Origin of the sequence: Guptibacillus hwajinpoensis (genome assembly GCF_005144865.1) — a bacterium.
GTDB classification, from domain to species: domain Bacteria; phylum Bacillota; class Bacilli; order Bacillales; family Guptibacillaceae; genus Guptibacillus; species Guptibacillus hwajinpoensis_A.
Genome location: NZ_SWFM01000002.1, coordinates 691,434 through 749,104, shown reverse-complemented (window position 1 = coordinate 749,104; position 57,671 = coordinate 691,434). Strand labels below are relative to the sequence as shown.

General features: G+C 40.8%; 60 protein-coding genes, 1 tRNA gene and 1 other RNA gene (1 of these 62 only partly in view). 13 read left to right on the top strand and 49 right to left on the bottom strand.

Annotated elements, in window-relative coordinates; translation table 11 throughout:
* Positions 1–172: 172 nt before the first annotated feature.
* Together FBF83_RS10750 and FBF83_RS10745 are read right to left on the bottom strand one after the other, a co-directional pair.
* Entirely contained in the window at positions 173–1,171 is a 999-nt protein-coding gene (locus tag FBF83_RS10750) for a Gfo/Idh/MocA family protein (protein WP_136947135.1), read from the bottom strand.
* Entirely contained in the window at positions 1,168–1,836 is a 669-nt protein-coding gene (locus FBF83_RS10745) for a GTP pyrophosphokinase (protein WP_136947134.1), read from the bottom strand. The genes FBF83_RS10750 and FBF83_RS10745 overlap by 4 nt, the downstream gene beginning before the upstream one ends.
* A 192-nt stretch (positions 1,837–2,028) precedes the next feature.
* Between FBF83_RS10745 and FBF83_RS10740 the strand changes: the two genes are divergently transcribed.
* Positions 2,029–2,238: a hypothetical protein gene (locus tag FBF83_RS10740; protein WP_136947133.1), complete on the top strand. Its 210-nt coding sequence runs from the start codon at positions 2,029–2,031 to the stop codon at positions 2,236–2,238.
* A gap of 42 nt (positions 2,239–2,280) precedes the next feature.
* Here the strand turns inward: FBF83_RS10740 and FBF83_RS10735 are convergent, their stop codons facing one another.
* Positions 2,281–3,606: a short-chain fatty acid transporter gene (locus FBF83_RS10735; protein ID WP_136947132.1), complete on the bottom strand. Its 1,326-nt coding sequence runs from the start codon at positions 3,604–3,606 to the stop codon at positions 2,281–2,283.
* Positions 3,607–3,724: 118 nt separating this feature from the next.
* On the bottom strand, positions 3,725–5,170 hold the full coding sequence (gene hpaB / locus FBF83_RS10730; RefSeq protein ID WP_136947131.1) for a 4-hydroxyphenylacetate 3-monooxygenase, oxygenase component: 1,446 nt from the start codon (positions 5,168–5,170) through the stop codon (positions 3,725–3,727).
* A 186-nt stretch (positions 5,171–5,356) separates the two neighbouring features.
* On the opposite strand from hpaB, the gene FBF83_RS10725 reads away from it, so the two are divergent.
* The gene (locus FBF83_RS10725; RefSeq protein WP_169525361.1) at positions 5,357–6,085 is read left to right on the top strand and encodes a SurA N-terminal domain-containing protein; all 729 of its coding nucleotides are present in this window, start codon (positions 5,357–5,359) and stop codon (positions 6,083–6,085) included.
* 21 nt (positions 6,086–6,106) lie between these two features.
* Here the strand turns inward: FBF83_RS10725 and FBF83_RS10720 are convergent, their stop codons facing one another.
* Complete coding sequence (locus FBF83_RS10720) at positions 6,107–6,520, bottom strand: acyl-CoA thioesterase (protein ID WP_136947129.1); 414 nt, start codon at positions 6,518–6,520, stop codon at positions 6,107–6,109.
* 105 nt (positions 6,521–6,625) lie between these two features.
* Complete coding sequence (locus FBF83_RS10715; RefSeq protein ID WP_136947128.1) at positions 6,626–8,107, bottom strand: catalase; 1,482 nt, start codon at positions 8,105–8,107, stop codon at positions 6,626–6,628.
* A 240-nt stretch (positions 8,108–8,347) separates the two neighbouring features.
* Here FBF83_RS10715 and FBF83_RS10710 point away from each other — a divergent pair, with 240 nt between their 5' ends.
* Positions 8,348–8,767 (top strand): VOC family protein, encoded by a 420-nt coding sequence (locus FBF83_RS10710; RefSeq protein WP_136947127.1) that lies wholly within the window; start codon positions 8,348–8,350, stop codon positions 8,765–8,767.
* Between the two features lie 202 nt (positions 8,768–8,969).
* On the opposite strand, the gene FBF83_RS10705 is transcribed toward FBF83_RS10710, so the two are convergent.
* The 3 genes from FBF83_RS10705 to FBF83_RS10695 form a co-directional block, all read right to left on the bottom strand.
* The gene (locus FBF83_RS10705; RefSeq protein ID WP_136947126.1) at positions 8,970–9,941 is read right to left on the bottom strand and encodes a nuclease-related domain-containing protein; all 972 of its coding nucleotides are present in this window, start codon (positions 9,939–9,941) and stop codon (positions 8,970–8,972) included.
* A 127-nt stretch (positions 9,942–10,068) separates the two neighbouring features.
* On the bottom strand, positions 10,069–11,763 hold the full coding sequence (gene ilvD, locus FBF83_RS10700) for a dihydroxy-acid dehydratase (protein ID WP_136947125.1): 1,695 nt from the start codon (positions 11,761–11,763) through the stop codon (positions 10,069–10,071).
* A 274-nt stretch (positions 11,764–12,037) separates the two neighbouring features.
* Complete coding sequence (locus tag FBF83_RS10695) at positions 12,038–12,196, bottom strand: DUF1540 domain-containing protein (protein ID WP_136947124.1); 159 nt, start codon at positions 12,194–12,196, stop codon at positions 12,038–12,040.
* A 147-nt stretch (positions 12,197–12,343) separates the two neighbouring features.
* On the opposite strand from FBF83_RS10695, the gene FBF83_RS10690 reads away from it, so the two are divergent.
* Both FBF83_RS10690 and FBF83_RS10685 read left to right on the top strand, forming a co-directional pair.
* Positions 12,344–13,546, top strand: coding sequence for an MFS transporter (locus tag FBF83_RS10690; protein WP_136947184.1), 1,203 nt, complete (start codon positions 12,344–12,346; stop codon positions 13,544–13,546).
* An 85-nt stretch (positions 13,547–13,631) separates the two neighbouring features.
* Entirely contained in the window at positions 13,632–14,177 is a 546-nt protein-coding gene (locus tag FBF83_RS10685) for a DUF6944 family repetitive protein (RefSeq protein WP_136947123.1), read from the top strand.
* A 120-nt stretch (positions 14,178–14,297) separates the two neighbouring features.
* On the opposite strand, the gene FBF83_RS10680 is transcribed toward FBF83_RS10685, so the two are convergent.
* The gene (locus tag FBF83_RS10680) at positions 14,298–14,879 is read right to left on the bottom strand and encodes an SCO family protein (protein ID WP_240688059.1); all 582 of its coding nucleotides are present in this window, start codon (positions 14,877–14,879) and stop codon (positions 14,298–14,300) included.
* Positions 14,880–15,337: 458 nt separating this feature from the next.
* Here FBF83_RS10680 and FBF83_RS10675 point away from each other — a divergent pair, with 458 nt between their 5' ends.
* A complete protein-coding gene (locus FBF83_RS10675) occupies positions 15,338–15,760 on the top strand; it encodes a hypothetical protein (RefSeq protein ID WP_136947121.1) in 423 nt (140 codons plus the stop codon).
* A gap of 46 nt (positions 15,761–15,806) precedes the next feature.
* On the opposite strand, the gene FBF83_RS10670 is transcribed toward FBF83_RS10675, so the two are convergent.
* The 5 genes from FBF83_RS10670 to FBF83_RS10650 all read right to left on the bottom strand — a co-directional run bounded on the left by FBF83_RS10670 (position 15,807) and on the right by FBF83_RS10650 (position 21,714).
* Positions 15,807–16,511 carry a hypothetical protein gene (locus tag FBF83_RS10670; protein ID WP_136947120.1) on the bottom strand — a complete coding sequence of 235 codons (705 nt, stop codon included), beginning with the start codon at positions 16,509–16,511 and terminating at the stop codon, positions 15,807–15,809.
* Between the two features lie 51 nt (positions 16,512–16,562).
* Positions 16,563–20,213: a multicopper oxidase domain-containing protein gene (locus tag FBF83_RS10665; RefSeq protein ID WP_136947119.1), complete on the bottom strand. Its 3,651-nt coding sequence runs from the start codon at positions 20,211–20,213 to the stop codon at positions 16,563–16,565.
* A 19-nt stretch (positions 20,214–20,232) separates the two neighbouring features.
* Positions 20,233–20,538 (bottom strand): hypothetical protein, encoded by a 306-nt coding sequence (locus tag FBF83_RS10660; protein WP_136947118.1) that lies wholly within the window; start codon positions 20,536–20,538, stop codon positions 20,233–20,235.
* Between the two features lie 24 nt (positions 20,539–20,562).
* Positions 20,563–20,868 (bottom strand): hypothetical protein, encoded by a 306-nt coding sequence (locus tag FBF83_RS10655; RefSeq protein WP_240688058.1) that lies wholly within the window; start codon positions 20,866–20,868, stop codon positions 20,563–20,565.
* A gap of 63 nt (positions 20,869–20,931) precedes the next feature.
* Positions 20,932–21,714, bottom strand: a complete 783-nt coding sequence (locus FBF83_RS10650; RefSeq protein ID WP_136947117.1) for a hypothetical protein — start codon at positions 21,712–21,714, stop codon at positions 20,932–20,934.
* A gap of 214 nt (positions 21,715–21,928) precedes the next feature.
* Between FBF83_RS10650 and FBF83_RS10645 the strand changes: the two genes are divergently transcribed.
* Both FBF83_RS10645 and FBF83_RS10640 read left to right on the top strand, forming a co-directional pair.
* Positions 21,929–22,366, top strand: a complete 438-nt coding sequence (locus FBF83_RS10645) for a hypothetical protein (protein WP_240688057.1) — start codon at positions 21,929–21,931, stop codon at positions 22,364–22,366.
* A gap of 15 nt (positions 22,367–22,381) precedes the next feature.
* Positions 22,382–22,843 (top strand): hypothetical protein, encoded by a 462-nt coding sequence (locus tag FBF83_RS10640; protein ID WP_136947116.1) that lies wholly within the window; start codon positions 22,382–22,384, stop codon positions 22,841–22,843.
* Between the two features lie 70 nt (positions 22,844–22,913).
* Here FBF83_RS10640 and FBF83_RS10635 read toward each other — a convergent pair whose 3' ends face one another.
* The 14 genes from FBF83_RS10635 to rpoN all read right to left on the bottom strand — a co-directional run bounded on the left by FBF83_RS10635 (position 22,914) and on the right by rpoN (position 37,701).
* Positions 22,914–23,306, bottom strand: a complete 393-nt coding sequence (locus tag FBF83_RS10635; protein ID WP_136947115.1) for a DUF1761 domain-containing protein — start codon at positions 23,304–23,306, stop codon at positions 22,914–22,916.
* A gap of 321 nt (positions 23,307–23,627) precedes the next feature.
* Positions 23,628–23,986, bottom strand: a transfer-messenger RNA (tmRNA) gene (gene ssrA / locus FBF83_RS10630).
* 100 nt (positions 23,987–24,086) lie between these two features.
* Positions 24,087–24,554 carry an SsrA-binding protein SmpB gene (gene smpB / locus FBF83_RS10625; protein WP_048311765.1) on the bottom strand — a complete coding sequence of 156 codons (468 nt, stop codon included), beginning with the start codon at positions 24,552–24,554 and terminating at the stop codon, positions 24,087–24,089.
* A gap of 87 nt (positions 24,555–24,641) precedes the next feature.
* Positions 24,642–26,969, bottom strand: a complete 2,328-nt coding sequence (gene rnr / locus FBF83_RS10620) for a ribonuclease R (protein ID WP_136947114.1) — start codon at positions 26,967–26,969, stop codon at positions 24,642–24,644.
* A gap of 39 nt (positions 26,970–27,008) precedes the next feature.
* Positions 27,009–27,755 carry an alpha/beta hydrolase gene (locus tag FBF83_RS10615; protein ID WP_136947113.1) on the bottom strand — a complete coding sequence of 249 codons (747 nt, stop codon included), beginning with the start codon at positions 27,753–27,755 and terminating at the stop codon, positions 27,009–27,011.
* Between the two features lie 480 nt (positions 27,756–28,235).
* Positions 28,236–28,466, bottom strand: a complete 231-nt coding sequence (secG, locus tag FBF83_RS10610) for a preprotein translocase subunit SecG (protein WP_048311759.1) — start codon at positions 28,464–28,466, stop codon at positions 28,236–28,238.
* Positions 28,467–28,899: 433 nt separating this feature from the next.
* Positions 28,900–30,189 (bottom strand): phosphopyruvate hydratase, encoded by a 1,290-nt coding sequence (eno, locus tag FBF83_RS10600; RefSeq protein ID WP_136947111.1) that lies wholly within the window; start codon positions 30,187–30,189, stop codon positions 28,900–28,902.
* Between the two features lie 24 nt (positions 30,190–30,213).
* The gene (gene gpmI, locus FBF83_RS10595) at positions 30,214–31,746 is read right to left on the bottom strand and encodes a 2,3-bisphosphoglycerate-independent phosphoglycerate mutase (protein ID WP_136947110.1); all 1,533 of its coding nucleotides are present in this window, start codon (positions 31,744–31,746) and stop codon (positions 30,214–30,216) included.
* Positions 31,739–32,500, bottom strand: coding sequence for a triose-phosphate isomerase (gene tpiA, locus FBF83_RS10590; protein WP_136947109.1), 762 nt, complete (start codon positions 32,498–32,500; stop codon positions 31,739–31,741). Before tpiA ends, gpmI begins: the two co-directional genes overlap by 8 nt.
* A 39-nt stretch (positions 32,501–32,539) precedes the next feature.
* On the bottom strand, positions 32,540–33,724 hold the full coding sequence (locus tag FBF83_RS10585) for a phosphoglycerate kinase (RefSeq protein ID WP_136947108.1): 1,185 nt from the start codon (positions 33,722–33,724) through the stop codon (positions 32,540–32,542).
* A gap of 126 nt (positions 33,725–33,850) precedes the next feature.
* Positions 33,851–34,858 carry a type I glyceraldehyde-3-phosphate dehydrogenase gene (gene gap, locus FBF83_RS10580; protein ID WP_048311749.1) on the bottom strand — a complete coding sequence of 336 codons (1,008 nt, stop codon included), beginning with the start codon at positions 34,856–34,858 and terminating at the stop codon, positions 33,851–33,853.
* A gap of 50 nt (positions 34,859–34,908) precedes the next feature.
* Positions 34,909–35,937 carry a sugar-binding transcriptional regulator gene (locus FBF83_RS10575; protein ID WP_136947107.1) on the bottom strand — a complete coding sequence of 343 codons (1,029 nt, stop codon included), beginning with the start codon at positions 35,935–35,937 and terminating at the stop codon, positions 34,909–34,911.
* A 151-nt stretch (positions 35,938–36,088) separates the two neighbouring features.
* Positions 36,089–36,325, bottom strand: a complete 237-nt coding sequence (locus FBF83_RS10570; protein ID WP_136947106.1) for a glutaredoxin family protein — start codon at positions 36,323–36,325, stop codon at positions 36,089–36,091.
* A gap of 80 nt (positions 36,326–36,405) precedes the next feature.
* Positions 36,406–37,701 (bottom strand): RNA polymerase factor sigma-54, encoded by a 1,296-nt coding sequence (rpoN, locus tag FBF83_RS10565; protein ID WP_136947105.1) that lies wholly within the window; start codon positions 37,699–37,701, stop codon positions 36,406–36,408.
* Positions 37,702–37,891: 190 nt separating this feature from the next.
* Here rpoN and FBF83_RS10560 point away from each other — a divergent pair, with 190 nt between their 5' ends.
* A complete protein-coding gene (locus FBF83_RS10560; protein WP_136947104.1) occupies positions 37,892–38,188 on the top strand; it encodes a hypothetical protein in 297 nt (98 codons plus the stop codon).
* Between the two features lie 92 nt (positions 38,189–38,280).
* Here FBF83_RS10560 and FBF83_RS10555 read toward each other — a convergent pair.
* Positions 38,281–38,359 (bottom strand) — tRNA-Arg (locus FBF83_RS10555).
* A 262-nt stretch (positions 38,360–38,621) separates the two neighbouring features.
* Between FBF83_RS10555 and FBF83_RS10550 the strand changes: the two genes are divergently transcribed.
* A complete protein-coding gene (locus FBF83_RS10550) occupies positions 38,622–38,924 on the top strand; it encodes a hypothetical protein (protein WP_136947103.1) in 303 nt (100 codons plus the stop codon).
* A 165-nt stretch (positions 38,925–39,089) separates the two neighbouring features.
* The gene (gene clpP / locus FBF83_RS10545) at positions 39,090–39,674 is read left to right on the top strand and encodes an ATP-dependent Clp endopeptidase proteolytic subunit ClpP (protein WP_048311741.1); all 585 of its coding nucleotides are present in this window, start codon (positions 39,090–39,092) and stop codon (positions 39,672–39,674) included.
* A gap of 305 nt (positions 39,675–39,979) precedes the next feature.
* Here clpP and FBF83_RS10540 read toward each other — a convergent pair whose 3' ends face one another.
* From FBF83_RS10540 to FBF83_RS10470, 16 genes are all read right to left on the bottom strand, one after another.
* On the bottom strand, positions 39,980–40,234 hold the full coding sequence (locus tag FBF83_RS10540) for an HPr family phosphocarrier protein (RefSeq protein ID WP_136947102.1): 255 nt from the start codon (positions 40,232–40,234) through the stop codon (positions 39,980–39,982).
* Between the two features lie 277 nt (positions 40,235–40,511).
* The gene (whiA, locus tag FBF83_RS10535; RefSeq protein WP_136947101.1) at positions 40,512–41,453 is read right to left on the bottom strand and encodes a DNA-binding protein WhiA; all 942 of its coding nucleotides are present in this window, start codon (positions 41,451–41,453) and stop codon (positions 40,512–40,514) included.
* Between the two features lie 46 nt (positions 41,454–41,499).
* Entirely contained in the window at positions 41,500–42,465 is a 966-nt protein-coding gene (locus FBF83_RS10530; RefSeq protein ID WP_136947100.1) for a gluconeogenesis factor YvcK family protein, read from the bottom strand.
* 1 nt (position 42,466) lies between these two features.
* Positions 42,467–43,357, bottom strand: coding sequence for an RNase adapter RapZ (gene rapZ / locus FBF83_RS10525; RefSeq protein WP_136947099.1), 891 nt, complete (start codon positions 43,355–43,357; stop codon positions 42,467–42,469).
* A gap of 46 nt (positions 43,358–43,403) precedes the next feature.
* Positions 43,404–43,877, bottom strand: coding sequence for an 8-oxo-dGTP diphosphatase (locus tag FBF83_RS10520; protein WP_240688056.1), 474 nt, complete (start codon positions 43,875–43,877; stop codon positions 43,404–43,406).
* Between the two features lie 543 nt (positions 43,878–44,420).
* Positions 44,421–45,371 (bottom strand): thioredoxin-disulfide reductase, encoded by a 951-nt coding sequence (gene trxB / locus FBF83_RS10515; RefSeq protein WP_136947097.1) that lies wholly within the window; start codon positions 45,369–45,371, stop codon positions 44,421–44,423.
* A 108-nt stretch (positions 45,372–45,479) separates the two neighbouring features.
* Positions 45,480–47,078, bottom strand: coding sequence for a tetratricopeptide repeat protein (locus FBF83_RS10510; RefSeq protein ID WP_169525357.1), 1,599 nt, complete (start codon positions 47,076–47,078; stop codon positions 45,480–45,482).
* A 189-nt stretch (positions 47,079–47,267) separates the two neighbouring features.
* The gene (locus tag FBF83_RS20870) at positions 47,268–47,405 is read right to left on the bottom strand and encodes a hypothetical protein (protein WP_169525242.1); all 138 of its coding nucleotides are present in this window, start codon (positions 47,403–47,405) and stop codon (positions 47,268–47,270) included.
* Positions 47,406–47,471: 66 nt separating this feature from the next.
* Positions 47,472–48,101 carry a bifunctional phosphoribosyl-AMP cyclohydrolase/phosphoribosyl-ATP diphosphatase HisIE gene (gene hisIE, locus FBF83_RS10505; RefSeq protein WP_136947095.1) on the bottom strand — a complete coding sequence of 210 codons (630 nt, stop codon included), beginning with the start codon at positions 48,099–48,101 and terminating at the stop codon, positions 47,472–47,474.
* A complete protein-coding gene (gene hisF / locus FBF83_RS10500; RefSeq protein WP_136947094.1) occupies positions 48,098–48,856 on the bottom strand; it encodes an imidazole glycerol phosphate synthase subunit HisF in 759 nt (252 codons plus the stop codon). The genes hisIE and hisF overlap by 4 nt, the downstream gene beginning before the upstream one ends.
* 2 nt (positions 48,857–48,858) lie before the next feature.
* On the bottom strand, positions 48,859–49,578 hold the full coding sequence (hisA, locus tag FBF83_RS10495) for a 1-(5-phosphoribosyl)-5-[(5-phosphoribosylamino)methylideneamino]imidazole-4-carboxamide isomerase (RefSeq protein ID WP_136947181.1): 720 nt from the start codon (positions 49,576–49,578) through the stop codon (positions 48,859–48,861).
* A 1-nt stretch (position 49,579) separates the two neighbouring features.
* Positions 49,580–50,215, bottom strand: coding sequence for an imidazole glycerol phosphate synthase subunit HisH (hisH, locus tag FBF83_RS10490; RefSeq protein WP_136947093.1), 636 nt, complete (start codon positions 50,213–50,215; stop codon positions 49,580–49,582).
* Positions 50,216–50,809: an imidazoleglycerol-phosphate dehydratase HisB gene (gene hisB, locus FBF83_RS10485; protein ID WP_136947092.1), complete on the bottom strand. Its 594-nt coding sequence runs from the start codon at positions 50,807–50,809 to the stop codon at positions 50,216–50,218. It lies immediately after the preceding gene.
* Positions 50,806–52,080 (bottom strand): histidinol dehydrogenase, encoded by a 1,275-nt coding sequence (hisD, locus tag FBF83_RS10480; RefSeq protein ID WP_136947091.1) that lies wholly within the window; start codon positions 52,078–52,080, stop codon positions 50,806–50,808. Before hisD ends, hisB begins: the two co-directional genes overlap by 4 nt.
* The gene (gene hisG, locus FBF83_RS10475) at positions 52,067–52,708 is read right to left on the bottom strand and encodes an ATP phosphoribosyltransferase (RefSeq protein ID WP_136947090.1); all 642 of its coding nucleotides are present in this window, start codon (positions 52,706–52,708) and stop codon (positions 52,067–52,069) included. Before hisG ends, hisD begins: the two co-directional genes overlap by 14 nt.
* Entirely contained in the window at positions 52,708–53,889 is a 1,182-nt protein-coding gene (locus FBF83_RS10470; RefSeq protein ID WP_136947089.1) for an ATP phosphoribosyltransferase regulatory subunit, read from the bottom strand. The genes hisG and FBF83_RS10470 overlap by 1 nt, the downstream gene beginning before the upstream one ends.
* A gap of 549 nt (positions 53,890–54,438) precedes the next feature.
* On the opposite strand from FBF83_RS10470, the gene cax reads away from it, so the two are divergent.
* Together cax and map are read left to right on the top strand one after the other, a co-directional pair.
* Positions 54,439–55,497: a calcium/proton exchanger gene (gene cax, locus FBF83_RS10460; protein WP_169525372.1), complete on the top strand. Its 1,059-nt coding sequence runs from the start codon at positions 54,439–54,441 to the stop codon at positions 55,495–55,497.
* A gap of 132 nt (positions 55,498–55,629) precedes the next feature.
* Positions 55,630–56,385, top strand: coding sequence for a type I methionyl aminopeptidase (gene map, locus FBF83_RS10455; RefSeq protein WP_136947087.1), 756 nt, complete (start codon positions 55,630–55,632; stop codon positions 56,383–56,385).
* 40 nt (positions 56,386–56,425) lie between these two features.
* On the opposite strand, the gene FBF83_RS10450 is transcribed toward map, so the two are convergent.
* The 3 genes in view from FBF83_RS10450 to FBF83_RS10440 are tightly spaced (each overlapping or abutting the next) and all read right to left on the bottom strand, a layout consistent with a single transcriptional unit that may run on beyond the window.
* Positions 56,426–56,932 (bottom strand): acyltransferase, encoded by a 507-nt coding sequence (locus tag FBF83_RS10450; protein ID WP_136947086.1) that lies wholly within the window; start codon positions 56,930–56,932, stop codon positions 56,426–56,428.
* Positions 56,929–57,573, bottom strand: a complete 645-nt coding sequence (gene ppaX, locus FBF83_RS10445; protein ID WP_136947085.1) for a pyrophosphatase PpaX — start codon at positions 57,571–57,573, stop codon at positions 56,929–56,931. Before ppaX ends, FBF83_RS10450 begins: the two co-directional genes overlap by 4 nt.
* Positions 57,563–57,671 carry the final stretch of a nucleoside recognition domain-containing protein gene (locus tag FBF83_RS10440; RefSeq protein WP_136947084.1) on the bottom strand. The gene runs 839 nt beyond the window's last position, so only the last 109 of its 948 coding nucleotides appear in the window; its start codon lies off the right edge, out of view; the stop codon is at positions 57,563–57,565. The genes ppaX and FBF83_RS10440 overlap by 11 nt, the downstream gene beginning before the upstream one ends.

Genomic DNA, 57,671 nt, shown 5'->3' with positions numbered 1-57,671 from the left:
TGTGGGGTCTCACCTGTCCCGCTAGTCCCGCAGGAGTCGAGCATCCTTCCGCTCCAATTAGCGAAGTGGGGTTTTTTCACAAAACCTCTTTCAAAACAACAATCTTAAGTTAAGGGTTTTTTTGGTGAACGGCTCTTTTCATAGACGGTTGTCTTCCGCTCCTACCCGCTCTTCAACAATCTTTTAGAGTAGTATCATTATAGAAAGAAGCTACCATCTTATCCATTACTCTGCTGGTTCTGAGTGCTGATTGACCTGTACTTGGTGATTCTCCTTCACCGTTTAACTCATTTACAATGGTTTGAATGAGCGGCTGCTGAACATGCTCAGGGTAGATCATGTTAATTTCCTGTTCACCCTCAGCATTTTTCAGAATCATCGGCTTTTCCTGTAGTGTGGAAAATCTTAAGGAACCTTTGTCCCCCACGATTTCATTCCAATCTTCATTCTTATAAGAATTAAAGCACCACTGCCCTGTTCCTTGTACACCTGAACTAAAGACATATGACCCAGAAACCATATCTTCTGCCTTATATAGACCGCCCTGGTTACTAGCAAACCCATTTACTTTTTCGATTGGACCTAATAAGAAATCCAAATAATCGAGCGTATGACTCGCAAGATCAAAGAAATGACCACCACCCGCTATTTCAGGCTGTACCCGCCATGGCAAGTCACCATTCTTCTCCTCTTCTGATGCCTTTTTGTGATGGACAGTTGTTACGAATCGAACCTTGCCAATTGCGCCGCTCTCTACTACTTCCTTCACTTTAAGAAATGCAGGCATTGCCCTCCGATAGAAAGCCACAAATAATGGAACACTATTCTCGTTACAGGCTTCGATCATTTTACTACATTCATTACTGTTTAAAGCCATTGGCTTTTCAACATAAACGGGTTTTCCCGCTCTTGCGGCAAGTATCGCATACTCCTTGTGACTCGATGGAGGCGTCGCAATATAAACCGCATCCACATCTTCATCATTCACTAGTTCTTCAGCATTTGCATACCACTTAGGAACATTGTGTCGTTTTGCATAATCTTCAGCAAGCTCCTTATTTCGTCTCATAACCGCTACAAGCTCCGAATGCTCTGCTTTCTGAAATCCTGGCCCGCTTTTCTTTTCTGTTACATTGCCACAACCAATAATGCCCCAGCGAATTGTCTTCATATCTCCACCCCTGTTTTTTCTAACTTAGCCGCTTCTTCATGTTCTTTGAACTCCGTAACTTCTTTCATAATTCGAATCATTTTGGAATCCAAGTAATGTACAATATCAGCAGCTTCTTTTAATTCATGACTAAGATCTTTCGGTATTTCACCTTCGAATTTATAATAGATTTTATGTTCAAGACTCGCCCAGAAATCCATTGCGATTGTACGGATCTGAATTTCAACTTTTACATACTCAGGTCCTTTCGATAAGTACACAGGTATCTCAACAATTAAATGCAGACTTTTGTATCCATTTGGTTTAGGATTTTTCACATAATCTTTCACGTTCATTACCTGAATATCATCCTGACTCTCAATCATGTCGTAAATTCGATAGATGTCTGTCGTAAATGAACAGGTAACCCTTACCCCCGCAATATCATTAATGTGCTTTTGTACATTTTCAGTCGTTACTTCGAGGTTTTTTCTCTGAAGTTTAGCCATGATACTTTCTGGTGATTTAATACGTGATTTCACATGTTCAATGGGATTATGCTGGTGAACAAATTGAAATTCATCATTTAATATTGTCAGTTTCGTATTAATTTCATCTAAAGCAAATTTGTATATAAATAAAAAATTCTTCCACTCTTCTATTCGCTCTTGAAAATTCTTGCTCATTACTAAATCATCCTCTCAAAAGATACCCTACCATAGCTACATGAAGGAAATAGAAACGATCTTTGACAAACTATTAACAAAATTCGTTTCATTATTTAATTTCAACTGGTATTCTCAGCAAACGCACTTTTATTTACACTCTAATAACACAAGCAGAGCTATGATAGTATAGTGAAATAGAGGAGGGAAATAATGGATGGAAAGAAAATTCATCCTCTCATTCTATTAAATTTACTATTTAACGGAATTGCGATGGGGATATTAGCGCATGATATGTACAGTGAAAGTAAAATCGGGTATAGCATGACATTTATCGTACTAGGTATTCTTTTTCTCCTATTTTTAACTTACGGAGTGGTTAGAAACCAAAGGATAATTGAAGCGAACAGTAGTAATAGGTAAAAAAGGGAAAAGCATGTTACTGCTTTTCCCTTTTTTGATCATTCAATTTATGAAAATCAACCCTGCTGATATTACCGCACCACTTACTAGTAATACAATGAAACAATACCCCATAATATCTTTTGCTTTAAGCCCCGCTATAGCAAGTGCAGGCAATGCCCAAAACGGTTGTATCATGTTTGTCCATGCATCTCCCCATGCAACAGCCATCGCTGTTTTCGGAATGGAAACGCCAAGTTCTTTTGCAGCATCAAGCATAATCGGTGCTTGAACCGCCCACTGTCCTCCTCCAGACGGAACAAAGAAATTCACGATTCCTGCACTTAGAAACGCAAAGAATGGGAATGTGAAGCCATTCGAAATGGACACAAAACCTTGTGAAAGCTCTGCAGCAAGTCCAGACGCCACCATCATCCCCATAATCCCAGCATAGAATGGGAACTGTATGATAATCCCGCTCGCTCCTTTTACGGCATTACTAACTGACTCAAGAAAGTTGCGCGGTGTCCCGTGAAATAGAAGGCCTAGAAAAAGAAAACCAAAATTTACGATATTTAAATTAAGTTCGAAACCAGCATTTACGAAATAATAAACAATGTATGAGAGTCCTACTAGGGAAATAATGATTGAAACCGTCTTGCTGTTCTCCAAACGCTCAGCTGGTGTCCCTTCCGTCTCTAACGTTGCAGCATGAAGATTTCCCTCCCGTAATAAAGACGGATCAACGTGCACTCTTTCATCTTCAGAAGGTGACATTAAATAATTCACGACTGGCAGAACGACAAATAAAGAAGCAACAATTATTAAATTAAAAGGGGAAAAGATTGTTTGACTCGTTGATATGACTCCAATCAAATCCTCTGTAAAATGCCCTGGCGTAGCAACCGTAAGTGGAATCGAACCAGCTAGTCCGCCATGCCAGACAAGAAAACCGCTATAGGCGCTTGCAATGAGTAAACGATAATCCACTTTCTTTATTTTTCTTGCAAGTTCTTTCGCATATAGTGCCCCAATAACAAGCCCAAATCCCCAATTAATCCAGCTTGCTACGAGCGAAACAAGCGTAACGTAAATGATAGCTTGTCCAGGTGTTTTTGCTCGATCAGCTAAATAACTAAGTCCCTTTTTAAAAAGAGGACTGCTTGCAAGCACATAACCTGTCATAAGAACAAGCACCATTTGCATTGAAAAGGCAAGGAGACTCCAGAATCCTTCTCCAAAAAATTGAACCATTTGCACAGGAGTACTTCCTGTAAAGATTAATCCAAGACCAAACACTACCAACGTTAAGATCACAACGAATAAAAAGGGATCTGGTAAGTAACGTTGCATGATCCGATTCGACAACGATATTGAGGCTTTTAACATAACGACAACTCCTTTAATCAATAATCCCATCCCAATTCATTCGTGGAATTTAGACATAAATCCTCCATATATCAGAAAACGCTTTCACAAATAGGTAAAAAGCCGCATTACTGCGACTTTACTTCTTCTCTATCTTGTTAAGAAAATCTTGAACCTGATCCACGAAAGGCTGAATTGGATAGCTATTGTAATGAACAGCTGCCAGGCGAATAGGATCACCAAAGAAAAACCTCTCAAACTGTGTTTGCCTTGATCCAAACGCACTCATACTCAAATCCCAGGCCATACGGAAAAGTCTTACTCGTTCTTTTGCTTCAATATTTGATCCTTGAAGATAGCGCTCAAGGTCTCCTTTTATCTCTGACTGAAAATCTTTTTCTGTTGGAATCGAAATGAGTCCACTAGCACCCAACATTTCAATAATTTCAATTAGTCTTGGATAGACGCCAGGAAAATATTGAATAGCTGCTTTTAAAGGGGGGCTTGCTGGTATCCATGTCCCATAACGATTCGGTTGACTATTAACTTCTGAGGATAAAAGAAGGGCTTTCATAATTTCAAGAGCGGTAATAATTTCACTCATTTTCTGCTTTACGTGTTCATACTCTTGAATTTGAATCGCATCTCCGATCATTTCGCAAAGACCTAGAATGTATTCAAGTTTCACGACTTGCCTACAAACGGACTGGAACTGTAAAAAGGCGTACATCCCTGTTTCCTCTTCTACATTTGCCATCGTCTCGAGGTTTTTATAAACGAAAACACATTCCCACGGAACAAGTACTTGTTCAAAAACAACAATCGAATCAATTTCTTCAAATTGTGATGCGAGTGGATGGTCGAAAGCACAATCACTATAGCAAAAAGATTCTCTACAAAGGAATTTCAACCCTTTTGTATTGGCGGGGATCATAAATCCAAATACATACGAATCATCAAGACTATTTCCTCCAGCAGGAAGAACGAGTAATTCGTCAGTTAATCCTCCCTGTGTCGCAAGTAGTCTTGCTCCTTGAATGACAATGCCTTCTTTCTTCTCCTCTACTACTTTTGCAGCTGTGACAGTTGAATCATCCAAGTAATGTGCAATCGATCGATTAACTTGAGGGTTAATAAACGTATGTGTAATCGATAGATCCTCATTCCTTGCACGTTCGTACAATCGTTTAATATTATCTCCGAATTCTTTTCTATCTTTGGAAAAGTGAGGTGCTGCAGCACCGAGTGCCATAAGTAACGTGTTCATGTAATCTGGTGAACGTCCCATTAGGCCAGCACTCAGACGCGCCCATTCCTGTGTAGCTTTCCGTCTATTCGTTAAATCTTCTAGAGAGAGAGGTTGATGATATGAAAAGCCATATTCTTCTTTGCGATCTGATAGAGAATAACGAAATAGCTTCCGATTTTCATGTTGACACTGATAGTCATATAGCTCAGCTTTGCTATTCAATATCCCTTTAAAAGGAGCGAGTTCCGACAATTTCCCTGAACATTTCTTTCCCTTGATCCAAATTTCATTTTGTAGAGCATCCATTCTATCAATATACTCCTTACCATTAATCACACAGTCACCTCCTTTATATCTTACTTACTACACTATGCACGAATGATAGAAGGAGGCAGTGCGCATGCCTTAATCCTGTAAGATTGTAATAAGAATATGGTTTTTCTCCCATACTTATGCATAAGGGTTTTCAATTCAGCTTATATGTGGAACAATAGACACAGCCTTTCGAAAGGAGCATGTGAATTGCGTAAATTAACTTATCTACTTATCACAGGATTAGTGTTAGTAGCACTAGCAGCCTGTGGAGGTAATGAAAACAGCAGTAATGACAAGAAACAAGAAGATACAAAAACAGAAGAAAAAGCCGGTGAACAGAAACAACCGGAAGTTGATAAAGTAGACGCTGATAAAGTTATGGCTACTGTCAATGGAACAGAAATTACTGGAGAAGATTTTAATCCGGTCTACGAAAATAATCAAATGCAATATGTTCAAATGGGACAAGAAGTTCCTAAAGAACAGCTTGAGCAAATGAAAAAGCAAATCGTTGATAGCCTTGTTGGCCAGGAGCTCATCCTTCAAGATGCAAAGGACAAAGGATACGAAGCTTCTGAAGAACAAGTCGACAAAGAGCTTAAAGGTGTAAAAGAAGAGTTTGAGAACGAAGATCAATTCAAAGAAGCTTTGAAGAAAAATGATATGAGTGTTAAGGAACTTAGAAAGCAACTTGCTGATAACGTTCTATATTCAACATACGTTGAAAAAGAAATCAAAGTTGATGAAGTATCTGAAGAAGATATGAAGAAGTCTTACGAAAAAGCAAAAGAACAAGGCGGCTCTGAAGAAATGCCGGCTTATGAAGATGTTAAGCCTCAGATTAAAGAGAGCTTAGAAAAAGAGCAACTAGGTAAGAAAATGCAAGAACTAGTAGAGAAGCTTAAAAAAGATGCAGATGTGAAAACTAACGTTTAATCGCTAAAAACCGCTAGAGAATTATTCTCTAGCGGTTTCTTTATTGTTATAGAGATGGGTTTCGAGCTGTTCCCGAATACTTTCAGGAATCGGTTCACTCTTTTGAACATCGAAATGATAATTCACATATGTAGCACGGCCTTTTACGCATATCGAATCACCCTGATGAATTTCCTCATACACTTCAAAGCTTTTGTTTCCAATCCGACTGATCCACGTTCGAACCGTAACCACTTTCCCATAATAGAGTTGTGCAAGATACTCGACATCCATTTTTAATAGAACACAATGCCAATCATGGAATGCTAGATCCGGATTGAACATACGAAAAATATCATCCCGACCTGATTCAAACCAAACGGGTATAACGGTATTATTAATGTGGCCGGCACCATCTGTTTCAGAAACACGTGGCTCAATGACCTTCTCAAACATATCGTCACTCCTTTTCATCATTTATTCGCTACCACTTATAACGACCCCTTCCCTTTATCACAAAAAAGCTTCCAGGTGCATGACCTGGAAGCTCTAAAATGAATTCTATGATTGATATTGCTCTGTGTTGATGAATTGTTTGAAGTCTATGTTTGCTTTCTTACCAAGCGTATTTCCTAGCTCTTCATCTGCTTGATAGAAGTTTGCAATCGCTCGTCCAACAATTGCTCGATCCTCAATACCATCGAAATCGTTCATCAAGTTTTTAATTAGTGTATCTTTCGTGTGCTGATCCCAGCTACGATAAATACGTCCCGCCTGACCGAAGTGGTTCACTTTATCGATCACTTGGCGTCCAGCTTGACCACTAACCGGCTGCATTGCATCTTCATATCCTGGAACTTCAGTCGGAGCACCAGAAGCACTATTTGGCTCATAGTTTACATGACCTTTATGCTTATCATCATTCATGCTACCTTCTTGCTGGTAGTTATTCACTTCAGTCTTCGGTTTGTTAATATCCAGTTGAAGATAATTTGGACCTACACGATGACGTTGTGTATCAGAGTAAGAGAACAGACGACCTTGTAGCAACTTATCTTCTGAAGGAAGCATACCTGGTACAAGTACACCAGGATTAAAACTAACCTGCTCTGTTTCAGCAAAGAAGTTATCTACATTTCTGTTAAGCGTCATCGTACCGACAAACTCCCATGGAACGTCCTCTTCAAGCCAGTCTTTCGTCGCATCAAGTGGATTAAAGTCAAAGTTATTTAGTTCATCGGGACGAAGAACCTGTACGTAAAGATCCCACTCAGGGAAAGCCCCTTTTTCGATTGCATTATAAAGATCACCTGTTGCATGGTTAAAGTCCATACCCTGTACTTTAGGAACTTCTTCGATTGATAAGTTCTTAATGCCATCTTTCGGCTGCCAGCGAAGTTTCACATAGAATGTCTCGCCATCTTCGTTAAACCACTTAAATGCATGGACACTTGATCCTCGCATGTTACGGTAAGTTGCCGGAATTCCTTCATCTGTGAACAGGTGCATTGCCATGTTCGTTGTCTCTGGTGATAGCGAAAAGAAATCCCAGTAGCGTGCAGGGTCCTGAATATTTGTTATTGGATCTGGTTTTAATGAATGGATAACATCCGGAAATTTAATCGCATCGCGAATAAAGAAGATAGGCAATGTGTTTCCAACGAAATCATAGTTCCCTTCTTCTGTATAGAATTTAACAGAAAAGCCACGTGGGTCACGAGCCGTTTCAGGTGAATGCTTCCCATGAATAACCGTTGAGAAACGAGCGAATACCTCAGTTTCCTTCCCTTCTTCTTGAAGAAATGCAGCTTTTGTATATTTTTTCATGCTATTTTTCGTAACAAAAACACCGTGAGCGCCTGCTCCACGTGCATGAACGACACGTTCAGGAATACGTTCTCTGTCAAAGTGGGCAATTTTCTCAAGTAATTGATAGTCTTCTAAAAGAGTTGGACCATTCTGCCCGGCCGTTTTCGAGTTCTGATTGTCTGAGATCGGTACACCTTGATTAGTCGTGAACTTCTTTTTGTTTTGATCGTCCATGCAAAACACTCCTTTTAATATAGATATTTCCTGCAAGGAATTATGTAAATAACGCAGGAAAAGAAATCCTCAGTCACTTAAGACATGTTCCCAAAAGCTACCATCAGTAAACTTGAAATTGTGGTGAAATCTAATAAGCATCATTTAAAACAGGAATAAATGTTCCTGTTTTTTCACATCCATTTAGACTATAATGAAGGAAGAAAGCATCTTACTTAACTACGAAGGAGAGTGAAGTACATGAAGCACCATCCTATTCCTTATTTCACATTTGAAGGAACAGCTCGAGAAGCTCTTAATTATTACAAAGACGTTTTTGAAGGTGAGATTACTGATATTCAAACATTTGGCGAGGCAGATTTCGAATCCCCTCCTGAACTGGACAATCACATCATGCATGCTCGATTCAAAAAGGACGACCTCTTTTTCATGGTGTCAGACGTGTTCTTGAATCAGAAAGTGACTGTCGGCAACAACATCTCACTAGCTCTTGAACTTGATAGTGAAGAAGAAATTCAAAAGCTATATTCTCGTCTAAAAGAAAAAGGAACAGTTTACATGGAGCTTCAAGATACTTTCTGGGGAGCAACATTCGCTAAAGTTAAGGATGCATACGGTGTTATTTGGGATTTAAACTTCGAAAAAGCGAAAACTAATTAAGTTATGAGGTCTGTCACGATGGTGGCAGGCTTTTTTTGGTGGAGAATGATGGGGTGTGGGGTGGTTGTTGGGTGGATTTGAGACTAATAAGCAGTCGAAATGGTGAGATATCCGCGAAATCTTGATTATATCCGCGATTTTTTCGTTTTATCCGCGAATTCGTTTGATATATCCGCGATTTTTCAATTATATCCGCGAAATCTTAAAACTGCCTAATATCGAGCATATATCGCCTACCTTTGTTCGCTCCACTAAACTCGAGATTCAACGATTTCAATAGTCTTGTAGCAGCATCTTCTGAGCTTAAACGTAGAAACCCTCTCAATTCTTGATTCGTAATTTCCTTTGAAACAAGAAGTGCATAATCATTTAGAGCTTTTAAATGAGCATCCTTAGAAACAGATGAGCAGCTTTGACAAAGCCACTTTCCATGAATTCTTATCATTGGCATTCGAGCACAATTTGGACACTGAACACCAACTAATAAATCGGTAACTGGAATAGAAAACTGTTTTAATATGTCACGGTCTAGTGGCTCATGGTGCTTAACTAAAAAGCGGCCTAATTTACGTACTTCTTTCATAGTAAGCAGTTCAGTTGGATATCTCTTATCAATAGACTTCACTTTAGTTGGCAAGTATTCACTACGAATCACTTTAGAAGTGATAGCGTTAATTTCATGAGTAGCTTTCAAGACAGTGCTTCGATTGCTTATCACAATCAATGTTTCAATCGGTATCCAAGATACTTTTGATTTCAATAAAAACATTTCAAGCTGAAGACGTTGCCTCTCAACTTGTGTCAGTGGATCAGGAAACGCCTCTTCTTTCGTTTCGGAAATACGAATCATCTGATTAAAGATCGGATCAAACATTAAAGTCCCTGAAATGTTTTTCACTTCAACAATAAGAATATAGTGTTGAGAGATCACGAGCGTGTCAATTTGAAAGTGGTGAGTACCATCATATAATCGTAGATCATGGTAGATCATAAACCGTTTCTCTTCTAAGAAGCTTAGCGGGAAACCAATTGATTTTTCTCCATAAAATCCTGCACTATACTTCTTCAATTGCTCTTTCACTTCTTCATAGCGGATATGATGAGACGGAAGGCGACGTAATAGGGCGTCCATCTTGAGGAGGTTAAGCGGGGCATCATGCAGCTTTCCAATCAATTCATTTATCACTCCTCTTCTCTTCGACTCTTCAATACCTTTCTTCTATTTTAATTATCCAATCCCTTTTTCCAACAAATGATCATACAAAAACCAGCTCCCCAAAAAGGAAGCTGGCCCAATGCATCTACTCAATATCCAAATCCGTTACTGCACCTTTCGCAGATGACGAAACGAGTCTTGCGTATTTTCCTAGGATACCTGTCTTGTATCTTAGTTCTGGTCTTACCCATTCTGCTCGGCGTCTTTCTAGCTCTTCATCGGAAACAGCGAAATTGATTTGTTGTTTGTCGCTATCAATTGTAATGGTGTCTCCTTCTTTCAATAAGCCAATTGGTCCGCCTACGAATGCTTCTGGGGATACGTGGCCGATTACGAAGCCATGTGAACCACCTGAGAAGCGACCATCTGTCATAAGGGCTACCTTACCATTCAATCCTTTTCCAACAATCATGGATGTAATTGAAAGCATTTCAGGCATACCAGGTCCGCCTTTTGGACCTACATTGCGAATAACGAGAACGTCACCTTCTTTAATGTCATCCGCCTCAATGGCTGCCGTCGCTTCCGCTTCGTTATTATAGACACGTGCTGGACCTTCGAAACGACTGATCTTTTGTCCAGACATTTTTGCAACTGATCCTTCAGGGGCAAGATTTCCACGAAGCACAACAAGTGGCCCGCTCGCTTTGATTGGATCATTCAGTGAGCGAATGATTTCTTGACCTTCTTTCAAGGATGGCGCTTCTTCTAGATTCTCTGCAACTGTCTTGCCAGTTACAGTAAGGCAATCACCATGAAGTAAACCATGTTCATGAAGTAGTTTCATGACTGCTGGTACTCCACCAACTGCATAGAGATCTTGCATGACGTATTTTCCACTTGGCTTCATGTCAGCAATATGCGGTACGCGCTCGCGGACACGCTCAAAGTCATCAAGTGAAAGATCAACCCCAGCAGAATGAGCCATTGCTGTTAGATGTAAGAAAGCATTTGTTGAACCGCCAAGCGCCATAACAACTGTGATGGCATTTTCAAAAGCTTCTTTTGTCATAATATCGCGAGGATAAATATCTTTTTCTAGAAGGTTCACGACAAGCTCGCCGGCTTGGCGACATTCCGACTCTTTATAATCGTTCACGGCAGGGGTTGATGATGAGCCCGGGATACTCATGCCGAGCGCTTCTACTGCTGACGCCATTGTGTTTGCTGTGTACATTCCACCGCACGCACCTGCGCCTGGACAGGCATTGCATTCGACTTTGTGAAGTTCTTCATCATTAATTGTTCCTGCTTGATACTGTCCAACAGCTTCAAAGGAAGAGACGATATCGATGTCATTGCCATTTAATTTTCCTGGCTGAATGGTTCCACCGTACACATAGACAGATGGAATATTCATACGGCCGATAGCCATCAAGCAGCCTGGTGTTGTTTTATCACAGCCTCCGATTGCTACGATGCCATCAAGGCGTTCCGCATTTGTTACCGTTTCAATTGAGTCTGCGATAATTTCGCGACTTGGAAGAGAATAGAACATTCCCTCATGTCCCATCGCGATGCCATCAGACACTGTAATTGTATTGAAAATCATCGGTGCGCCACCATTATCCTTAGCTCCACCCTTAGCCTCACGTGCAAGTTTATCAATATGTACATTACATGGCGTAACTTCACTCCATGTACTTGCAATTCCAATCATTGGTTTCTTAAAATCTTCATCGGTAAAGCCAACTGCTCGAAGCATCGAACGGTTCGGAACACGGTTTACTCCTTCGCTGATCACTTTACTACGAATACGTAAGTCTTTCTTTCCTTCCATTCTGATCACCCTTCCAAATCGCCTGTTAAAATTAGAGAATTTACTCAATTCAAAATTTATATTCTTTGATGATACTAGTTTTCGCACTTTAACGCAAACAATTATCAGAAATTTTTTATATAACAATTTATGGCTATTGAGTGGAATAGATCAATTTATCACTTATTAAGATCATAACAAGTAAGCCGGCCCCCATAGGAACCGGCTTTAGCCGTAATTCATTAGAATCACGATATACGAGAAGATGAGGAAGCCATATAGCAGCTGTTGCTAATTATAAGTTGCCTGGTTCGAACGTCTTACAATCAGTTTCTTCACTATTGCTAGCTTTGTTTCCTTTATGGCTAACAACAAAGATCTCATCAGCACCACATTTGCGGCCGTTACGGTTGTGGACACAGTTTGCGACTTCACATAACACATCCAATGCCATCCCCTTCACCTCCTTAGTCTTAGAATGCTCATAATGGATGACACAATTCCGGTTAAGCTAAATAATCATCTTTTCTTCTGCATTAAACGACTAATCTTTGCGTTTTCTCATGGTATGATAATAAAAAAAGATCGAGGTAGTGAAACAATGTGGAGAAATAAAAATGTATGGATTCTGCTGATTGGGGAATTCGTCGCCGGTCTAGGGTTATGGCTTGGAATTATCGGTAACCTTGAATTTATGCAAGAAAAGGTTCCATCTGATTTTATGAAATCAGTAATTTTGGCTGCAGGGTTATTAGCGGGAGTAGCAATAGGTCCGTTTGCAGGAAGAGTGACAGATCAGCTTAAGAAGAAAACCGTCATGCTTGTAGCAGGATTCGCACGTACCATCAGTGTTGTATTCATGTTAATTGCGATCCAAACTGATTCGGTGTTATGGATGGTTGTTTTCCTTGTTGTCATCCAGATTTCTGCTGCCTTTTATTTCCCTGCGCTACAAGCTGCAATTCCGCTCGTGGTGAAAGATCATGAACTATTGCAAATGAATGGTGTACACATGAATGTAGCCACATTATCAAGAATACTCGGAACAGCTGTTGCAGGAATTTTTCTCGTTATGATGTCCTTATCGATGATGTATGTCGCTTCATTAGCAGCTTATTTCTGTTTAGTTATTATGACATTCTTTATTAAAATTGATGAAGATGAAGACCAAAAGAAGCACTTTTCTAAAGATAATAGTGGATTTAAGAATCTCTTTCCGATCGTTAAGCAACTTCCAATTGTAACAATGACTCTTATCATGACGATGGTGCCCTTATTATTTATTGGCGGGTTCAATTTAATCGTTATTAATATTAGTGAAATCCAAGACAGTTCGTTAATTAAAAGCTGGATTTATACTGCAGAAGGTCTTTCATTTATGATTGGTGCTTTCTCCGTTAAGCGATTATCAATGAAGTTGTCACCTTATACAATCCTATTTCTTTTCTCATTTATCATCGGGTTATCACAGCTTTTATTATTTTTTGCGTCCAATCCAGTGCTAGCTATTATCGCTTTTGTAACGTTTGGTTTTTCAGTTGGCTGTTTCTTCCCCACCGCTGCAACAATCTTTCAAACAAGAGTTCCAAAGGAATACCATGGTCGGTTCTTTTCGTTTCGAAATATGCTTGACCGGATTATTTTTCAGGTTGTCCTTTTATTAACTGGATTAATGCTGGACTTAATTGGGTTAAAAGGTATGGCGATCGTTTTTGGGATTATATCGTTATCAATTACAGGTCTATTCTATGTTAAGTATCGCAGAACAGCTTCTACGAGAAGAATAGAAGTGAATATAGTTTGATTCCCGCCAGCGTCCAACTTTTTAACTTCTACCATATCTTTTGTATAGAATACTGTAGGAGAATAAATAAGTAGGCGATAAGGCTATGGACAATGAACAAAAGGTTATCATTGGATCTTGGATTCAAGCAATTGGTACAATTAGTTCCGCAATAGGAATATCGACATTTACAACTATTAGTGAAGAGATATTAAATAGCATGACTTTAATTGGTAATGTTCTGCAAGCGACTGGTAATGCGATTGTGGCAGATACAATTGAAACAATGACATTGAATAAAATAGGTAGTCAAATTCAAGCCATTGGTAATTCAACTGTCGTAACTGGAATTATACTTGCTAGTGATGAAAAACCTGGGATCCTTCTAGACATTAAAGGCAACTTACTTCAAGCACTAGGCGGTGGTACATCCCTCTCACAAGCTTTAGGTGCAGAGCCTTCTGAAGCAGAACTATACAATATCAATGGACATATCCTCGGCATTACAGGTAATTCGTTGCAAGCATATGCGGGAGCACGAGGACTTAGAAACGAAGATGGGGAGATTTTCAACGTAGTGGGAAGTTGGATTCAAGCAACAGGCGCAGTAATCGGTGCAGTTGGTCAAACTAAATACCCTAATCAATCGTGAAACCCTGGTAACTATACCAGGGTTTTTCTGTCATCTCAACAAACCAATAAATTCCATCATAAATTCGCATGTAAACAAGATTCCTATTTGTGTGAAGCTGTTTTTAGTGCGGAATTAGGATTATTTCTTGAGTAAAGCGTGAACATCTTCCATGATCTTCTCATTATCCACTTTCTGTTTGGCTGTGGCCATATCATATATCCCTCGTATTTGTTGGTTCCCATCTACCAAGTACATTGTTGTACTGTGTGTCACAAAACCATCATCCATTTTTTGTGACACCATATTAAACGTATTGGTAACTTTTTTGATTTCTTCTCCTGAACCAGTTAACCACTTCCACCCTTTTGGGTCAGATTTAAATAGAGTTGCATATTCTTTGAGTTTTGCTACGTCATCCACTTCAGGATCAATTGTAATCGCTACAAGTTCCACTTCTGTCCCAAATAGCTTCTCTTCTTTTAGCTTGTTCTGCAATTCTTTCATATCAGACAAAGTTAATGGGCAAATATCAGGACAGTTCGTATAAAAAAAGCTCACAATTTTCACTTTAGTGTTATCTGAATCATACGTCCCGTCATGAACCGATTCCAATTGGAAAGTTTTTATTTCATTTATTACTGGTAACTCTTCATGTGGCCAAAAAAAATAAACCAAGCAAAATCCTATTACGATAACTAAGATGTATATGATCTTCCTCATCATCCCGTCCTCCCTTACTAGTAAATCTATGAACGGTCAGTGCCTTATATGTGAGTATTAAATGAAGCGACGATAATGCCAGCTCATCTCATTTTTAATTTCGTCTATTGAAAGCATGATAATGAACCAAGCAACTAATTTAACTTCACATAAACTATTATTGGTTGAACAGATTGGGGGGATTTGATATGCATCAACATCTTAACGAGGAGTATTGCCTTTGCCATGAATATGTTTATTGCACGTGCCCTGAAACTAATTCGAGTGATTCAAAAGAAAAATTGGGAGACAAAAGAAAAAGTAAACCAAGTACACTCTTTGACGACTCTGTAGGTAGACCAAACACTTCCCGTAAAAAGAGATCAACTCGTACAGCTCAATGACCGGTAAAAAGAGCTTTCATTATGCTGCACGCCACTTAACTATCAGGAAGATAAAAAAATAGAGGGGGAAAAAAATTGAATCGTTCTCATGATTCAAATTGTCCAAAATGCAGAAAGCCGTATTATGATGAGGAACACCATGGTCGATACGATAGACATTCAAAATGTGATCGCCTTATTTGCGATGATCGATTTAAGGTTCGGTTAGGTGGTTTACAAAGTGGATTAAATTTCAGACTTCGCCAACTTATTGACTGTGACGTTATATTAAAGTTTGAGTGTGGTGGAGAGTGTAAAGAAATCAAAGCTAGAATATGTTTTGTTGGAAGTGACTATGTAGAGATTATGGAACATCATTCGCATAGCGAGAATGATGAAGATGAATCAGAACAGAAGAAGAAAAAGAAAAAAGACCACTTAATCATACCAATGAAAAACATTAGCGGAGTTAAATTAAAACATTGCTGTGACAGAGATTGTGACTGTGATTGCGACTAAGATCATGCCAAAAACGTATTCTCTTCTGAGAATACGTTTTTGAGTTTTATTCACAGTCAACTTCTATAAAACATACATCAGCAAACGAAATAGCTCGCTCTTTTTTTTCAATACATATAACGAGCGAACTATTGTTTACACTCGTTAATTTTCCGGTAACAACTTCATTTTTTAATTGAATTGTCAGTTCTTTAGTAAGCGACTGAAGCAGGTATACCGTTAAATCCAGTCCATAGAAAAGCTGAATTAATTCTGGCGAACCGGATACAATTGAACTGAAATCAGTTGTAAGACACCTTCGAAGATCTGAGTCGATGTCTAGTAACGCAGGCCGATGAATTGGTTCAGCAAATCGATTGTCAGGATGAATAAGACAAATACTTTGGTAAGGAACGATTAATTCTTTTTTATCTGATCTCAACGAGCTAAAGTTCGTACCCGCTAAAAACACTCTACCCATAACGGTAAGTTGCTCCTTCTCACCATTTCCTTCTTCAAGCTGACTGAAGTTCGGACAGTTTAATTCTATTTCTACAATTTGGCCGATTAACCCTTTAAATGCATCCCTGAACGATTCATCCACCGTACGTTCTCCTGATAACGCTAAATCTAATAGCAATGCATTCGCCTCTTTAATTTTCAGTTCTAGTCCTTTTAGTACTTCTTCAGGCAAACAACTATTTGGTGATGGGATTTCTTCCATTTTTCTTCTCTTTGACCAATTAGACTTTTCATCCTTTTTCTTTTTCAAACTCGGCCTCCTCCTTTTCCGCCGCTCAAAATAGAAAAGCCACCGTTTGATTTATTTTTCCAATGGGGGAAGATGTGCCTGCAGCGCATCATAAACTCGCATAATTCCCCACATCCCCTGTTCGAGATCCCAGCGAATATTCCCAGAGCGATACATATAATCCCCGGATAGGTTATAGAAACTACCCGCACCATAATGTATACGTAAGTCGGCAGTGAAACCAGTCACGATTTCAGGTGAAAACGATCTTACTTGTGAAGTTAAATCTGTATCATCTGAATTCCAATAGTGGCTATGAATATGGAAGCCATGTGCACGTCTCCGCTCAGAAGGGTTTAATAATCGTATCGTAATAGGATCTCCCTTGTAGGCTTCAAGCAATGGAGTGGAAGGGTCTCCATGTACGTTTGAACTAAACAAATCCTTTAATACTGCCCGTTTAGTATAGCGATTAATCAAACGCTCAGTACGATAATTAAACCCTCTTGATCCATTATCGTACGTATCAACAAGATCTGGATCAATTTCATTGAGAAGAAGAATGCCATCAACTGGATCTACAATTAATTGTTTTGCTTTATCCACCAATCTTGCACCGTCATACATAATGAGGACGAATTCTCTTGTAACAGGAAGTAATGGATTTACTAATATCACTTGAGCTCCACTATTTACGGGCTCAAGGGTGTAGGGGTCATAATACTCTGTTCCCCTAGGCTCAGCAATGAAGGCTCCATATGTTCCAAGAGATCGATGATTTCGAATGTCAGTCATATCCCACATGCCACACGTACCAACAGGTGTATCTACATACCAGCGATACGTAACGGTTTCATTCGGACCTGCTGTTTGGTCTGGATTAAAGCCTACTGTTTCCCCCGAAGATGTTTTAACATCATAGTCAATTAACTGAGGATGAAGTGAAATCCGAACTGATGGCGGATAGAATGCCTGTTCCTTAACGGGAGGGTAAGGCCAAATGCCATCGAGATAAGGAAATTGATTAAAATTCAAGAAACTCGTTAAGTGAACCTCAACTTCGTCTCCTACATTTGCTCTTATAATAAGCGGTTCTGGATCCTTACGACCCTTTAGAATATCATTCATGTCTTCTTCTAACGCAAATACAATCCCAAATGGATCACGTTCACCAAAATTGCTATACAGAATAGGAATTTGAAATGCGACAATTTCAAAGCGCTTTAAAGGTGCATTAGGTGGAGCAGCGCTTTCTATCACACTCGGTGGAGCCGGAGGAGACCCAGTACATTCAGGTAGAGGCTGCGTTCGCTTCGGTGGTGCCACTTGATCTGGAAGTGGTATCAGGAAATTAACTTCTTCGTCATACGCACGAATTAAGCCCCATAACCCATTCCATAAATCCTCCTCCGTTTCAAATGTCCACAGATAATCACCTGAGTTTTTAGCATATGTTTCGAATGTATACGATTCTGAAATGACAATATGCTGTTGCGAATCAAACCGAGATTCCACATCAGGGCGTTCTGATTTCCACCTTAGTCCATGGATATTAAAGCTATGCGACTCTTCTTGAGCTCCTTGTAACAGTCGAATTCGCAAGGAATCACCTTTATAGCAGTGAAGGATAGGAGTAACTGGATCACCATTAACAAATGAACTAAATGAATAAGCAGGGTCACATTCAGGGGTATTTAAACGAAATTGCAATGGTTCACATTTATAATTCACACCGAATAATCCTGGATCATCAGGCGAACTAGGAAATTTTGGCGGATTAAGAGGACAACCATCTTTATCATAGAGAAAGGCAAAATCATGTACCATTAAGGTAAGGTCTCGATAATCAGGGATAAGAGGCTGCGTCGCAGTAACTTGTGTTCCACTATCAACTTCTTCGCCTGAACAAGAATCAAGAAGTTTCGCAAATCGTGGGTGAACAACGCCTGATCCAAACATCCCATGTTGCTGATGATAATTAGCGAACAAATGGTCATGGAAAAACCATGCTTTTAATTCAACATCAGCAAAGTATTCGTATCGTATCGTTTCTCCTGGTAAAACACTCGAGTCATAATTCCACCCCACATTAGCACCATCATTTACTAATACATCAAATTTCACAAAGTGGATGTGCATACCTACCTCATATGTGCGGGTAACTAGCTGAAAAACATCCCCATCTGCTACATGCGGAAGGCGATTCGTAAAATTAATTCGAATACACGTTCCAGCTGTCATATGAATAATGAGCGGTTCTGGTTCTTTCCTTCCTGCACAGACATCCTCAATATCTTCATCTTTCACAAAAATCCTACCCTTTGGATCATTCCATCCCTGCCGGTTGTAAATAAGAGGCAATTGAATGACTGAGATATTGAACTCTTTCACAACTGGGGCATCCGCTACGGCACATGGGTCAGCAAATACGGCGCCTGGTCTTGGATTTCTCACCGCTGCATTCTTTTCTAATTCCGTTAAGCCCCTCCCACCAACAATTCCGAGTGGTGGTCTTGGCGCCTTACATCCTACTTTCCCTGGAATAAAATTAGGGAATCCTGGTCTCTCTTTCGTTGGAGATGGAGGTCTAGGACGGTCTGGTAGTGGTTGCAGCGCATCAATAGATACACCATTCGGATAGCATTGATTCCCATCCTGGAGAGTATCAAATATTCGATTTATCCCCCACATTCCAACAGCAAAATGGGGATAGAGATGACAGTGTACAATCGCATCTCCTATTGCTCCTTGTAGACTTCCTAGTCCATAAAAAGGTTTAATATCGTACCACGTTTGAGGACTAATTGCTTGTGCATCAAAAATTTCTGAATCCTGGTTTGTAGGATCGTCAAACCATTGATGGACATGATAGTGGAAAGCGTGGGTTTCTTTAACCCCTCCGTGTACGATTCGTATTGTCGCTGGATCACCAACATATCCTCTCAATATCGGAGATGCGGGATCACCAAACACCCATGAATCATGGTGGACTTCCTCTCCATCGCAATCTGGACAAACCACCCCTTCGTCAATCAGTTTTTTTCGATTCTCAAGTGGTTCGTATCGATAGTTAATCGCGTGTGTCGACTCTCTTTCCTGATTCGTAACAGGATCAAGAGGTTTATTACCAGTTAAATCTACAGTCGGCATTTCATCATGAAAAATCCATGCATATTCGCGAAAAGAAGGTAGAAAAGGATGGTGGATATCAGCGTACATACCGCTTTCAATACATCCCCCTTTTATCGGATCTGTCCATGAAGATCCTCTTGCTTGAACAAATAACGCTCCAAATAATCCGTTTATATTTGATCCCTGATCACTACTAGCAGGATTACCTAAATCTGAGAAAAAATAGACACCTTGATGATAAGCGTTAATCTGGTATAGTGTTTGTTCGCCACAATCTACTAGTGTATTCTCGTTTACCCCCACATTTGCTCCATCGGATGTTTGAACATCATAATCTGCTTCTTGAAAATTCATTCCTGTTGCGAAAGGAAGTTGGTTCTCAAAAAGAATTTCTACTTCATCCCCTTCATTTGCACGAATTACTAACGGTTGAACTAAGTCTACAGGAGTAAACGGATGCTTTTTTACTAACTCTCTAACCTTATGTTCATTTTCTTTTAGCACATACATCATGCCATTTGGATTGTAGTCTCCGAAATTATTAAGTACAATCCGAATGGGAATGGCAACGACATGATAACAACGTTTCATTCCTCACCACTCCTAGTTGTTAATCTCCGTCTTTTAAATCAGGAATTCGTGGACCTTCGCCTTCATCAATATAAAAAACCTCTATGTCATGAATATGGATAAACCATTCTCTGTCCTCTAATTGCGAAATACTCGTTGTCTCAACATCTACAACGACAAAGTCATCAATTACTTCAGCAATTACTCCAATAAAGACAAAAGGAAAAGAAGATACTAAAATAATAACTTTTCTTCCTACCCAATCTTCAAAGTACTTAATTAATGTCTGATCATGAATATCATTGATGGTTGGAGCCTTTACATAATATCCGTCATTGTTCGGCACTATGTGAAATTCCACCTTTCTATTTTAAGTAAGAGGAAACGGTGTCTCACAGTCAAAATCCATCGTAAATTGAGCAATTTTTTCTATGGGGATACATAGTGGAGTTGGGAATTCAAAAAAAGGTGCGTTTACCATTTTAATAATGACGGGAAATAATTGAATGTGGCCATGATAGACTTCTACTAATCTCCCACAAAAAATGGGACGAAATGTTTGCCCAAACAAATTCAATTGATCTGACTCAGTTATGATCAAAACGTCCTTTCCCATAAGAGATTTTAACTCTTTAAATAACCGATCCTCTTGTAATCTATTACGCTTACTTCCCACAGTCAGGCCCCCTTTAGTCAAGAAAAGACATTTGTGTATTTATGGAGATCAAAACTACACTGATTACTCAATAACCTTTAGAACTTTCTTAAATAAAAAAGCCGTCACTTGAAAAAAGCGAAGGGTTTTAATTAATTGAATATCATGCAATTTGACCACTCCATCTTTCATCGAAAAATGTAGCGATAACTTTCCTTCTGTTGAATTTGTAATCCTCCCTTTTTTCCTCGTACCATCACTCAGATACACATCAACCCAGGTTTCATTCCATGAATTAAGATTCGTTTGTAATGTTTCTTCATAAAATTGTTGCCTTAAAATTTCTCGTTTTGAGACCGTTTCACCAAAGTTTCTTAACAATTTCGTCCTCAAATCATTGTCATAAATATAATGCTGGTGGGAATTAGAATAGTTTGGAATACCAAAAGGGATATTAGCTGCTTCTATATAGTTATAAGGAAGCCAAATCCGTTCTCTAAGATTCGTCAACATAACAAAGTCTCGCCCTATTGCACTTACCTTCCCTTCTGTATATATTTTATCTTTCACTCCAGACTTCGAATAAACTTCAACCTGTTGATTCCGCTTTGACTTAAAAAACTTCTTCAGAGTCAAATACTTTCCTTTTTCTTCGTCTGTTCTTGCTATGTTTTGTAGATTAGTGAGAGACATGTACTCCATAAAAAGCCGAGTTTCTTCTGTAGTTGTTGAGGTCGTTGGAGATGTTAACCGCTCATCTTTCCTTCCACCAGCGTGATTAAAAATGTCATCCTTAACCACTTCTTGTTTACGTTTTTCTAATAATTCCTTTGTATATTCAGGCAATCGAATAGTCTTCTTTTTCATATCGCCCTCCACTTTTCTAACCTTAGCCTTAGCCTTATATTTATATATAAACTTTCTACCTATATGACATTCTTTTTTAACGTGTTGCGCTGAGCATTGTTCGATACAGAAGTAATGGAGTAAGAATCCACGGTCATTTACGGAGAAATCATTTAATAAACTAACTTTATGTTCAGTAAAAATCACATCGAAAAATATAGGAAGCGTTAGCTATATGAATAAACAGGAGGAGATGTTAATAAACACACTCGGGTGGATACTATACGGTAATTTCTTAATGACTATTTTGGGGTATTATTATGTTTTTAAGCATCGTAAACTTATTGGTTTCCAATTAGGGATGAATATTTCAACAATCGTAGGTGGTATGGGAGCTATTACAAGTGGCATATTATTGATTTATCAATATCCATTTCAATTTATTTGGATTACGATAATTTCCGCATTGATCGGTATTATATTAGGAACCGTATTCGGAGGAATGTTTGATTACCAAACTCTATTAACTGGCTATGGGAATGGCATGATGATGGGGTTAATGGCACCTATGATTGGGGCATCTGCAAACAATAGTTTATTATTTATCGGACTAATTGAAGTAATATTTGGCATATCGTTCATCTTATTGGTTTTAGCAGTACGAAACTCATAAAAGAAGGTAATGCAAATGGAGCTATATGTATTTCTATCATTACTACTTAACTTATTATTAGGACTTCTTGTATTCAAAAGAATGTTTCAATCTCGTAAATTATTTAGTGATCGGTTCGGAATGATTGTAACTACAAATTTCAGCGGTGTATTCAACTTTTCGATTGGGCTGCACCTTTATCTCGTGATGCCCGATCATTTTGCAATTATTAGTTTAGCCATCGTTATTGGGATTGGATCAGGGGTTATTATTGGGGCAATCGTTAAGTTTCACTCTGTCCTTGCCGGCTTCTTTCATGGAACAGTAGGCACGCTCATGGGAACGATGTTAGGGGTAATAATCATTAACCCTTCTCTTTGTCGTTTGCCAGCGGTTAACGAAGCGATGTTGAATCAGACGATTGTTGTTCTGTGTTCCTTTATAACGATACTAACAATTTCAACGCTTGGATTAATTTATTACTCCTTTAGAGTTTAAAGAGAAGTAAAAAGTGACTCCAAATTAAAAACCACCAAATAAGCATTTGATGGTTTGAGTAAATTGGAATTTATGACATGTTTCCATGAAGAAAACCGAGCAAAGTAAAAATAATAAGATGATCCCCTATCGCAATCAAAAAGGCTCTTGTTGACATCAGTCCAAACAATTGATTTTTCATATAAACGATTGAAATAAGCAGACCAATGATAAGTCCGATTATTCCTCCATCAACTAAACTTTCCGCTCCAGACGCTTGAACAAGAATGGCTACGAAAAATGAACTGATAAATGCAATGATGACAGCGAAAAGATACTTGATTGAACCTTCACTTTGATTTTTCACAATTTCCTCGTTGTGGGTTCCCTTTTTATCAGAAAGTAAAATGGAATAATAAATTCCTCCGTAAATCATGTAGACGACTGCCCCTATAAGGACTGCTAAGTAGTTCATTTCTAACATACAATTCTCCCCCTTTATTATTCTGGCTCAATGCCTAAACGTTCTTCTATATAATCTAGTACGTGATAGATCTGTCTTTGTTCCTTTCTGCATGTCACTGGATAACTCCTTTTTGAATTGCATCTGCGCTTCGCATTTTGTTTGACTTTAGTTGTATCCGATTCTAATGATGAGAAGTTAAGATTAAAACCTTTAAGAATTCCTTTAGGAGAAGTCTTATTCCATTATGAACAAATCAATGCTAATCAATACAAAAAAGGATTTACCTCTAGTGGCAAATCCTTAGTATTTTAGACATAAAAAAACCACCAAATATGTATTTGGTGGAGACGGTGGGAGTCGAACCCACGTCCAGAAGTATCGGCACTTAAGCTTCTACGAGTGTAGTCGATATATTATTGTTTCACTGCAATTCTGCCTACCGACAGGCGTCTTTGCAGCTAGTCTGGTTAATCTCTTCCAACTTTCCTCAGACGGTGGATTGTTGGCGTATCCCACTTAAGTTGAGTCCCTTACCCTACCACATGGGCGATGGAGGGAGGAACCGCAAAACAGCTTACGCTGCTAGTGCGAAGTTGTTGTTTTCTTTGCCAGTTATAGGCATGGCGTTTTTAACGTAGCTCGCCAACTCGACTCGCGACTTAAGCTCGACCTACCCCTGTCGAATCCGTAACGTCCCCATATAAGAAATGAGAACCGAAAACGGGTAAGCTGTTAAGCTTAGTAATGTGTTTCGGTAATTTTAATTATAACATAAATGAACTTCCAATCAAATGGAAACTATATCCGTTGACGCTCTTTCAGTGCTTTATCCACTTCACGCTTCATCGTCTTGTCTTTCAAATCCTGGCGCTTATCGTACTTTTTCTTACCTTTGGCAAGACCAAGTAGTACTTTAGCGTAACCATTCTTGATGTAGACTTTAAGCGGAATGACCGTGTAGCCCTGTTCTTTCGTAAGGCCAATAAGCTTATCAATCTCTTTACGTTTCATCAACAGCTTACGTGTACGAGTTGGATCGTGATTAAAACGATTGCCTTGCTCATACTCATTGATGTGCATATTCAAGAGAAAAATTTCACCTTTACGAATGATCGCATGAGAGTCTTTCAGGTTTACGCGTCTTGCCCTGATGGATTTGATTTCAGTACCCTGTAGAACCAATCCTGCTTCGTATGTTTCGATAACTGAGTAATCATGTCTAGCTTTTTTATTTTGTGCAATGAGTCCACCATCACCTTTTGGCATGACCGTCCCCCCTCTCAAACGTCGAACTCCAGTATATCAATTTGGTCAGAATAAGTCAAGATGACTTACTCTGACCGACATGACTAGTTAAGCATTATTATTTCGACGCTTTTTCTTTTTGTTTTTATTCTTCTTTTTCGTTCCCTGACCGTCTTTTGGTGGAGTGAACTTACGCTTTTTGGAACCTGCATCAGTTGTTTTGTTGGAAGACTTACCACGTTTTTTACGCTTACCGCCTTCAATTACTTTCGGGCTCTCTCTTCTACGACGTTCTTTTGGTGGCTTCATACCAACGATCTCGAAATCAATTGCGCGATCATCAATGTTAACATTCAATACGCGAATTGATATCTCATCACCGATGCGATACACATTACCTGTGCGTTCCCCAATCATTGCATAAGCACCTTCGTCGTAATGGTAATAGTCATCTGTTAAATAACTAACGTGTACAAGGCCTTCAATCGTATTTGGCAATTCAATAAACAAACCAAAGTTCGTTACGCCGCTGATTACACCTTCGAACTCTTCCCCAATTTTATCTAACATAAACTGAGCTTTCTTCAAATCATCCGTTTCACGCTCTGCATCAACTGCCCGTCTTTCCATCGCAGAAGCATGCTGAGCTATTTCACCAAGCGATTCACTCCATTTGGAAATCGTCTGATTATCGACTTTTTTCTCAAAAAGATACGTGCGAATTAGACGATGCACAATCAAGTCAGGATAACGACGAATTGGTGATGTGAAATGCGTATAGAAATCCGTAGATAGTCCGAAATGGCCTAGACTCTCAGGGAAATACTTTGCCTGTTGCATAGAGCGAAGCATCACTTTACTAATAACAGCTTCTTCAGGCTCACCTTTCACTTCTTCCAAAAGCTTCTGTAACGCGCGAGGATGAACCGTATTTGCATTACCTCTCACAACATAACCGAAGTTCGTAATGAACTCGAAGAACGTATTAAGCTTATCTGCATCTGGATCTTCGTGTATACGATACATGAACGGCACTTCCATAAAGTGAAAATGCTGGGCAACGGTTTCGTTTGCTACAAGCATAAATTCTTCAATCAAGCGTTCTGCTACTGAACGTTCTCTCTGAACAATTTCCTGTGGCGTTCCTTCTTCGTCTACAAGTACCTTGGCTTCAGCGAAGTCAAAATCAATTGCACCACGTTCGAAACGACCTTTTCTTAGAATCTCTGCAAGCTCACCCATGCCATCGAAAAATGGTACTAGAGATTTGTAGCGCTCAAGCACTTCATCATCTTCACGTAGAAGGATTTTGCGTACATCTGTATAAGTCATTCGTTCATTCGTACGAATCACACTTGGGAAGATTTCATGATTGACGACTTCCCCTTGAGGTGAGATTTCCATTTCACAAGAAATCGTTAAACGATCCACTTGTGGATTTAAACTACAAATACCATTTGAAAGTCGATGCGGAATCATTGGAATAACGCGGTCTACAAGATAGACGCTCGTTCCACGATCTAACGCTTCTTGATCAATTGGAGAGTTCTCTGTTACATAATACGTTACGTCTGCAATGTGAACGCCAAGCTTGTAATTACCGTTTGGAAGCTTAACAACGTTAACGGCATCATCAAGGTCTTTCGCATCTGCACCATCAATTGTAACAATGGTCTCTTCACGAAGATCTCGTCTTCCTTCAATTTCTTTCTCATCAATTTGATCTGGAGTTTTATGAGCTTGTTCCATCGCAGCTTCAGGGAATTCTCCTGGTAGCTCATGCTTATAAATGATAGAAAGAATATCAACGCCCGGATCGTTCTTGTGTCCAAGTATTTCGGTAATTCTTCCTTCAGCACTCATGCGACCTTCAGGATACTTCGTGATTTCCACGACTACCTTGTGGCCATCGACAGCACCACCGGTTGAACCTTTTGGAATAAAGATGTCGTGTGGAATCCGTTTATCATCTGCAATTACAAAGCCAAAGTGCTTGCTGTCAGAATACGTACCGACTGTGCGTTTTACACCACGCTCAATAATCCGGATGACTGTACCTTCCGGACGAGTTCCTGATGACTTTTGATGAAGACGAACGATGACGCGGTCGCCATTCATTGCTCCTTCTAGATCACCTTGATTAATGTATACATCTTTCTCACCTGTATCACTATCTGAGATAAGAAATGCAAATCCTTTCGCATGAACTTGAAGCTTACCTCGTACAAGATTCATCTTTTCAGGAATTCCATAGCGATTACTTCTCGTTCTAACGATTAAGCCCTCTTCTTCCATCCCATTAAGTGTTTTAACAAATTCCTTAAATTCGCTGGAGTCCTTTAGACCAAATACTTCTTCAAGCTCCTGGACGGTAAGAGGCTTATATGCTTCGTCCTTCATGAAGCTCAATATCTTCTGGTAATGTTCTTCTTCCATTGTCTTCCACCTTCTTTCAATATAAATAAAGTAATACTTTTACTCTGACCAATCTAGCCCATCCAAAAAGGCATGTACATCTTTATGAAGCTGTTCTTTCTCCTTACCAAGCGTTATGGCATGTGTTGAGTTCTCATACCATTTGAGACTTTTCTCATCGGCTTCAATACTATCATGGATGATATTTGCACTTTCCGTATTTATCATTTCATCATGGCGGGCCTGTGCGACAAATGTAGGCGCATAGATCATATCGATGTTTTCACGAACATCATAGATCAGATCTCGTAATTCACCGAGCGTGTTCATAGGCGTTTCTTTAAATGCTTCCATTTCTTCTTCAATTTGTTCAGGACTTTTACGTTCGAATTTCTTATATTCTCTCGCATAAGAGAGAACACCTTTATACATGGTTTCTTCATCCTTCATATCCATTGGAGCGCACATGGGTACGATGCCCTTTACAGGAACAGTATAGCCTAGCTTTAAGGAAAATACGCCTCCAAGAGACAACCCAACGACTGCAATCTCATCATGGCCCATACTTTTAAGCTTTTCGTAGCCATCCATCACGTTTTTCCACCAGTCTGTTGGACCTGTATGTACTAACTCCTCTGGAGGAACACCATGGCCTTCATATTGGGGTGCATGACATGTATATCCCTGTTCCTGCAAATATCTTCCCATCATTCTTACATCAGCTGAATTCCCAGTAAAGCCATGCAACATTAATACCGCCCTGTTGCCTCCTTCAAAGGTAAATGGCTTTGGTGCAACTACTTTCATGCTGTAATCCTCCTCCAAATGTTCCGATCCTATCATTAGTTTTACCTTCAAAAATGTGGTTTATCCTGTCCTTATAAGTTGGAATGAACCTCTTGGTCTTTCTACATTTTACCTGTTTCGAACGGAAGGCAAAAGAAATTCGTCTTCTACTTTCTTTCCCTCTTCTATTCGACAAAAAACCAGCTATTTTGAATTTCGCTTAATCATTGCGGTTATAGACATTGTTTCCATGGAGAGATGTTAATTTCCACTCCAGGTGCTCGCTTTCCGCGGGGCGGGCGGTGAGCCTCCTCGTCGCTAACGCTCCTGTGGGGTCTAACCTGTCCCGCTAGTCCCGCAGGAGTCGAGCACCTTCCGCTACAATTAGCTAAGTGTGAAGGTTGATCCAAACTCTCTTCCAAAACAACAAATTAAAAAAGATCATTCTTTATAAATGAAAAAAGCAGCAAGTGGATCACACCTGCTGCTTTCTTTAATACGTTACACAAGATACGCAACGAGAATTGAAAGAACAAAGAACAAAACGGCGAGTACGACCGTCACTTTATTTAAAACCGCTTCAAAACCGCGGGCTTTCTGTTTTCCGAAAAGTTGCTCCGCTCCACCTGTAATCGCTCCTGATAATCCAGCGCTTTTACCAGATTGAAGCAAGACAACAGTGATTAATAAGACTGATACGATAACTAACGCAATTGTTGCTGCAAGATGCATGATTCCACCTCCCGGACTATAGCCTTTCCAATACTATAAATTTACCATAAAATTTTCAGTAAAAGCAATCTATTTCGGGAATAGAGGACATTCTCATACCTTCTTAAGATTGTGTTAACACTTCTTGAGTGGTACCGACTGTTTTTGTAGACGTTGTTCCGATAAGAGTGGTGGCTGATTTGCGCTCCAGGTGCTCGCTTTCCGCGGGGCGGGCGGTGAGCCTCCTCGGCGCGCTTGGGGCGCGCCTGTGGGGTCTCACCTGTCCCGCTAATCCCGCAGGAGTCGAGCACCTTCTGCTCCAATCAGCTATGAAGTGTGGTTCTTCATACAAACCCACTTTCAAAACAACCATCCTTTAGAAAAAAGAAATTTTAAGTAAGAATAAAAATCCAAATCAAAAAACCCCCGCGTTTTCACGCGGGGGTTGTTCAACTTACTTCTTATCTAGGTTGTAGAAGCTAGTACGACCACCGTAGATTGCAAGGTGCTCAAGCTCGTCTTCGATACGAAGAAGCTGGTTGTATTTAGCTACGCGGTCCGTACGAGACGGTGCGCCTGTTTTGATTTGTCCTGCATTTGTTGCAACAGCGATGTCAGCGATTGTTGTATCTTCAGTTTCACCAGAACGGTGAGAGATAACAGCTGTGTAACCAGCGCGCTTCGCCATTTCGATTGCATCAAATGTTTCAGTAAGTGTACCAATTTGGTTCACTTTGATAAGGATAGAGTTACCTACGCTACGCTCGATTCCTTCAGAAAGTTTGTTTGTGTTTGTAACGAATAGATCGTCACCAACAAGCTGAACTTTCTCACCAAGAGCTTGAGTAAGTTTCTCCCAACCTTCCCAGTCGTTTTCGTCAAGGCCGTCTTCGATCGAGATGATCGGGTACTTCTCACAAAGCTGGCTGTAGAATTCGATCATTTCTTCAGACGTTTTCACTACGCCTTCTCCAGCAAGGTTATATTTACCGTCGCTGTAGATTTCAGAAGATGCTACGTCAAGAGCAATCATAACTTCTTCACCAGGCTTGTAGCCAGCTTTTTCGATTGCTTCAATGATTGTTTGGATTGCTTCTTCGTTTGACCCAAGGTTAGGAGCGAATCCACCTTCGTCACCAACAGAAGTGTTAAGACCTTTTGCTTTAAGAACACCTTTCAAGCTGTGGAAAATTTCTGCACCTGTACGTAGAGCTTCTTTGAAAGAAGGTGCGCCAACAGGCATAACCATAAATTCTTGAATGTCTACGTTGTTATCAGCGTGCTCTCCACCATTAAGGATGTTCATCATTGGTGTTGGAAGAGTTTTTGCGTTGAATCCACCAAGGTAAACGTAAAGTGGTAGTTCAAGCTCTTCAGCAGCAGCACGAGCTACAGCCATTGAAACACCAAGAATAGCGTTAGCCCCAAGGTTACCTTTGTTGTCAGTACCATCAAGGTCGATCATCATATGGTCGACTCCTAGCTGGTCATAAACGCTCATACCTACTAGCTCAGGAGCGATTGTTTCGTTAATGTTAGATACTGCTTTTTCAACACCTTTACCAAGGTAACGATCTTTGTCACCGTCACGAAGCTCAACTGCTTCGTATTCTCCAGTGGATGCACCAGATGGTACCATTGCGCGTGCTTTTACGCCTGCGTCTGTAAATACTTCTACTTCAACTGTTGGATTGCCGCGGGAGTCAAGGACTTCGCGTGCATATACGTCAGTAATAATTGGCATAATGTCATCTCCTTTAAAAGTGAGTTATTTAATTAATGATTTTCCTGTCATTTCTTTCGGTTGCTTGCCGCCAAGCAAATCGAGAAGCGTTGGTGAAAGGTCCGCAAGAATACCATCTGTACGAAGCTCAGCACCGTCTTTTGTAACAATAACAGGTACAGGACTCGTTGTATGAGCAGTCATCGCATCGCCATCAAGCGTTGTGACTTCATCTGAGTTCCCGTGGTCAGCGGTAATAATGGCATGTCCGCCTTTTTCAGTAATTTTATCAACGATCTTACCAAGACATTCGTCAACAGCTTCAATCGCTTTGACTGTTGGTTCAAGCATTCCGGAATGCCCTACCATGTCAGGGTTCGCAAAGTTTAGGATAATCGCATCGTGCTTATCGGCATCGAGTTCTTTCAGTAACGCGTCCGTCACTTCGTAAGCACTCATCTCCGGCTTCAAGTCATAAGTTGCAACCTTCGGAGAGTCGATAAGAATACGTTCTTCCCCAGGAAACTCTTCTTCGCGTCCACCGCTAAAGAAGAAAGTAACGTGTGGGTATTTCTCTGTTTCAGCAATTCGCAGCTGAGTGTAATCTTGTTGAGCTAGAACTTCACCTAGCGTGTTATCAAGGTTGGCCGGTTTGAAAGCCACATCCCCTCCAACTGTTTCACTAAAACGAGTTAGTGATACAAAGTGGAGATTCTTCGGACGTTCTTCTCCGCGGTCAAATCCTCGGAAATCTTCATTTGTAAAGACTTGTGAAATCTGGATTGCTCGGTCAGGACGGAAGTTGAAGAAGATTACTGCATCTTCATCATCTACCGTCGCAATCGGTGAACCGTCTTCTTCTGTCATAACAGAAGGAAGCACGAATTCATCATAGATTTCATTCTTGTAATTATCATCAATCAATTCATATGGATCCTTGTAAGATGGGCCTTCACCGTATGCCAGGGCACGGTAAGACTTCTCAACACGATCCCAACGCTTATCACGATCCATGGAGTAATAGCGTCCTGAGAGAGTCGCAAGACGACCAACTCCGACTTCTTCCATTTTATCCTCTAACTGCTTAATGTAGGTTTTAGCAGATTGTTGGCCAACATCACGACCATCAAGGAATCCGTGAACATACACATCTTCTAGGTCATGCTTTGCAGCAAGTTCAAGAAGAGCAAAAAGATGTTTGATGTGACTATGAATACCGCCATCAGAAAGAAGTCCGAACAAGTGTAGGCTTGTCCCCTTTTTCTTCGCATGTTCAATAGCCTCTAGAAACGTTTCATTCTCAAAGAAGTCGCCTTCTTCAATCGCAAGATTCACTCTTGTTAAGCTCTGGTACACAATACGACCAGCGCCAATATTCAAGTGGCCAACTTCAGAGTTACCCATTTGTCCTTCTGGAAGTCCAACAGCTTTACCACTCGCCTGTAGGGTAGCGTGTGGGTATTGGTTCCAGTAACGATCAAAGTTGGGTTTGTTAGCATGTGCTACAGCATTTCCTTTTTCCTCATCCCTTAGGCCAAAACCATCAAGGATGATTAAAGCTTCTGGCTTTTTAGGCATTCTGACCAGCCTCCAAAAGCTGAAGGAAAGATTTCGCATCAAGGCTCGCGCCGCCGACTAAAGCTCCATCAATGTCGGATTTACCCATAAGCTCTTCAATGTTACCAGGTTTAACACTGCCGCCATATTGGATACGAACCGCATTAGCTGTTTCGTCAGACGTTTCGTCTTTAAGTACGCCACGGATAAACGAGCATACTTCATTCGCTTGATCGCTAGTAGCTGTTTTACCAGTACCGATTGCCCAGATTGGCTCATATGCGATAACAGATTGAGCTACCTGTTCATTTGTTAGACCAGCGATTGCTTTTTGAACTTGTGCTTTTACGATATCTTCTGTTACGTCGCTTTCACGCTGTTCAAGCGTTTCGCCAACACAGATGATTGGTGTTAAATTATGTTTGAACGCAGCATGAGTCTTCTGGTTAACAACTTCGTCCGTTTCACCAAATAGTTCACGACGTTCAGAGTGACCAAGAATAACGTAGCCTACTCCAAGATCGTTAAGTGCTACAGGGCTAATTTCACCTGTAAACGCGCCGTTTTCTTCAAAGTGCATGTTTTGAGCACCTACTTGAAGTGCTGTTCCTTCTAGCTCATCCGTTAAATAATCAAGGAAAAGAGCAGGAGCACAGACAACGGAATCTACGCGACTGCCATCAGGAATAAGTCCTTTCACTTCGTCAACAAAGCTTTTTGTTTCCGTAAGTGTTTTGTTCATCTTCCAGTTACCTGCGATGATTGGTTTGCGCATGTTCACTCACCATCCTTTTTAGAATTAAACATAAGTATTTTATTTGTCGTTAAGTGCTACGACGCCAGGAAGTTCTTTACCTTCCATGAACTCAAGAGATGCACCGCCACCAGTAGAAATATGGCTCATTTGATCAGCATAACCGAATTTCTCTACAGCTGCTGCGGAATCTCCGCCGCCGATAACAGAATACGTGTCATTTGCATTTGCTAGTGCTTCAGCTACAGCTTTTGTACCGTTAGCGTAAACCTCTAGTTCAAATACACCCATAGGACCGTTCCAGATAACGAGTTTAGAATCAGCGATCACCTTGCTGTACGTTTCTCTCGTTTTCGGTCCGATATCTAGTGCTTCCCAATCGGATGGAATTTCTTCAATGCTTACGACTTTCGTGTTAGCATCGTTTGAGAAATCATCACCAATGATTACATCTTGAGGCATATAGAAATTAACGCCTTTTTCTTTCGCCTTATCCATGAACGATTTAGCTAGATCAATTTTATCTTCTTCAAGAAGAGATAAACCAACTTCATGTCCAAGAGCTTTCACAAATGTATAAGCAAGACCGCCGCCAATGATCAAGTTATCTACTTTATCAAGTAGGTGATCAATTACACCGATTTTGTCTTTTACTTTTGCTCCACCAACGATAGCTGTGAAAGGACGAGATGGCTCTGTTAGAGCACTTCCAAGAACTTCAAGCTCTTTTTCCATCAAGAAACCAGCTACAGCAGGAATATGATGAGCAATACCTTCTGTTGAAGCATGCGCACGGTGTGCAGCTCCAAAAGCATCGTTTACATAGAGATCTGCCATTGCAGCAAATTTCTTCGCAAGTTCTTCATCATTCTTCTCTTCTCCAGCTTCAAAACGAACATTCTCAATAAGAAGAAGATCACCTTCTTGAAGGTCTTCAATAGCACGGTCTACTTCTTCACCATAGACAGCGTCTGTTTTTGTAACGGTTTTGCCAATGAGATCACTCAAACGGTCTGCAACCGGATCAAGACGTAACTCATCAACAGCCTCACCTTTTGGACGACCCAAATGACTTGCAAGGATTACTTTTGCTCCTTGATCAGACAAATGCTTAATCGTAGGAAGTGCAGCTTTAATGCGCGTTTCATCTGTTACCTTGCCATCTTCCATAGGTACATTAAAATCAACGCGGCAAAATACCTTTTTGCCTTTTAACTCGACGTCGCGAATTGATTTTTTGTTCATCACGCGTGTCCTCCTCTGCAAAAAATAATAAAAGGTAAATCTCTCCACCTCTTAAATGTAGCTATTTAAAATACATGGAAAAGGAGGAAGGCTCAAGACTTCCTCCTCCTCTATTAACAATTCTTATTATAGCCCTTTTGCAGCAATGTAGTCGACTAGATCTACAACGCGGTTAGAATAGCCCCACTCGTTGTCGTACCAAGAGATAACTTTAACCATGTTACCATCGATACCCATTGTAGAAAGACCATCTACGATTGAAGAATTAGGGTTACCGTTGTAGTCTTTTGATACTAGTGGCTCGTCGCTGTAACCAAGGTATCCTTTAAGATCGCCTTCAGCAGCTTCTTTAAGAGCAGCATTCACTTCGTCAACAGATACATCTGCATCAAGTTCAGCTACAAGGTCAACGATTGATACGTTTGGAGTAGGTACACGCATAGCCATACCATTCAACTTACCATCAAGTTCTGGAAGTACAAGAGATACTGCTTTAGCAGCGCCTGTAGATGTTGGAATGATGTTTTCAGCTGCCGCACGAGCACGACGGTAGTCTTTATGTGGAAGGTCAAGAATTTGCTGATCGTTTGTATATGAGTGAGTTGTAGTCATTAGACCACGCTTAATACCGAACTTGTCGTTCAATACTTTAGCAACTGGTGCAAGACAGTTTGTCGTACAAGATGCGTTTGAGATTACGTGGTGGCTAGCTGCATCGTACTTGTCTTCGTTAACACCAAGAACAACTGTGATATCTTCGTCTTTAGCTGGTGCGGAGATGACAACTTTCTTAGCTCCTGCTTCAAGGTGCTTCGCAGCGTCTTCACGGTTTGTGAAACGTCCAGTGGATTCGATAACCACTTCAACACCAAGGTCTCCCCAACCAAGTTGTGCAGGGTCGCGCTCAGAAAGAACTTTGATTTCAGTTCCGTTAACTACAAGGTTCTCACCGTTAACTTCTACTTCTACATTAAGTTCTCCGTGTACGGAATCGTATTTAAGAAGATGCGCAAGCATGTTTGCATCTGTAAGATCGTTTACAGCTACGATATCAACACCAGGGTTGTTTAGTGCTGCGCGGAATACATTACGTCCAATACGTCCAAAACCGTTAATACCTACTTTTGTTGCCATTGTGTAGTTCCTCCTTGAATTTCCTCGTTTCCCGAGGTGTGTTTTATTTATTAAAGGGATGTACCCTCTAGTAACGCTTTTGCTGCACCTTCATCAGTGACAAGGATGCTTTGAATGCCAGTCTTTAGATAGGCTTCGATGGCTTTCGCTTTCGAACGGCCGCCGGCTACCGCAATGACCAGTTCACTTCGTTCCAAATCTTCGAGTTGCAGTCCAATTGTCTTCACTTTGTGGACGACTTCACCTGACTGATTGAAGTAATACCCGAACGCTTCAGCGACAGCGTCTTCCTGCTCAATCTTGTCAATCACATCGAGCGTGGATTTACGCCTCTCGGCCATCGTTTTAGCTTCTCCAATCCCATGAATCACAATACCGGCTGACTTGATAATTTCAAGTAATTCTTTCACGCCTGGTTCTTCGATTAAAGAGAGGTAAGCTTCTTCACTCAATTGATCTGGTACATGAAGCAAACGATAATCAGTATGGGCTTTTCGCGCCATCTTCGCACAAATTGTGTTTGCCTGATTTTCAACCTGTTCACCTAGTCCTCCACGGGCCGGTACAAACAGTGTTCCTTCCATATCAGAGGAAGGGATCATCATGTCGGCTACACCAGCGAGTGTGGTACCGCCTGTTACAGCAATCACTCTACGCGTGAGCTGAAACTTTTTCAAGCGTCCCACTGCGGCTCTACCCATTTCTTTCTTTACCCAGGGAGTAACATCGCTATCACCAGGAACAATAAATACTTCTGGAATGTTAAGCTTTTCTTTCAAGCGTTCCTCAAGGTTATCGAGACCGGATACCTCATTCATTACCGGTTCCAATTCCATTAGAAGCTGTTCACCTTCCTCGGTCAAATGCATGCCTTGAATAGACATCTCAAGCAACCCTTGATCTTTCAAGAAAGTAACTTCACTTCTAAGAATCCTCTCGGTTATATCGAGGGTATTTGCAAGACTGCGTCTACCTATTGGTTGCATCAGTCTTAACTGTCTCAATACCCTGTAGCGCTTATTCATAACTTCCAGCATGTCCGGCAATAGTTTTTGTTGAAGTGACAATAATGAGCGCATAATTCGTCTCCCCTGTGATTCTTTTCTTTTCCTGAGACGTATTATGTCCCACTTAGACATTTTTAGTCCCACTTGGATCAAAAAAGAACTTCTTACAATTTTCATTGTAGCAGTTGCCAAAAGCATGGGCAACTATGTTATACTGAAAATTTTAAAGTAAGCGTTTTCTTAGCGAAATTTTTGATAATCGCCCATAATCCACTACTTCTCCGTCTATTTCAACAACTGGAATCATCACCATAAACTTTTCCAAAAGCGATTCATCTTGATAGATATCTACTGTTTCCAATGAAAAGTCCACTTCTTCTTGGAGCTTCTGGAGAAGGTAATAAGCTTCATCACAAAGTGGGCATGTCTCCTTCGTATACAAAATAACCGATTTTCCCATCTACTAAACCTCCCGTCTTTGCATCTAGTTTACTGAATGTAGAAATTCTAAGCAAAAAAAATCAGCTGCCTCCGCAGCTGTTAGACAAACCTCTTACGTTTCGAAGAACTAACGATGTTAAGTTCATCTCGATACTTGGCAATCGTTCGCCTTGATACCTCCACGCCCTTCTGGATATGAAGCGCTTCTACTATCTTTTGATCAGAAAGAGGCTTTAGCTTACTTTCATTCTCAACAAGCTCTTTAATAAATAATTTTACACTCGATGAAGAAGTCCCTTCTATTGAGTCACTTGAAAGTCTTGAGGTAAATAAATCTTTTAGCGCAAACAAACCATGAGGAGTTTGGACATATTTGCTTTTGATTGCTCGACTTACCGTTGACTCATGAACGTTCGCTTCTATCGCCACTTCTTTCAATGTTAAAGGAGCGAGATCGCCTATTCCAAATTTCAAAAAGCTTTGCTGATGAAGGATAAATACCTTCATAATCGCACGCAACGTCTGTTTTCTTTGCTGGATGCTTTTTAACAGCCAATTTACCTGCTGGTACTTGTCTTTTAAATATTCAGCTGCTTCAATCGTTTTAAACGATTCATAGTCATTACTCACCTTCATGGCAGGTAACTCATCATCCAATAAAGTGATTGTAAATGCACCCTTTTTTTCTTCGATCATCACATCTGGAACAATGTAAGAAGGCCTCTCAACAGCCCACTTTGCTCCTGGCCGAGGATCGAGTGTTGCAATGAGGTCACCTGCACGCTGTATTTCTCCAACAGATACGTTGTACTCTTTAGCAAGATCTCTAAACTTCTTCTCTGCTAGCGCTTTCAAATTCTCTTGCACTATTTCTCGAGCTAGCGCATGTAATGAATTTGTTTCATTAAGCTGAAGGTAAAGACATTCCGAAAGAGAACGTGCGCCGATTCCTATAGGATCAAGAAGCTGAACATGTCGAACCGCTTCGTCTATTTCTTCTTTCTGTACATGTAGTAAGGACATCATTTCAAATTCATTCAATCTTAAATAACCAGCATCATCAACATTATCAATGAGGTAATGTACAAGCCCCTCTATCTTTCTTGAAAGCTTCAAACATCTAGCCTGTTCGTGAAGCTCATCTTGCAAGCTTTTTCTTGATTCCGCATACTCAAGTGGATCCTTCTTGCTCTCCCCATCATACACGCGTTTCGATGAACGAACGCCACCTTCCCATGATGAAGATTGCAATTCAATAAGAGGATTCTCAAGAGCCTGCTCTTTCACATACTCCAGTAATTCCGCCGTAGAATATTGTAGTATCGAAATTGCCTGATGCAACTGGGTTGTCATGACTAGTTTCGTTGTCTGCTTTTGAACCAATCCTAATTCCATCGCAATCCCTCCATCTTCATCATACTATAATGTTTCAGCTTATGGTATGGGAAAAATGATAATGAGCAGAATTTTCAGTCATTTAACCCTATTATGCGACACTTTTTATCATTAAAATAGGAATATCGTCCAACCCACTGTCATTTTTCCACATAAACTGTCTTATAGAGAGAAAAAGGAGGCAAATACCATGGATATTACTGTAGATGGAATTGCTTTGCTTCCAGTCATCATCGGAGTTGTGCAACTCTTCAAGATTATGGGGTTTCCAACTAGGTTTCTACCAGTGCTTTCAATAGTAATAGGGATTGTATTGAGCTATATCTACGTTGACCCGGAAGATTTCAAAAAAGCCTTTTTAATAGGATTATGGCTTGGACTAAGTGCTACTGGAATGCACTCGGGCTTCAAGAATACGATGATTGGAGTAAGCAATAAAGAACAAAAAACAATAGATGACACAAATAAGCCTGTTAGAAAACCATAACTGATTCTAAAGAGTGGACGAGTTCTACTCTTCTTTTTTTTGTAATTAAAAATCCCCCTCGCCATTGCGAGAGGGATTGGAGATTATGTAATTGGTGCGCCCGGAGGGATTCGAACCCCCGACTGACGCGGTACCGGAAACCACCGCTCTATCCGACTGAGCTACGGGCGCGCATGTTTAGCGCAAGGATTATTATACGTGATGACCCTATTTATTGCAAGGTGATTTTTGCCATAATAAGCATATTTATTGATCCAAATATCCGAACTCTCTTTACTGCTTCTTGACGTCTCAAACGTCTCATAGTAAAGTGAAACCAAACATATGTTCTTAACAGGCGGTGGCATTCATGTTCCAATTAAGTAAAGAAGAGACTAAGGCTGTGCGAAATTACCTCATACTTCCTTACCTAAAAAAAGTGCTGGAGCTCGATATGAGGTGGATTACACATTCTCACATGAAGCTTCCACGACCTTATTTGGAACTTTTACGCAATGTCGTCTCACTTGCTGTTCAGGATTTAAAACAAGCAAAATCCATTCTTCATTCGAAAGGTATTCGGGTTTACATAGAGAATACAAAAGATGAGATCGTTATTTGTACAGTGTATTGTCGGGGATATAATCAAACGTACCGCTACACTTCCGTTCAAATAAGAAATCAAGTAGAAAGAAGAATAGCCGCATACTTTCTTGCAGATAGTCGCTTGCAAAAAAGGAACAGTCGATCCGTTTAAAATAAGGGTATGCGGGGAAAATGGATGTAGGTGCACGGGGTGAAGGCCCTCTCCATTTGTATAGCCCAAAAATCGCACAGCACTTTATTTGACCTATATTGACCTTTTAGGTATGATGAACGTACAGCAACTACATATTTGATGAAAATAAGGGAGGAATTTAAAATGGTTTTAATTCCAACGGTAATTGAACAAACAAACCGCGGTGAAAGAGCGTACGATATTTACTCTCGTCTTCTTAAAGACCGCATCATCATGCTTGGTACTGCAATCGACGATAACGTATCAAACGCAGTAGTAGCACAGCTACTTTTCCTTGCAGCTGAAGATCCAGATAAAGATATTTCACTTTACATTAACAGCCCTGGTGGTTCAATCACAGCAGGAATGGCAATTTACGATACAATGCAGTTCATTAAACCGAAAGTTTCTACAATCTGTATTGGTATGGCAGCTTCTATGGGAGCATTCCTTCTTGCAGCTGGTGAGCCAGGAAAACGCTATGCACTTCCAAATAGTGAAGTCATGATTCACCAACCACTAGGCGGTACTCAAGGCCAAGCATCAGACATTGAGATTCACGCAAAACGCATTATTCAAATGCGCGAAAAGCTTAACAAAATTCTTGCTGAACGTACTGGTCAGCCACTTGAAACAATTGATCGCGACACAGATCGTGACCGTTTCATGGAAGCAAATGAAGCGAAAGAATATGGCTTGATCGACGAAGTAATGGAGAAAAAAGCTTAAAACGTTCAAAACGCCTCTCCCAAAATGGGAGGGGCGTTTTTTTGTCGTGTTTTAATAGAAGCTTCTTTCTAAAGAGTTTATTGCTTTTGAACGGTTTAGTATATGAGAAACGCACGACATAATTGATTGGAGCGGAAGGGTGCTCGACTCCTGCGGGATTAGCGGGACAGGTGAGACCCCGCAGGAGCGTAAGCGAGGAGGAGGCTCACCGCCCGCCCCGCGGAAAGCGAGCACCCTGGAGCGGAAATAACACCAGAAAACATAAAAAAAGGCTTCTGCTAGGTTTTAGCGGAAGCCTTGTCATGCTAATCTTTTTGTACAAATTCGATCAATGAAGAAATTGCATCTTCTTCATCATTGCCGTCCACTGTTAATATAACGGATGCACCAGTTCCAACAGCTAGGCTCATGATACCCATAATGCTTTTTGCATTTACTTTTTTCCCATCTTTTTCGAGAAAAATGTCTGAGTTAAAACGATTTGCTTCCTGCACGAATAGTGCCGCAGGGCGTGCTTGCAATCCTGTATCTAACGTAACAACAACTTCTTTTTGAACCACTTCTTCATTCCTCCCCTTAATTAGAGCAGATGATAAAAAGCGCGAGACTCGCATAGGTCCATAAGGAACCTACGTGAGCGCTACGGCAAGACATCACTGAATTCTATTCTTACTGATTATTAGAATAAGTAAGCGCTATCTCAAAATCTGAAAAAGTTAGAAAAACGTTTGTTCCAAGCCGGAAAACACCGTTTTTCTGAGCCTTACTTACCTATTTAGTAGAAAAAGTAGCCCTCCACCATCCGATGGTGGAAGCTTTTCTTTTTCCAATGCTAGTTTATGAAATAGGGTTACCTGATCGCAGTTTGTCAGCAATCTGGTCAATCTTACGTAATCGATGATTGATGCCTGATTTACTTATCGCTCCACCAGTTACCATTTCACCAAGTTCTTTCAATGTGACATCCTGATGCTTTACACGGAGCACAGCGATTTCCCTCAATTTATCAGGGAGAATCTCAAGTCCAACCTCTTTCTCAATGAAGCGGATGTTTTCAACTTGACGAAAAGCTGCGCCGACTGTTTTGTTCAAATTGGCTGTTTCACAATTCACAATTCGATTAACCGAATTACGCATATCTTTCATAATGCGAACATCCTCAAAATAGAGGAGCGCCTGATGGGCACCTACTACACTTAGAAACTCTGTGATTTTCTCGCCTTCTTTGATATAAACAATATAGCCCTTTTTTCGTTCAAGCATTTTGGCATTTAATCCGAATTCATTCATTAAGCTACAAAGAGATTCTGTATGTTCTTCATACATAGAGAAAATTTCTAGATGGTAGGAAGTTTCCGGATGATTAATGGATCCTCCTGCAAGAAATGCTCCTCTTAGATAAGAACGTTTACAGCAAGCTTTTTTCGTAAAATCGGTAGAAATTTTTCTGGTGAATGTAAATGCATTATCCATAATACCAAGGTCTTCAAGTAATTCTCGCGCCTTGGCGGAAACACGAACAATGTAAACATTGTTCTTCTTTAGTCTCATTTTCTTACGGACTAGCAGTTCAACATCATAATTGTAGATTCGTTTAATAAGCGTATAGATTCTTCTTGCAATGGCAGCGTGCTCAGTCGGAATGTTCAGGATCAATTGTTTATTACCAAACGAAATGGATCCATTCATTCGTATGAGCGCTGCTAGCTCTGATCTTGCACAGCATGGTTTACTTTCTAGCTGTGTTAATTCTTTCTTTGTATCAGCAGCAAATGACATTGCCATCCCCCCTTTTCCATGCAGGGACCCCACTGACCCTTCATCCTTACTTTTTATCGTTTATTAATGATAAAAGAATAGATGATATTTTCTTCGCATCATGGCGTACATACTTCTCATCGTATTGAATAATCTTATCACTGATAACTTCAAAACCAAAGCTCTTTAGACGATTTTCGTCGTATTGCACAACTTCTGCTCGTTCTTGTGCATAGCGTTTTGCATAGAAAGATGGAATCATTTGTTCGTTAACAATAATTGTATCCATAAGTTTATAACCGATGTGGTCAATGAGTGCCTGCACGTGGTCACTCGCCGTATAATTTTCTGTCTCACCTAACTGTGTCATCACGTTACATACGTATACTTTTCTACCCTTTGCATGCTGAATTTCATGAGCAACGCCAGGGACAAGTAAATTTGGTAAGATGCTTGTATAAAGACTTCCAGGTCCTAGTACGATGAGATCAGCATCACGAATCGCCTGTAAGGATTCCGGAAGAGCTTTAATACCAGGTGGTGAGAGAAATACTTTTTTAATTGTTTTGTTCATCTTTGGAATTTGAGATTCGCCTTTAACAAACGTCCCATCAGCCATTTCAGCATGTAAAACAACGCTTTGGTTAGAGGCAGGAAGCACCTTACCGCGTACGTTCAGAACACGGCACATTTCTCGTACACCCTGTACAAAATCCCCGGTAATATCAGTCATGGCTGCGAGCATTAAATTGCCAAGTGAATGCCCTGATAGACCATTTCCGTTTTTGAAGCGGTGTTGCATAAGGCCCTCTAGAAGAGGTTCTACCTCAGATAAAGCCGTAATTACGTTTCGGACATCGCCTGGCGGAGGAATATCAAACTCTTCACGCAAACGTCCTGAACTTCCTCCGTCATCTGCGACCGTGACAATTGCAGTAATGTCGACAGGAAACTTTTTGAGTCCACGAAGAAGTACAGATAGGCCTGTTCCTCCACCAATGACAACAGCCTTTGGCAGATTAGTGTCATCCATATTATTTATGACCCTTCCCTTTTTCAATATCCCTGTGCGTAATATTGGTTCGGTAGTCTGTTTCAAAATGCTTTCCAATGTGCTCAGCAAACGCAACAGATCGATGCTTACCACCAGTACAACCAATCCCAATCACTAATTGGCTTTTCCCTTCTCTCTTATATTGAGGAAGCATATAGGCTAGCATATCAATCAATTTAGCAAGAAAAGTTTGCGTTTCCTTCCACTTAAATACATAGTTCGCGACTTCTCCGTCCACTCCTGTTTTTGGTCGTAAATGCTCCACATAATGAGGATTGGGAAGAAAACGAATATCAAAAACAAGATCAGCGTCAATTGGTATACCGTACTTGAACCCAAATGACATCACGTTAACTCCAAAGTTCTCTTTTTCGTTATTAGAGAAACGATCCATAATTTTTTCCCTTAGCTGGACCGGTTTAATTTCACTCGTATCAATAATTTGCTGAGAGCGTCCCTTCAACTCTTCAAGCATTTCTCTTTCTCTCTTGATTCCTTCAAGTGGTAAACCTTCAGGCGCAAGTGGGTGAGATCGTCGTGTTTCCTTGTAGCGTTGCACTAGTGTTGAATCTTTTGAATCAAGATAAAGGATTTCAGCATCAAGCCGATCATGTGTATCGAGGTGATCAACAGCTTCTACTAGATGATCAAAAAAGTCACCACCGCGAAGGTCCATCACAAGTGCCACTTTGTTCAACTTCCCCTCAGATCCGTCGACCATTTCAACGAACTTCGGTAAAAGCGCAGGTGGTAAGTTATCAATACAGAAGTAGCCTATGTCCTCAAAACATTGCATTGCAACTGTTTTACCAGCACCACTCATCCCTGTAATAATGACCATATGAATGCGTTTGTCGTTAGATTCGGTCATTTTCCCCACTCCATTTCTCAGTTTCTCTTCTTCTCACATTGTCCGATTAGGACGGGTCAAGTCTATAAGAAAGCAGCTTAAAATCAGGCGTGTACGTGAACGTACCGTAAATGATGCCGTGGCCTTTTAACATATAATCAAGGATATGATAATCACCCGGAGCCATTGGAAGTTCACTAACTTCCTTGGTCGGTACCCAAGAGACTTTTCCTTCATCTGACTCTTTGACCGATTCCCCATCGTACTCAGTTGCAAGGAACGTGAACATCATCCATTCTGATTTTGTAACATCATTTTCCTTAATAATGAAAGTGAAGATACCTTTAAGCTTCGGGTTCTTTAAGTAGACTCCCGTTTCTTCTCGAAACTCTCGAATCACCGAATCGCGAATCGATTCTTCCGACTCCATTTTCCCACCTGGTGCAACCCACCATCCGCGTCTTGGCTTTTTTAATAGAAGTACTCGATCATTATCTTGGTCGTTTAAAATGCAGTTTGTTACGCGTTGCACAATTGTCACCTCAATTCGGTCATCCGATTTTTAATACGAGAGTCTGAACGAACATCAGACTTCAAGATTTTCTAACCATAGTATACTATGATTAAAGTTCATGAACAATGAGAGCGGTTCGGGATGTAGAAGATGGTGTTTTTAAATCTGTCATTTTCGTCATTTTTAATGGCTATTTTCGTAAGCATTGTTGATATAAGAGTGGGGGATTTCCGCTCCTGGATGCTCGATTTCTGCGGGGCGAGCACCTTCCGCTCCAATCAGCTAGGTTTGCTTCTTTGAATAAGCTGACCACATTACCCCTATACAACCATTATGTTTAAAGTACAAAAAAAAGAGCACGGAGCAAATGTCCGTGCAAATAATTAACTATGTTAAAGGGGGTTAAATCTAATTCAAGTTTACCCCATTTTTATTGCATCGCTGTTACAACAGAATTAAAACAGAATTACGGGAAATCCGCGGGTGACAGGCACCTCCCGAAATTTGTCAAAAAAAGCAGAGAATCCTGAGATTCTCTGCTTTTATCATTATTCTATTCAGTGCGTATCTTTACACTACCGCTTCTTTTCCTGCATCTTGAAGTGTTTCGATATAGTGCTGAACGGATTGTGCAGCGATACTGCCGTCACCAGTTGCAGTTACGATTTGACGAAGCATTTTGTCGCGGATGTCACCAGCTGCAAAAATTCCAGGAACTTTTGTTGCCATGTTCTCGTCCGTTACAATGTATCCTTCTTCATTCGTAATCTCTAAGCCACTAACAGATTGATTCAATGGTAGCATTCCGATGTAGATAAAGACACCATCTGCACTAAATTCTCTTTCTTCACCAGTTTCAGTGTTAACGAGAAGTGTTTTGCTGACTTTACCATTTTCACCGAGAATTTCTTTAACTGTATGGTTCCAGATGAAGTCAATCTTCTCATTATCAAATGCACGCTGTTGAAGAATCTTCTGTGCGCGAAGCTGATCGCGTCTATGAACGATTGTTACTTTAGAAGCAAAGCGAGTTAAATAAACCCCTTCTTCAACTGCAGAGTCTCCCCCACCGATAACAACAAGTTCTTTGTTCTTAAAGAAAGCACCGTCACAAACTGCACAGTAAGATACGCCTCGACCGCTGTACTCTGCTTCGCCAGGTACACCGATCTTCTTGTATTCTGCACCGCTTGTTACGATAATTGCTTTTGCGTGAAACTCCTTATTACCAGAAACGACTGTTTTATAGTCACCGTTATCACGGATCTCTTTCACATCACCATACTGATATTGAGCTCCAAATTTTTTCGCGTGTTCAAACATTTTCGTTGAAAGATCCGGGCCAAGAATGTGATCAAACCCTGGATAGTTTTCTACATCTTCTGTATTCGCCATTTGTCCGCCCGGAATCCCGCGTTCAATCATAAGAACATCGAGATTTGCGCGAGAAGTGTATACAGCTGCAGTCATACCTGCAGGACCAGCACCGACAATAATGACATCATAAATTTTTTCAGCCATCTGCTTCACTTCCTTTAATTTATATGAATTATTTATATTGATTATTAAAAAGTAATGTTTCTTGTCTAAAATAATAGCTGAATGTGTTCTAAATGTCTACCCGTTTGCTCAGAGCTCTTCGCTCTCAAGTAAACTCGATATCTTTTTGCGATAAGAATAGACAGTGGAAGTCGATACGCCGAACGTATTGGCCACGTCAGTCTGTGATACATCTGACCCATTCGCCTTCTTCCACAAATAGAGCATAGCTGCGGCTGTTCCTTTCGCGTTTTGAAACGACTGCTTGCTTTCTGAAAGTTTAACATAGCAGCGTAGCCAGATCGTTGCAATTAGCTCATGCAATTCAGAGTCACTAATATTGGCCTGTTCAAGTTCAGCAATGACACGCATTCCAGATAGAACGTGCTCTGGAAAGTCGTTATAGTTACTCACGGTAAACTCATTGTCTTCTGTTAGAACGTGAACGGGTTCTCCGGATAGTGTTAATGCGACATAGGCTGAGAGCTCCTTAATAATTGTGGGCTCGTCCTTTCGTTTGCAATACGTTTGAAGGAGAGAGGCACTCTCCGCATCACGTCTCGTATATAGAAGCATGAGATGTGTCATTCTTGCGTGATAATCGTGCTTTTTCTCTTTCTCACCTTCAACCTCAGTTCCCTGCGATCGATAGGAAACACGATCTTTCTCTATGGTTCCATCTTCTAATTTAGTAAGATGGACACTCGCAACTTGATTAGATGGATCTAGTTCTTTCATCTTGTTCCAGTAACGCTTAGCGAGATCTGGACGATCAAGTTGGAAGGAAGAGACCGCCATCCAATGATAGAATGAAACATCCCATGAATGCCGCGTTACCTCTACTTTACGAAGCCAGTGAAATGCTAGCTCATGCTCACCAAGAAATCCAAATGTACTACCTAGCTTATAAGAATGATCCGGATGAATCGGATAAACATTCTTTAATCGTTCAAGCATAAGATCACGTTTCACATGTTGACCAAGGAAGTCATAGAACAATGCAAGGTTACAAACCGCATTTAAATTGCCCTCATTTTTCGTAAGGACGAGATCTAGGACACGTATCGCTTCCTCATATTGCTCATCATAGAAATACGCAAGCGCCAGATTATTATAAGCTGGCCAGAATTCAGAGTATGCGTCCGTCATATTCTCAAGCAAGTCAATCGCTTCAGAAAAACGTCCCGACTCGATCGCTTTTCGAGCTTCTTCATGCTCCAGAATAAGCTGTTCTTCGTCTCCAAGTTCTTGAGGTAAATCCTCAGATTTCTCAAATAAAATCAAGTCAACTAGTTCTTCGGCATCTTCAACAAACTCACCATCAGGTTCATGGTTAAGGTACTTTTGTGCATTTTCTTCCGTTTGTTTAAAAAGACCCATATGAGCGTAATTATTTGCTAGAAAGAAATAGCAATCATAATACTCAGGATCAAGATCATCTAGAACGAATGTCAGCCATTCGTTGGATGCTTCATATTCGCCTAATTCCGACAGGACCGCTGCAAGTTGACATATATAATCTACTTCTTCCGGTGAAAGTTTAACAGCACGTTCTAGGTGCTGTTTTGCTTTATCGAGGTTTCGTTGCTGATAGGCTCTCATTGCCTTTTTATAAAAATAATCTCCGCTCTGTACGAACGGAATCAGCGTGCCTTTCATTTCCGAAGAAGCATGAAGTTGTTTCCTCATGTTTTCCCCCATTAATTTCATCAAAGTATTTCTACTACCAGTCATATCCGTTCAAAAGTATAACATACATCTACTCCCAGTCCTAAAAGAAAAAAGTAGAAAAACTTGCCTTATCGGGCGTTAAGCGTCTGACTTCCGTTCTAATGGATGAACCAATCGCAAACTAAAAACGAGCTCGAAAGCTCGTTTTTAGTTCCACATATCTTTCTTGCGCTTCATGATTTCTTGAACAATGAATCCAATACCCATACCAAGTAGCACACCAGGTCCCGGTTGACCGATAAACAATCCAATTGCAAGTCCAACAAACATGAAACCTACAAACATGATCTTTCTCCCCATTTCGATAGTCGACTTTACTAGTTACTACGAACATGAGGAGAAAAGGTTTCATTATTCGGATGCGTGACGTTTTTCAAGCACGTCTAACACGTCATCAAGTGAACATTCCTGCTCTCTTAATAGAACCATCAGGTGGAATAGGAGATCCGCAGACTCCCACGTTAATTCTTCAAGATCACGATTCTTCGCAGCAATAATCACTTCAGATGCTTCTTCCCCAACCTTTTTCAAGATCTTATCTACACCTTCAGTAAAAAGATAGGTTGTATAAGCACCTTCAGGGCGTTCTGCGTCACGCTTAGCAATAATTTCTTCAAGCGTATTTAGAATGGCAAATCGGTTCTGTTCAGGCGTTACCTCATTACCAAGTAACGAATCAGAGAAGCATGTGTAATCTCCTTTATGACAAGCTGGTCCCTCAGACTTAACAAGAACGAGCACAGCATCTTGATCGCAATCATAGCGTAGGTCGGTAACGGTCTGCGTGTTTCCAGATGTTTCACCTTTATGCCATAATTCTTCGCGTGAACGACTATAAAACCACGTTTCTTTTGTTTCAATCGTTTTTGTGAGCGATTCTTTATTCATATAAGCAAGTGTTAATACTTCCTTACTTGCCGCATCCTGCACGATAGCTGGAACAAGTCCTTTTTCATCAAATTGGATCATATCTAGATTCATCGAATCGCCACCCCGTTTTGTTTTAAGTAATCTTTCACATGTGCCAATGAGGTTTCTTTATAGTGGAAAATGGATGCTGCAAGTGCGGCATCTGCAGAAGCATCATTGAAAACTTCTAGAAAATCTTCTGAGGAACCGGCTCCCCCTGAAGCAATAACAGGAATTGTGACCGCATCTCCAATCGCTTTCGTTAGCGAGATATCGAAGCCGTCTTTACTACCGTCTGCATCCATACTCGTAAGCAGAATCTCGCCTGCTCCCATTTCCTGGGCTTTCACAGCCCATTCAACAGCATCCCATTCTGTTGCTGTTCGACCACCATGCGTATAAACACGCCATGAATTAGTATCTGCTTCCCACTTAGCATCAATCGCAACGACCATGCACTGTGTTCCAAAATAGTCAGCACCTTCGCTAATCAATTCAGGACAAAGAACGGCTGCCGTGTTCATCGATACTTTATCAGCCCCAGCGCGAAGAACACGTTTCATGTCTTCGAGCTTGTTGATTCCACCGCCAACTGTAAAGGGAATTGCAAGCTCAGCTGCGACCTGACGCACAACATCAACCATTGTTTCTCTTCCTTCATGTGAAGCTGAAATATCGAGAAAAACGAGCTCATCTGCGCCTTCTTTATCGTAAACTCTCGCAAGCTCTACTGGGTCTCCTGCATCACGAAGACCGACAAACTGAATCCCTTTCACAACTCGGCCTTCTTTTACATCAAGACACGGGATAATTCGCTTCGTTAGCATCCTTATACCTCCAGTGCTTGTTTTAAAGTGAACTGATTTGTGTATAGCGCTTTTCCGATAATCGCACCACTAATTGAATCACTTCGTTCACGAAGGCTTTTCACATCATCAAGTGAGCTCACACCGCCTGATGCGATCACTTCCTTACCAGTTGCCTCGCCAAGCTCAGCTATCGCCTCAACGTTTGGTCCTGATAGTGTGCCATCTTTTGAAATGTCAGTGAAAATGAACACCTCTGCTCCGTGATCGGCAAGCTCCTTACCAAGATCAACTGCTTTGATTTCTGATGTTTTAAGCCAACCTTCAACAGCTACGTAGCCATCGCGAGCATCGATACCAATCGCGATTTTTTCTTTGTAACGAGAGAGCATTTTCTTCACAAAATCCGGATCTGATATTGCGCTACTACCAAGGATAATGCGATCAACACCGTTTTCTAAGTAATACGCTACATCCTCTTCTGTACGAATTCCACCGCCAATTTGAACGCGCGCATTTAATTTATCAGCAACTTCCAATACATAACGGTCATTCACTCGCTTGCCTTCTCTAGCTCCATCAAGATCAACCATATGAATCCATTCTGCACCGTCATCAGCGAATTGCTTTGCCATATCAAAAGGAGAGTCTCCATAAATCGTTTCTTGGTTGTAATCACCTTGAAGGAGGCGAACGCATTTGCCGCCTCTCATATCAATGGCGGGATAGATTGTCATTACCATATTATGAGTCATTCCTTTCAACGTATTGTGCATAGTTTCTGAGAATCGCAAGCCCTGCATGGCTACTTTTCTCCGGGTGGAACTGTGTACCAAACACTTTTCCTTTTCCAACCACAGCAGGTACTTCTTCAGCATAGTTTGCTGATGCAATTAGAACATCGCGATCTTGTGTATCAACATAGTAAGAGTGAACAAAGTAAACATGCTCATTCCCTACATCATTCATTAGGAAAGAATCCGGTTTCTTAATATCTAGTTTGTTCCATCCCATATGTGGGACTTTATAAGACTTCCCAAATGAATCTTGACCTGGGAACTTCTTTACTTTCCCAGGTAGAAATGAAAAACCCTCTGCAAAGCCGTTCTCATTACTTTCTTCAAAAAGAAGTTGCATGCCAAGACAAATGCCAAGAAGGGGTTTCCCTGCCACTACTTCTTTATCAATAAACGCTTTTAAGCCTGTTTCGTTCAAAATCGCCATTGCATCGCGGAAAGAGCCTACACCAGGAAGCAGAAGGCCTGTTGCTTTCGATAGTTCTTCCTCTTCTTCTGAAACGAAGTAATCATATCCGAGACGTTCAAGGGCTTTACTCACGCTATACAAATTCCCCATGCCATAGTCAATAATTCCGATCATTTAAAGCATCCCTTTCGTTGAAGGAACACCTTTTACACGAGGATCAATAAGAGTCGCTTCGTCCAATGCTCGTCCAAGCGCTTTGAAAATAGCCTCAATAATGTGATGCGTATTATGGCCGTAGTGAACAATAACATGTAAATTCATTCTTGCTTCAATCGCAAGCTTCCAAAGAAACTCATGCACGAGCTCTGTATCAAATGTACCAACACGCGTGGAAGGTAATTCAACGCGATATTCAAGATGGGGACGATTGCTTAAATCGACGACAACCTGAGCTAAAGCATCATCCATTGGAACAAACGCATTTCCATACCGCTTGATTCCTTCCTTCGAGCCAAGCGCCTGTTTTAATGCTTCGCCAAGACATATGCCAATGTCTTCAGTCGTATGGTGATCATCAATTTCTGTATCGCCATTCGCGGCAATCGCTAAGTCGAACTTTCCATGCTTTGTGAAAAGATCGAGCATGTGCGTTAAAAACGGGACGCCTGTCTGTAAATCTGACTTTCCTTCTCCATCAACGCCAAACGAAAGATTAATAGACGTTTCAGATGTTTCTCTAGAAATGGAACTTACTCTCTCTTCACTCATTTCAAATCCTCCAATCGAAGTTCAACCGCTCTTGCGTGTGCACCGAGCCCTTCAAGCTTTGCAAGCGCAGCAATGCTATTTCCGTTTTGTTTCATCGCTTCTTTACTATACGAAATGACACTCGATTTCTTAATGAAATCATCCACTGAAAGAGGACTTGAAAAACGCGCTGTCCCATTAGTTGGTAGAACGTGGTTTGGACCTGCAAAATAATCACCAACCGGTTCAGAGCTATAAGGTCCAAGGAAAATCGCACCGGCGTGACGGATTTTCCCAAGTAAAGCCATTGGCTCGTTTACCATAATTTCAAGGTGCTCTGGTGCTAGATCGTTAACGGCCTCAACACCTGCCACCATATTTTTCACGATGTAGATCACACCGTAATCATCAATTGATTTTGAAGCAATTTCTGCACGTGGAAGCTCATTAAGCTGCTTCTCTACTTCATCCCGAACGCGCTCAGCAAGTGTTGTAGATGTTGTGACAAGTACGGCACTCGCTCGTTCATCATGCTCTGCCTGAGATAACAGATCTGCTGCGACATAAGCAGGATTTGCTTCTTCATCTGCTAAAACAACAATTTCACTTGGTCCTGCAATCATATCAATATCGACAATGCCAAACACTTCTCGCTTGGCGAGAGCAACGAAGATATTTCCTGGTCCAACAATTTTATCAACTGCCGCAATCGATTCTGTTCCATAGGCAAGTGCTGCGACTGCTTGTGCTCCACCGACCTTAAAAATCTCTGTAACGCCCACTTCATTAGCCGCAACAAGAACGCCCGCTGGTACATTTCCTTCTGAATCAGGAGGAGTAACCATCGCTATTCTCTTTACGCCTGCTGCTGTAGCTGGGATAACGTTCATAAGAACAGAAGATGGGTAGGCAGCTTTGCCTCCAGGTACATACACTCCAACAGAATCAAGTGGTGTTACCTTTTGACCAAGTAGGGTTCCATCATCCGACGTTGTAAACCATGACTCTCGGCGCTGACGCTCGTGGAATGTTTTGATGTTAGCCGCTGCGTTCTGAATAACAGAAACTAGCTCGTCCGACAATTCGAGATAAGCTTGTTCGATTTCTTCAGTGGTTACGCGCAAATCGTCGAGAGAAGCACCGTCGAACTTTTTCGTGTATGTTTTAACGGCATCATCACCGTTTGTTTTAACCTGTTCAAGGATTGAGAGAACGACCTGTCGTTGCTCTTCAGTTCCTTCCTCAATCGAACGCTTAATTGAAACACCTTCGTTCATGTTAACGATTTTCATCTAAGCTACCTCCTTCCACTACAGCTGAAAGACGCTCGACCATATCGTCAATAATGGCATCTTTTGTTCGATAGCTTACTGGATTTACGATAAAACGAGACGTAATCGGCTCAATAAACGCCGTTTCCATTAATCCGTTCTCGGTTAACGTTCGTCCTGTTGAAACTATATCTACAATACGATCCGCAAGACCTATTAACGGAGCAAGTTCAATTGATCCGTTCAGCTTAATAATCTCTACTTGCTCCCCTTGCTCTCGAAAATAATTAGAAGCAACGTTCGGATACTTCGTTGCAATCTTAGGAGCAACGCCTTTAATCGGACCATCAGAGAGTCCAGCAACAGCGAGATAACAGCCGCTAATCTTGAGATCAAGTACTTCATAGACATTGCGCTCTTCTTCAAGCATCACATCTTTACCAGCTATCCCAACATCTGCTACACCGTGTTCAACGTATGTTGGTACGTCCATCGGCTTCGCTAGAATAAATCGGATATTTTCTTCCTCAATATCTAGAATCAGTTTCCTTGAATCATCGAATTCCGGAGGGAGCTTGTAACCTGCTTGACGAAGTAATTCAACTGCTTCTTCAAAAATACGTCCCTTCGGCATTGCTATCGTAAGCATTACAACGTCCCCTTTCCGTTCTTACCGATCAAATATACAACGTCATCAAAACGATCAGAGTATTCATCAAGATTCGTAATGCCACTCAATTCCTGTATAACGACTTTTTCTCCTTTTGCTCTTCTTTCAGAAGCCTGTTGAATCGCTTCCGATCTCCGCTCTGGACTGAATATAATTGCATCCGGCAGCTTCTCCTCGCCAGTTAAGCCAAGGGCTTCAGCTAAATGATCAAGACGAATACCGAACCCAGTTGCTTGTGCAGGACGATCAAAGCGAGATAGTAATTCATCATAACGTCCGCCGTTACTTAATGGAACACCAAGGTCATTTGCGTATCCTTCAAATACGACCCCTGTGTAATAACTCATATGACTCACAAGGGTGAAGTCAAATTTAACTTGATCTGCAACGCCATAAGCTTCAAGCGTTTGTAAAAGTGTACGAAGTTCATCTAGAACACGTTCACCTGCTTCAGTAGGCAGCAATTCGATGGCGTCATTTAGCTTAGATCCATCTCCTCTAAGCGTAAGAAGACCCATTAGTCTTTTTTGGTCAATGGTTGAAAGAGGCATTTCCCGTACATGTTGACGATAGCCAACGTAGTTCTTCTCATATAAATAGCGACGAAGGACAGCAGCACGATCTTCATTCCCAACGATTGAAAGAAACAGCTCTTGAATAAACCCAACATGACCAATCGCAATTTGGAAATCTTCTAGCCCAGCTTCTTTTAGAACAGCAGCCATTAATGCAATGACCTCTGCATCTGCACTCGTTGTGCGATCTCCAATTAACTCTACACCAATTTGTTCAAATTCAGCCGGTTTACCTCCTTCGTCCTCCTGTGCCCGGAACACATTTGAATCGTAGGCCAAGCGTAATGGAAAAGGCTCTTTTTTCAAACTAGAGGCAGCTACTCGGGCAATTGGTGCTGTCATATCGGGTCTTAACACGAGCGTATTGCCACGCTGATCGAGCAGTTTAAAAAGCTGCTGATCAAGAATAGCTGACGCTTCTCCTACGGTTTCATAGTACTCAAGGGTAGGCGTATTCATAAAACGATAACCCCACGTTTCCGTTACGTGTTGAATTTTTTCTCGAATACTTGTTTTTAAATCATATAGTAATGGTAGCGTATCTCGCATACCGAGTGGTTTCTCAAATACAAATGGTCTCGTCATTTTTCTGCACCCCACATTTACTTTAGTTCGCTAATATACTAACAAGATGAAGTTATTTGTAGTTTACACGCCTGGTAAATTTTCGTCAACCAATATGAAGCGATTATTCCCTTTACCCTTCCTCTGTACTCCTAATCAATCCTCTGATTAAACGATTGAGACATTAAAAGATAATAGTGGTGGTTGATTTGCGCTCCAGGATGCTCGCTTTCCTTGGTGCGGGCGCTGAGCCTCTTCGGCGCGTAAGAACATCGCGCCTGTGGGGTCTCACCTGTCCCGCTAGTCCCGCAGGAGTTGATTATCCTTCCGCTCCAATCAGCTATGATATGGGGTTCTCTATAGATAAATCGTTGAAAAGCAACTATCTTTTAGAAAAAGAGCCTTTCAAAAAGAGTAGTGGTCGATATCCGCTTCTGCTATGCTTCATTTTATTTAGAAAAGAATGATGCTCAGAAAGACCCTTTTGGTAAAACTTTCTTTCCCAATAAATGAAAACTATAATAAAGAAAGAATAAACTAATGATAAAAACAGAAAGGATGTGCACCGTGATAAACAAAATTTTCTTTTTCTTAGTCGCCATTGGCGTTCCTCTCTCAGTAGCAGGAAGTCTTCTTCACTGGTCACAGGTTCTAATGTTCGTGGTCTATTGTTTAACGATCGTTTCACTTGCTGCTTACATGGGAAGGGCCACTGAAAGCCTCGCAGTGATATCTGGTCCAAGAATCGGTGGATTATTAAATGCAACATTCGGTAATGCGGTTGAACTCATCATTTCTATCTTTGCTTTAAAAGAAGGATTAATTGAAATTGTACTAGCTTCCCTTACAGGATCTGTACTCGGAAACCTTCTTCTTGTTGCAGGACTTTCATTCTTTGTTGGAGGTCTTAAATTTAAACGTCAGAAATTCAATGTTTATGACGCAAGACACAATTCTGGATTATTAATGTTCGGTGTTATTGTAGCCTTTGTCATTCCCGAAGTGTTTGCAATGGGAATGAGTGATGCTGAAGCGATCTCATTAAGCACAGGAATTTCTGTGATTCTTATCGTTCTTTACCTTGCCGCTCTCTTCTTTAAGCTTGTTACACACCGTGGTGTCTACCAGCATAATGAAGAAAACGGAGCAGAGCCTCATCATGAAGAGCCTGAATGGAGCAAGAAGAAGGCTATGATCGTTCTAGCACTTTCAACAGTTGCGGTCGGTTATGTAGCGGAAAGCCTTGTTCATACATTTGAAACCGTAGGGGAAACCTTTGGATGGAGCGAATTATTTATCGGGGTTATTATTGTAGCAATTGTAGGAAACGCAGCTGAGCATGCTTCTGCTATTATTATGGCTTATAAGAACAAAATGGATGTGGCAGTGGAAATTGCAATAGGCTCGACCCTTCAGATTGCAATGTTTGTTGCTCCGCTACTTGTGTTGATCTCACTGTTCTTCCCTGTACAAATGCCGCTTGTCTTTACTTTACCAGAATTAGTGACAATGGTAACGGCTGTTTTGTTAACGATTGTCATTAGTAACGATGGTGAAACAAACTGGTTTGAAGGAGCAACACTGCTTGCTGCGTACTTAATTATGGGAATTGGTTTTTATTTACTATAAATTCGAAGCCTGCAATTTGCAGGCTTTTTTGTTACAGTAACTGAGGGAAGATCCTCTGCATAACGTGTTAGTAAAATTACATGGTCGATCCAAGCAAATACTTAAACAAAACCGCAGAAAGTAGGCGAAAACATGATTCATCGTAAAACAAAACGAGAAATCGAATTAATGAAAGAGGCAGGAAAGGTCCTTGCTGACTGCCATAAAGAATTGCGCAACATTATTAAACCAGGAGTGACTACAAAACAAATTGATGATTTTGTAGAATTCTTTCTAGAAGAACGTGGCGCTACTCCTGAACAGAAAGGCTACCATGATTATCCTTTCGCAACTTGCGCTTCAGTGAACGACGTAATCTGTCACGGATTTCCAGGAACACAGAAGCTAAAAGAAGGAGACATTGTGACAGTTGATATGGTTGTAAACTTAAACGGCGCTCTTGCTGATTCCGCATGGTCTTATGCTGTTGGTTCCATTTCTGATGAAGTTCAACAGTTACTTGATGCTACGAAAAAATCTCTTTACCTTGGAATAGAACAGGCAGTTATCGGTAACCGTATTGGAGATATTGGTCATGCGATTCAAAAGTACGCTGAAGGAGAAGGATATGGCGTAGTACGTGATTTCACAGGTCATGGAATTGGACCCACACTTCATGAAGAACCAATGATTCCTCACTTTGGGGAGCCAGGTACTGGCCCACGTTTAAAAGAAGGAATGGTCATTACAATTGAACCTATGCTAAACATTGGAGCTCCTTATAGCACAATAGATGAAGATGGCTGGACAGCTCGCACAGTAGATGGCACGATCTCTGCTCAATATGAACATACACTTGCAATTACAAAAGAAGGTCCTGTCCTTTTAACAGATCAGGGCGATGAGTAATTGAAACACTAGAAACCCGTAGCCTTAGGCTACGGGTTTCTTATATGTCTTGCTTCGCATGTTCTTCCTTTGTATATATCAATTGCATTGGATTCCCACCAACGAAAGCACCAGGAGGTACACTTTTGTGTACGAGTGTTCCAGCTGAAACGATTGCTCCGTCACCGATGGTAATGCCGGGAAGCAGTGTGCTGTTAGCTCCAATCATAACTCGATCACCGATGATTACATCACCAAGACGGTATTCATCAATTAAATATTCATGAGCTAGAATTGTTGTGTTGTACCCGATAATCGAATTTTTACCGACCGAAATTTTTTCAGGGAACATAATGTCTAACATCACCATTAGTGCAAAAGCTGTCTGATCACCAATTTTCACGCCAAGGAACGTTTTGTACAGCCAGTTTTTCACCGGAATAAACGGCATATACCGGGCAAGCTGAATAACGATAAAGTTCTTGACCACTTTCCAAAAAGGGACGGTCTTATAAATCTGCCAGAGAGCGTTGCTGCCAGTTACAGGGTACCGCTCCGTGTTTCTCACTTTTCTACTCCTGCAATCGCGAGTAGTTCCCCCATATGATCAACTAAATAATCTGGCTTGTAAGATGCAAGGAAGTCGCTTCCTTTAATCGTCCATGAAACACCAACAGTCGTAACGCCTGCGTTTTGTCCAGCAAGAATATCGTATTGGCTATCTCCGACCATAATCGTTTCTTCTCGAATAGAACCAAGCTTCCTCATAGCTGTTTCAAGCTGCTCTGGATGCGGTTTAGGGTTCTCCACTTCATCAACTGTGATGACAACTGGGAAGAACTGATCAAGCTTGGTTAGCTTTAATCCCATTTCAACCGTGTTTCTCATTTTCGATGTCACGATAGCTAGTTTGTACCCATTCTCTGATAAGGTTTTAACCGTTTCAAACACGCCATCAAATTCAGTAACGAGGTTATCATGATTCGAAATGTTGTGTTCCCTATAAAAAGCGACCATTTCTTCTGCTCGACTTTCATCATGCTTAGCGAATGTGTGGTAGAGGGGCTCACCAATAAACTGCTTTAACTCTTCATCCTGATAACGCCCTGGATAAAAATGTTCAAATGTATGTCTAAATGAAGCCATTATTAGATCATTTGTATTGATCAACGTTCCGTCTAAATCAAATAGTATAGTATTAATGCTCATACGTTGGTTCCTTTCTTTCTGAAGCGTTCAATTCACGGCGCTTCCATATTACTGAGACAATCAGGGTGAGAAAAATGGCCGTTACTAGCCTGACAAGC

What these genes read in the sequence shown, in the direction of transcription:
- FBF83_RS10570 (WP_136947106.1), bottom strand. Translation starts at nt 36,325, where the DNA reads ATGGGAAAATCGGTTATTTTGTATACGAAGGAGACATGCCCACTTTGT.
- eno (WP_136947111.1), bottom strand. Translation starts at nt 30,189, where the DNA reads ATGCCAATTATTACTGACGTATATGCACGCGAAGTCCTTGACTCCCGC.
- rnr (WP_136947114.1), bottom strand. Translation starts at nt 26,969, where the DNA reads ATGGAAGAAGAACATTACCAGAAGATATTGAGCTTCATGAAGGACGAA.
- rpoN (WP_136947105.1), bottom strand. Translation starts at nt 37,701, where the DNA reads ATGGAATTAGGATTGGTTCAAAAGCAGACAACGAAACTAGTCATGACA.
- FBF83_RS10640 (WP_136947116.1), top strand. Translation starts at nt 22,382, where the DNA reads ATGGAGCTATATGTATTTCTATCATTACTACTTAACTTATTATTAGGA.
- FBF83_RS10575 (WP_136947107.1), bottom strand. Translation starts at nt 35,937, where the DNA reads ATGCGCTCATTATTGTCACTTCAACAAAAACTATTGCCGGACATGCTG.
- FBF83_RS10695 (WP_136947124.1), bottom strand. Translation starts at nt 12,196, where the DNA reads ATGGCATTGGATGTGTTATGTGAAGTCGCAAACTGTGTCCACAACCGT.
- hisD (WP_136947091.1), bottom strand. Translation starts at nt 52,080, where the DNA reads ATGAAAATCGTTAACATGAACGAAGGTGTTTCAATTAAGCGTTCGATT.
- FBF83_RS10650 (WP_136947117.1), bottom strand. Translation starts at nt 21,714, where the DNA reads ATGAAAAAGAAGACTATTCGATTGCCTGAATATACAAAGGAATTATTA.
- map (WP_136947087.1), top strand. Translation starts at nt 55,630, where the DNA reads ATGATTCATCGTAAAACAAAACGAGAAATCGAATTAATGAAAGAGGCA.
- trxB (WP_136947097.1), bottom strand. Translation starts at nt 45,371, where the DNA reads ATGGCTGAAAAAATTTATGATGTCATTATTGTCGGTGCTGGTCCTGCA.
- tpiA (WP_136947109.1), bottom strand. Translation starts at nt 32,500, where the DNA reads ATGCGCAAACCAATCATCGCAGGTAACTGGAAGATGAACAAAACACTT.
- FBF83_RS10560 (WP_136947104.1), top strand. Translation starts at nt 37,892, where the DNA reads ATGGATATTACTGTAGATGGAATTGCTTTGCTTCCAGTCATCATCGGA.
- FBF83_RS10635 (WP_136947115.1), bottom strand. Translation starts at nt 23,306, where the DNA reads ATGTTAGAAATGAACTACTTAGCAGTCCTTATAGGGGCAGTCGTCTAC.
- FBF83_RS10750 (WP_136947135.1), bottom strand. Translation starts at nt 1,171, where the DNA reads ATGAAGACAATTCGCTGGGGCATTATTGGTTGTGGCAATGTAACAGAA.
- hisG (WP_136947090.1), bottom strand. Translation starts at nt 52,708, where the DNA reads ATGCTTACGATAGCAATGCCGAAGGGACGTATTTTTGAAGAAGCAGTT.
- hisIE (WP_136947095.1), bottom strand. Translation starts at nt 48,101, where the DNA reads ATGAATCTAGATATGATCCAATTTGATGAAAAAGGACTTGTTCCAGCT.
- FBF83_RS10685 (WP_136947123.1), top strand. Translation starts at nt 13,632, where the DNA reads ATGGACAATGAACAAAAGGTTATCATTGGATCTTGGATTCAAGCAATT.
- FBF83_RS10715 (WP_136947128.1), bottom strand. Translation starts at nt 8,107, where the DNA reads ATGGACGATCAAAACAAAAAGAAGTTCACGACTAATCAAGGTGTACCG.
- hisF (WP_136947094.1), bottom strand. Translation starts at nt 48,856, where the DNA reads ATGCTAACGAAGCGAATTATCCCGTGTCTTGATGTAAAAGAAGGCCGA.
- FBF83_RS10710 (WP_136947127.1), top strand. Translation starts at nt 8,348, where the DNA reads ATGAAGCACCATCCTATTCCTTATTTCACATTTGAAGGAACAGCTCGA.
- gap (WP_048311749.1), bottom strand. Translation starts at nt 34,858, where the DNA reads ATGGCAACAAAAGTAGGTATTAACGGTTTTGGACGTATTGGACGTAAT.
- clpP (WP_048311741.1), top strand. Translation starts at nt 39,090, where the DNA reads ATGGTTTTAATTCCAACGGTAATTGAACAAACAAACCGCGGTGAAAGA.
- FBF83_RS10735 (WP_136947132.1), bottom strand. Translation starts at nt 3,606, where the DNA reads ATGTTAAAAGCCTCAATATCGTTGTCGAATCGGATCATGCAACGTTAC.
- ilvD (WP_136947125.1), bottom strand. Translation starts at nt 11,763, where the DNA reads ATGGAAGGAAAGAAAGACTTACGTATTCGTAGTAAAGTGATCAGCGAA.
- FBF83_RS10740 (WP_136947133.1), top strand. Translation starts at nt 2,029, where the DNA reads ATGGATGGAAAGAAAATTCATCCTCTCATTCTATTAAATTTACTATTT.
- hisA (WP_136947181.1), bottom strand. Translation starts at nt 49,578, where the DNA reads ATGGTAATGACAATCTATCCCGCCATTGATATGAGAGGCGGCAAATGC.
- FBF83_RS10550 (WP_136947103.1), top strand. Translation starts at nt 38,622, where the DNA reads ATGAGGTGGATTACACATTCTCACATGAAGCTTCCACGACCTTATTTG.
- FBF83_RS10745 (WP_136947134.1), bottom strand. Translation starts at nt 1,836, where the DNA reads ATGAGCAAGAATTTTCAAGAGCGAATAGAAGAGTGGAAGAATTTTTTA.
- gpmI (WP_136947110.1), bottom strand. Translation starts at nt 31,746, where the DNA reads ATGCCTAAAAAGCCAGAAGCTTTAATCATCCTTGATGGTTTTGGCCTA.
- FBF83_RS10720 (WP_136947129.1), bottom strand. Translation starts at nt 6,520, where the DNA reads ATGTTTGAGAAGGTCATTGAGCCACGTGTTTCTGAAACAGATGGTGCC.
- FBF83_RS10680 (WP_240688059.1), bottom strand. Translation starts at nt 14,879, where the DNA reads ATGAGGAAGATCATATACATCTTAGTTATCGTAATAGGATTTTGCTTG.
- FBF83_RS10530 (WP_136947100.1), bottom strand. Translation starts at nt 42,465, where the DNA reads ATGGATGACACTAATCTGCCAAAGGCTGTTGTCATTGGTGGAGGAACA.
- hisB (WP_136947092.1), bottom strand. Translation starts at nt 50,809, where the DNA reads ATGAGTGAAGAGAGAGTAAGTTCCATTTCTAGAGAAACATCTGAAACG.
- FBF83_RS10510 (WP_169525357.1), bottom strand. Translation starts at nt 47,078, where the DNA reads ATGAGGAAACAACTTCATGCTTCTTCGGAAATGAAAGGCACGCTGATT.
- FBF83_RS20870 (WP_169525242.1), bottom strand. Translation starts at nt 47,405, where the DNA reads ATGTTTGTAGGTTTCATGTTTGTTGGACTTGCAATTGGATTGTTTATC.
- rapZ (WP_136947099.1), bottom strand. Translation starts at nt 43,357, where the DNA reads ATGACCGAATCTAACGACAAACGCATTCATATGGTCATTATTACAGGG.
- ppaX (WP_136947085.1), bottom strand. Translation starts at nt 57,573, where the DNA reads ATGAGCATTAATACTATACTATTTGATTTAGACGGAACGTTGATCAAT.
- FBF83_RS10690 (WP_136947184.1), top strand. Translation starts at nt 12,344, where the DNA reads ATGTGGAGAAATAAAAATGTATGGATTCTGCTGATTGGGGAATTCGTC.
- FBF83_RS10615 (WP_136947113.1), bottom strand. Translation starts at nt 27,755, where the DNA reads ATGAAAGTAGTTGCACCAAAGCCATTTACCTTTGAAGGAGGCAACAGG.
- whiA (WP_136947101.1), bottom strand. Translation starts at nt 41,453, where the DNA reads ATGTCATTTGCTGCTGATACAAAGAAAGAATTAACACAGCTAGAAAGT.
- FBF83_RS10585 (WP_136947108.1), bottom strand. Translation starts at nt 33,724, where the DNA reads ATGAACAAAAAATCAATTCGCGACGTCGAGTTAAAAGGCAAAAAGGTA.
- hisH (WP_136947093.1), bottom strand. Translation starts at nt 50,215, where the DNA reads ATGATCGGAATTATTGACTATGGCATGGGGAATTTGTATAGCGTGAGT.
- secG (WP_048311759.1), bottom strand. Translation starts at nt 28,466, where the DNA reads ATGCATCTTGCAGCAACAATTGCGTTAGTTATCGTATCAGTCTTATTA.
- FBF83_RS10470 (WP_136947089.1), bottom strand. Translation starts at nt 53,889, where the DNA reads ATGACGAGACCATTTGTATTTGAGAAACCACTCGGTATGCGAGATACG.
- FBF83_RS10665 (WP_136947119.1), bottom strand. Translation starts at nt 20,213, where the DNA reads ATGAAACGTTGTTATCATGTCGTTGCCATTCCCATTCGGATTGTACTT.
- FBF83_RS10645 (WP_240688057.1), top strand. Translation starts at nt 21,929, where the DNA reads ATGAATAAACAGGAGGAGATGTTAATAAACACACTCGGGTGGATACTA.
- smpB (WP_048311765.1), bottom strand. Translation starts at nt 24,554, where the DNA reads ATGCCAAAAGGTGATGGTGGACTCATTGCACAAAATAAAAAAGCTAGA.